General features: G+C 70.8%; 48 protein-coding genes (2 of these 48 running past the window's edge). 16 read left to right on the forward strand and 32 right to left on the reverse strand.

What is annotated here, in order from left to right; translation table 11 throughout:
- The 3 genes in view from J0I43_RS15030 to J0I43_RS15040 are tightly spaced (at most 52 nt apart) and all read right to left on the reverse strand, a layout consistent with a single transcriptional unit that may run on beyond the window.
- Positions 1-990: the 5' portion of an amidohydrolase gene (locus tag J0I43_RS15030; protein ID WP_292865649.1), read on the reverse strand. 669 nt of this gene lie to the left of the window's left edge; only the first 990 of its 1659 coding nucleotides appear in the window; its start codon is at positions 988-990; the stop codon falls past the left edge of the window.
- Positions 991-992: 2 nt separating this feature from the next.
- The gene (locus J0I43_RS15035) at positions 993-1829 is read right to left on the reverse strand and encodes a molybdenum cofactor biosynthesis F family protein (RefSeq protein ID WP_292865652.1); all 837 of its coding nucleotides are present in this window, start codon (positions 1827-1829) and stop codon (positions 993-995) included.
- A 52-nt stretch (positions 1830-1881) separates the two neighbouring features.
- The gene (locus tag J0I43_RS15040) at positions 1882-3357 is read right to left on the reverse strand and encodes an APC family permease (protein WP_292865655.1); all 1476 of its coding nucleotides are present in this window, start codon (positions 3355-3357) and stop codon (positions 1882-1884) included.
- Between the two features lie 215 nt (positions 3358-3572).
- Here J0I43_RS15040 and J0I43_RS15045 point away from each other — a divergent pair, with 215 nt between their 5' ends.
- Both J0I43_RS15045 and J0I43_RS15050 read left to right on the forward strand, forming a co-directional pair.
- Positions 3573-4322 (forward strand): SDR family oxidoreductase, encoded by a 750-nt coding sequence (locus J0I43_RS15045; RefSeq protein ID WP_292865658.1) that lies wholly within the window; start codon positions 3573-3575, stop codon positions 4320-4322.
- Between the two features lie 50 nt (positions 4323-4372).
- A complete protein-coding gene (locus tag J0I43_RS15050; protein ID WP_292865661.1) occupies positions 4373-5185 on the forward strand; it encodes an SDR family NAD(P)-dependent oxidoreductase in 813 nt (270 codons plus the stop codon).
- Between the two features lie 127 nt (positions 5186-5312).
- Here J0I43_RS15050 and J0I43_RS15055 read toward each other — a convergent pair whose 3' ends face one another.
- The 12 genes from J0I43_RS15055 to J0I43_RS15110 form a co-directional block, all read right to left on the reverse strand.
- Positions 5313-6023 carry an ABC transporter ATP-binding protein gene (locus J0I43_RS15055; RefSeq protein WP_292865664.1) on the reverse strand — a complete coding sequence of 237 codons (711 nt, stop codon included), beginning with the start codon at positions 6021-6023 and terminating at the stop codon, positions 5313-5315.
- Positions 6023-7783 (reverse strand): ATP-binding cassette domain-containing protein, encoded by a 1761-nt coding sequence (locus J0I43_RS15060; RefSeq protein ID WP_292865667.1) that lies wholly within the window; start codon positions 7781-7783, stop codon positions 6023-6025. The genes J0I43_RS15055 and J0I43_RS15060 overlap by 1 nt, the downstream gene beginning before the upstream one ends.
- On the reverse strand, positions 7770-8630 hold the full coding sequence (locus J0I43_RS15065) for a branched-chain amino acid ABC transporter permease (protein ID WP_292865670.1): 861 nt from the start codon (positions 8628-8630) through the stop codon (positions 7770-7772). The genes J0I43_RS15060 and J0I43_RS15065 overlap by 14 nt, the downstream gene beginning before the upstream one ends.
- A gap of 106 nt (positions 8631-8736) precedes the next feature.
- Complete coding sequence (locus J0I43_RS15070) at positions 8737-9909, reverse strand: ABC transporter substrate-binding protein (protein ID WP_292865673.1); 1173 nt, start codon at positions 9907-9909, stop codon at positions 8737-8739.
- Between the two features lie 62 nt (positions 9910-9971).
- A complete protein-coding gene (locus J0I43_RS15075) occupies positions 9972-10361 on the reverse strand; it encodes a nuclear transport factor 2 family protein (RefSeq protein WP_292865676.1) in 390 nt (129 codons plus the stop codon).
- A 17-nt stretch (positions 10362-10378) separates the two neighbouring features.
- On the reverse strand, positions 10379-11206 hold the full coding sequence (locus J0I43_RS15080) for a MoaF C-terminal domain-containing protein (protein ID WP_292865679.1): 828 nt from the start codon (positions 11204-11206) through the stop codon (positions 10379-10381).
- Positions 11207-11387: 181 nt separating this feature from the next.
- On the reverse strand, positions 11388-12338 hold the full coding sequence (locus J0I43_RS15085; RefSeq protein ID WP_292865682.1) for a helix-turn-helix domain-containing protein: 951 nt from the start codon (positions 12336-12338) through the stop codon (positions 11388-11390).
- Between the two features lie 136 nt (positions 12339-12474).
- A complete protein-coding gene (locus J0I43_RS15090) occupies positions 12475-14787 on the reverse strand; it encodes an arylsulfatase (protein ID WP_292865685.1) in 2313 nt (770 codons plus the stop codon).
- Positions 14787-15581 (reverse strand): ABC transporter ATP-binding protein, encoded by a 795-nt coding sequence (locus tag J0I43_RS15095; protein WP_292865956.1) that lies wholly within the window; start codon positions 15579-15581, stop codon positions 14787-14789. The genes J0I43_RS15090 and J0I43_RS15095 overlap by 1 nt, the downstream gene beginning before the upstream one ends.
- Positions 15582-15613: 32 nt before the next feature.
- Complete coding sequence (locus J0I43_RS15100; RefSeq protein ID WP_292865689.1) at positions 15614-16444, reverse strand: ABC transporter permease; 831 nt, start codon at positions 16442-16444, stop codon at positions 15614-15616.
- Entirely contained in the window at positions 16441-17220 is a 780-nt protein-coding gene (locus J0I43_RS15105) for an ABC transporter permease (protein WP_292865692.1), read from the reverse strand. Before J0I43_RS15105 ends, J0I43_RS15100 begins: the two co-directional genes overlap by 4 nt.
- Complete coding sequence (locus J0I43_RS15110; RefSeq protein WP_292865695.1) at positions 17220-18239, reverse strand: ABC transporter substrate-binding protein; 1020 nt, start codon at positions 18237-18239, stop codon at positions 17220-17222. The genes J0I43_RS15105 and J0I43_RS15110 overlap by 1 nt, the downstream gene beginning before the upstream one ends.
- A 230-nt stretch (positions 18240-18469) precedes the next feature.
- On the opposite strand from J0I43_RS15110, the gene J0I43_RS15115 reads away from it, so the two are divergent.
- Positions 18470-19072, forward strand: coding sequence for a TetR/AcrR family transcriptional regulator (locus J0I43_RS15115; protein WP_292865698.1), 603 nt, complete (start codon positions 18470-18472; stop codon positions 19070-19072).
- Between the two features lie 7 nt (positions 19073-19079).
- Here J0I43_RS15115 and J0I43_RS15120 read toward each other — a convergent pair whose 3' ends face one another.
- Entirely contained in the window at positions 19080-20774 is a 1695-nt protein-coding gene (locus J0I43_RS15120; protein ID WP_292865701.1) for an amidohydrolase, read from the reverse strand.
- A gap of 4 nt (positions 20775-20778) precedes the next feature.
- Positions 20779-22809, reverse strand: a complete 2031-nt coding sequence (locus tag J0I43_RS15125) for a primary-amine oxidase (protein ID WP_292865704.1) — start codon at positions 22807-22809, stop codon at positions 20779-20781.
- 156 nt (positions 22810-22965) lie between these two features.
- Between J0I43_RS15125 and J0I43_RS15130 the strand changes: the two genes are divergently transcribed.
- Positions 22966-25272 carry an arylsulfatase gene (locus tag J0I43_RS15130; protein ID WP_292865707.1) on the forward strand — a complete coding sequence of 769 codons (2307 nt, stop codon included), beginning with the start codon at positions 22966-22968 and terminating at the stop codon, positions 25270-25272.
- Here J0I43_RS15130 and J0I43_RS15135 read toward each other — a convergent pair.
- From J0I43_RS15135 to J0I43_RS15160, 6 genes are read right to left on the reverse strand one after another with little or no spacing between them, the layout of a single operon-like run.
- Complete coding sequence (locus J0I43_RS15135; protein WP_292865710.1) at positions 25250-26509, reverse strand: multidrug effflux MFS transporter; 1260 nt, start codon at positions 26507-26509, stop codon at positions 25250-25252. The genes J0I43_RS15130 and J0I43_RS15135 overlap by 23 nt on opposite strands.
- The gene (locus tag J0I43_RS15140; protein WP_292865713.1) at positions 26506-27510 is read right to left on the reverse strand and encodes an alpha/beta hydrolase; all 1005 of its coding nucleotides are present in this window, start codon (positions 27508-27510) and stop codon (positions 26506-26508) included. The genes J0I43_RS15135 and J0I43_RS15140 overlap by 4 nt, the downstream gene beginning before the upstream one ends.
- Positions 27507-28493, reverse strand: a complete 987-nt coding sequence (locus tag J0I43_RS15145; RefSeq protein ID WP_292865716.1) for an alpha/beta hydrolase — start codon at positions 28491-28493, stop codon at positions 27507-27509. The genes J0I43_RS15140 and J0I43_RS15145 overlap by 4 nt, the downstream gene beginning before the upstream one ends.
- Before the next feature lie 49 nt (positions 28494-28542).
- Positions 28543-29493, reverse strand: coding sequence for an aldo/keto reductase (locus J0I43_RS15150; protein WP_292865719.1), 951 nt, complete (start codon positions 29491-29493; stop codon positions 28543-28545).
- Positions 29490-30629 (reverse strand): zinc-binding dehydrogenase, encoded by a 1140-nt coding sequence (locus J0I43_RS15155; RefSeq protein WP_292865722.1) that lies wholly within the window; start codon positions 30627-30629, stop codon positions 29490-29492. The genes J0I43_RS15150 and J0I43_RS15155 overlap by 4 nt, the downstream gene beginning before the upstream one ends.
- Positions 30630-30638: 9 nt before the next feature.
- A complete protein-coding gene (locus J0I43_RS15160) occupies positions 30639-31382 on the reverse strand; it encodes an SDR family NAD(P)-dependent oxidoreductase (protein WP_292865725.1) in 744 nt (247 codons plus the stop codon).
- A 138-nt stretch (positions 31383-31520) separates the two neighbouring features.
- Between J0I43_RS15160 and J0I43_RS15165 the strand changes: the two genes are divergently transcribed.
- The 8 genes from J0I43_RS15165 to J0I43_RS15200 all read left to right on the forward strand — a co-directional run bounded on the left by J0I43_RS15165 (position 31521) and on the right by J0I43_RS15200 (position 40399).
- Positions 31521-32480: an aldo/keto reductase gene (locus J0I43_RS15165; protein WP_292865728.1), complete on the forward strand. Its 960-nt coding sequence runs from the start codon at positions 31521-31523 to the stop codon at positions 32478-32480.
- A 183-nt stretch (positions 32481-32663) separates the two neighbouring features.
- On the forward strand, positions 32664-34199 hold the full coding sequence (locus tag J0I43_RS15170; protein ID WP_292865730.1) for an ABC transporter substrate-binding protein: 1536 nt from the start codon (positions 32664-32666) through the stop codon (positions 34197-34199).
- Between the two features lie 67 nt (positions 34200-34266).
- A complete protein-coding gene (locus J0I43_RS15175; protein ID WP_292837698.1) occupies positions 34267-35208 on the forward strand; it encodes an ABC transporter permease in 942 nt (313 codons plus the stop codon).
- Positions 35205-37085, forward strand: coding sequence for a dipeptide/oligopeptide/nickel ABC transporter permease/ATP-binding protein (locus J0I43_RS15180; protein ID WP_292865733.1), 1881 nt, complete (start codon positions 35205-35207; stop codon positions 37083-37085). The genes J0I43_RS15175 and J0I43_RS15180 overlap by 4 nt, the downstream gene beginning before the upstream one ends.
- Positions 37082-37924 (forward strand): ATP-binding cassette domain-containing protein, encoded by an 843-nt coding sequence (locus J0I43_RS15185; protein WP_292865736.1) that lies wholly within the window; start codon positions 37082-37084, stop codon positions 37922-37924. The genes J0I43_RS15180 and J0I43_RS15185 overlap by 4 nt, the downstream gene beginning before the upstream one ends.
- Before the next feature lie 53 nt (positions 37925-37977).
- The gene (locus tag J0I43_RS15190) at positions 37978-38562 is read left to right on the forward strand and encodes a TetR/AcrR family transcriptional regulator (RefSeq protein ID WP_292865739.1); all 585 of its coding nucleotides are present in this window, start codon (positions 37978-37980) and stop codon (positions 38560-38562) included.
- Positions 38563-38596: 34 nt separating this feature from the next.
- Positions 38597-39334 carry an alpha/beta fold hydrolase gene (locus J0I43_RS15195; RefSeq protein WP_292865742.1) on the forward strand — a complete coding sequence of 246 codons (738 nt, stop codon included), beginning with the start codon at positions 38597-38599 and terminating at the stop codon, positions 39332-39334.
- Between the two features lie 81 nt (positions 39335-39415).
- The gene (locus tag J0I43_RS15200; protein WP_292865745.1) at positions 39416-40399 is read left to right on the forward strand and encodes a methyltransferase dimerization domain-containing protein; all 984 of its coding nucleotides are present in this window, start codon (positions 39416-39418) and stop codon (positions 40397-40399) included.
- 98 nt (positions 40400-40497) lie between these two features.
- Here J0I43_RS15200 and J0I43_RS15205 read toward each other — a convergent pair whose 3' ends face one another.
- From J0I43_RS15205 to J0I43_RS15215, 3 genes are all read right to left on the reverse strand, one after another.
- Positions 40498-41901 carry an amidohydrolase gene (locus J0I43_RS15205; protein ID WP_292865748.1) on the reverse strand — a complete coding sequence of 468 codons (1404 nt, stop codon included), beginning with the start codon at positions 41899-41901 and terminating at the stop codon, positions 40498-40500.
- Positions 41902-42008: 107 nt separating this feature from the next.
- A complete protein-coding gene (locus tag J0I43_RS15210; RefSeq protein ID WP_292865751.1) occupies positions 42009-45395 on the reverse strand; it encodes a GH92 family glycosyl hydrolase in 3387 nt (1128 codons plus the stop codon).
- 8 nt (positions 45396-45403) lie between these two features.
- Complete coding sequence (locus tag J0I43_RS15215) at positions 45404-46846, reverse strand: XRE family transcriptional regulator (RefSeq protein WP_292865755.1); 1443 nt, start codon at positions 46844-46846, stop codon at positions 45404-45406.
- A 107-nt stretch (positions 46847-46953) separates the two neighbouring features.
- On the opposite strand from J0I43_RS15215, the gene J0I43_RS15220 reads away from it, so the two are divergent.
- Positions 46954-48852 (forward strand): phosphoenolpyruvate carboxykinase (GTP), encoded by a 1899-nt coding sequence (locus J0I43_RS15220; RefSeq protein ID WP_292865758.1) that lies wholly within the window; start codon positions 46954-46956, stop codon positions 48850-48852.
- Positions 48853-49020: 168 nt separating this feature from the next.
- Here the strand turns inward: J0I43_RS15220 and J0I43_RS15225 are convergent, their stop codons facing one another.
- Together J0I43_RS15225 and J0I43_RS15230 are read right to left on the reverse strand one after the other, a co-directional pair.
- The gene (locus J0I43_RS15225; RefSeq protein WP_292865761.1) at positions 49021-50952 is read right to left on the reverse strand and encodes an ABC transporter ATP-binding protein; all 1932 of its coding nucleotides are present in this window, start codon (positions 50950-50952) and stop codon (positions 49021-49023) included.
- Positions 50953-51134: 182 nt separating this feature from the next.
- Entirely contained in the window at positions 51135-52028 is an 894-nt protein-coding gene (locus tag J0I43_RS15230) for a carbohydrate kinase (protein ID WP_292865764.1), read from the reverse strand.
- A gap of 70 nt (positions 52029-52098) precedes the next feature.
- On the opposite strand from J0I43_RS15230, the gene J0I43_RS15235 reads away from it, so the two are divergent.
- From J0I43_RS15235 to J0I43_RS15245, 3 genes are read left to right on the forward strand one after another with little or no spacing between them, the layout of a single operon-like run.
- A complete protein-coding gene (locus J0I43_RS15235) occupies positions 52099-53040 on the forward strand; it encodes an ABC transporter ATP-binding protein (protein WP_292865767.1) in 942 nt (313 codons plus the stop codon).
- A complete protein-coding gene (locus tag J0I43_RS15240; protein WP_292865770.1) occupies positions 53037-53957 on the forward strand; it encodes an ABC transporter permease in 921 nt (306 codons plus the stop codon). Before J0I43_RS15235 ends, J0I43_RS15240 begins: the two co-directional genes overlap by 4 nt.
- Complete coding sequence (locus J0I43_RS15245; RefSeq protein WP_292865773.1) at positions 53954-54775, forward strand: ABC transporter permease; 822 nt, start codon at positions 53954-53956, stop codon at positions 54773-54775. The genes J0I43_RS15240 and J0I43_RS15245 overlap by 4 nt, the downstream gene beginning before the upstream one ends.
- 68 nt (positions 54776-54843) lie before the next feature.
- On the opposite strand, the gene J0I43_RS15250 is transcribed toward J0I43_RS15245, so the two are convergent.
- The 4 genes from J0I43_RS15250 to ribA form a co-directional block, all read right to left on the reverse strand.
- The gene (locus J0I43_RS15250) at positions 54844-56238 is read right to left on the reverse strand and encodes an MFS transporter (RefSeq protein ID WP_292865775.1); all 1395 of its coding nucleotides are present in this window, start codon (positions 56236-56238) and stop codon (positions 54844-54846) included.
- A 189-nt stretch (positions 56239-56427) separates the two neighbouring features.
- On the reverse strand, positions 56428-56778 hold the full coding sequence (locus J0I43_RS15255; protein WP_292865778.1) for a Fe-S protein: 351 nt from the start codon (positions 56776-56778) through the stop codon (positions 56428-56430).
- A 76-nt stretch (positions 56779-56854) separates the two neighbouring features.
- On the reverse strand, positions 56855-57328 hold the full coding sequence (gene ribH / locus J0I43_RS15260; RefSeq protein WP_292865781.1) for a 6,7-dimethyl-8-ribityllumazine synthase: 474 nt from the start codon (positions 57326-57328) through the stop codon (positions 56855-56857).
- Positions 57325-57671, reverse strand: partial view of a GTP cyclohydrolase II gene (gene ribA / locus J0I43_RS15265; RefSeq protein ID WP_292865959.1) — the end only. Its footprint extends 943 nt past the window's final position; only the last 347 of its 1290 coding nucleotides appear in the window; the start codon falls outside the window, past its right edge — the gene reads right to left on this strand; the stop codon is at positions 57325-57327. Before ribA ends, ribH begins: the two co-directional genes overlap by 4 nt.

Raw genomic sequence — 57671 nt, forward strand, 5'->3', positions numbered from 1 at the left:
GCCGCTCATCGTCGTCGTACCGCGGAAGTGCGCGCCGTGCGCCTCGTCGGGAACGTACGGATCGAGGAACAGCGCCGTCCGCGCCGGCGGCACCCCGTCGAGGAAGATCTTCACGAAGTCGGGGCGGTGATGCGTCGTGCGGAAGCGCTCGCCCAGCTCGACGAGCGGCTGTCCGACCGGTTCGAACCCGAAGATCTCATCGTTGATCGTCAGACTCGACACGACCCAGGCGTCGAGCTCCCCGTCCTCGTCGAGCCCGTGCAGGGCGGCCAGGATCTCCGCCGACACGGCGGCGTCCTGGAAGGCGGTCACGCCGAAGCCGTTCAGCAGCTCGACGCCCCGGGCGCTCGCGCGGCGGTGCTGGTCGGCCGTGAGCGCGCCTTCGCGCGCCTGCGCATGCGCCACGGGGATGCCGGCGGCTTCGAGCAGGACGCCCGTCGGCTCGCCGTCCTCGGGGTCGAGGAGCGTCACACCCTCGGCGGGGAGCGTCGCGGCGGAGATCCCGGCGAGCTCGAGCGCGCGCGAGTTCGCCCAGCGGTTGTGGTGGCTGTCGTCGGAGAGGACGACGGGGCGGCCGCCGGATGCCTCGTCCAGTCGACGCCGTATGGCGGATGAGTTCAGCTCGTCCATGAGCGTGCTCGCCCAGGAGCCGCCCGTCACCCAGGCATCCGCCGGCAGTCCGGCGGCGTGCGCGCGCACACGCTCGAGGATCTCGTCCAGCCCGAGCGCGGTGCCGAACGACAGTTCGTACAGGTCGGTGATCCCCGCGATCGCATGGTGGTTGTGCACGTCGACGAACCCCGGATACAGCGCCGCGCCGCCGAGGTCGTGCACCGCCGTACCCGCTCCGCGGTGGGCGGCGAGCACGTCGGCCGCGGCGCCGACGGCGATGATGCGCCCGCCGGTGACGGCGACCGCCTCGGCGAGGGGCCGGGCGCGATCGGCCGTGCGGACGACCCCTCCGACGAAGACGACGTCGGCATCCGCCATGGTCAGCGCTCCAGCGCCCGCGACGGGTCGAACTCGGCCGGGTGGACCGTGTTCGAGAGCAGACGCCCGTGGGCGCCGAAGGTGAAGTGCGTCGGCGTCGCCGCGGCACCGTCGCCTTCGCCGAACAGCACGCCGTGCGAGCGCAGTGCGCGCTGATCGCGGTGGTCGGCGATCGTCACGGATCCGCAGGGGATCACCTTCTCGCGCCACGTGAAGACGTAGATGCCCGGGCGCACGCGCCAGACGGTGTTCTCGTCGGTGTCGGCGAGACCCTGCTCGGGACCGGCGAGGCACTGCCAGGTGTACCAGTGCGGCGACAGGTAGACGTGCTCGTACGCGTGCTCGCTCGAGTACACCCAGAGCACGCGACGTCCGATGAGCTCGCTCGTCGGGGCGGGCGCGTCGCCGTGCTGCTCGAGCTCCTCGATGCGCGAGACGCCGAACAGGTGCTGCACGGCGACGTGCTCCGAGGTCTTCTCGCCGAGGACGCTCAGGACGGCGAGGGCGTAGCCGCTGCGGAGGTCGAGGATGAGCGAGACGGCCTCGTTCGGCAGGTAGTCGTGGTGGAACTGCGCGTAGTACAGGTCGTCGTCGACGCGGAAGACCTCGCACGCATCCGTCTGCGCGGCGGCCGCGGTGGGGTCGGATGCCCCGGGCCGGTAGTCCCACGCGACCGCACCGGCCGAGAAGGTGTGCGCGATGCGGGTGCCGCGATCGTCGACGAGGGTGAAGGTGCGGCCGTCGAGATCGCCGGTCACCTCCGCCTTGGAGGCGTCGAAGCCGGGTGCGAGGCCGTCCAGCGGCAGCCAGGTGGACGTGTCGGACAGGTTGACGGTCATGGGGTCTCCTTCGGAGGGGCGGATGCGGGGGCGGGGCGCGACGCGACCGGCGTCAGACGTTGGGCTCGGGGATGTGGGCCGCGCCGCCGTCGTGCGAGACGTGCACGTTGAACTTCTCGATGTCGGTGGCGAGCGCGTCGTACACGGCGGGCTTGGACCGCTTGAGGTAGGCGGCGTAGATGACACCGACGACGGCGGCGACGACGAGCAGGAGCGGCAGCATCAGGATCGCGGGTTCCTCCGAGCCCGCGACGATGTTGAAGTTGAACACGGCGAGAAGGACGATCGACAACAGGCCGAGGAAGCCGATGCCCGGTGCGACCAGCGTGCTCCACAGTCGCGGATCGCGCCGGCGCCGGAACCACACGATGATGGAAGCGGCCGCGAGCACCTGCAGGATGAGGACGGAGAGGGTGCCGAAGCCGAGCATCGCGGGGACGAGGGTCACGATCGGGACGAGCCCGGCGAGGGCGAACGCCAGGGCGACGAGTGCCGCGAAGATCGCCTGCACCGCTCCGGCGACGGCGGGGGCGCCGTTGGACCGCGTGCGGGCGAGGACCGCGGGCAGGATGCGCGCACGGCCGAGCGAGTACAGATAGCGGGTGGCGGAGTTGTGGAACGCGAGCATCGCCGCGAACAGGCTCACCAGCAGCAGGATCTGCATCACGATCGTCATACCGGAGCCGAGGTAGGTCTCGGCGAGCGAGAAGATCAGGTCGCCGTTCGCGAGGTGGTCGACGGCGGTCTGCTGGGCCTGCGCCACGCCCGTGGCGCTGACGACCGCCCACGTCGTGACGCCGAAGATCACGCCGATCGCGATGATCGAGGTGTAGGTCGCGCGGGGGATCGTCTTCAGCGGGTTGCGCGCCTCCTCGCTGAACAGCGCCGTCGCCTCGAAACCGAGGAATCCGGTCGCCGCCAGCAGCAGACCGATGGGAAGCGAGCCGGAGAAGATCGCGGCGGGGCTGAACGCGGAGATGTCGTATCCGGTCTTCAGCAGCACCGACACGTCGAAGACGACGAGGATCAGCACCTCGAGCACGAGCGAGACACCGAGCACCTTCGAGGAGAAATCGACTCCCGTGCGGGCCATCACGAAGCACACGATGATCGACAGCAGCCCCCACACGTACCAGTGCAGGTCGAAGCCGGTGAGCTCGGCGATGATCGTCTGCATGAAGAAGCCGCTCGTGCCGATCGTGCCGACGACGAAGAAGTTGTAGCCGAGCGTCGCGATGAGCCCCGCGATGAGTCCGCCGGTGCGGCCGAGCCCCTTCACCACGAAGGCGTAGAACCCGCCCGCGTTGACGAGCTGCTTCGACATCTGCGCATATCCGACGGCGAACAGCAGAAGGATGATCGCGACGATGAAGAAGGATGCCGGGGTGCCGCCACCGTTGCCGAGTGCGATCGCGAGCGAGGCCACCACGACGATGCCCGTGAGCGGCGCGACCGCGGCGAGGACGAGGAACACGATCCCCGCCACCCCCAGTGCGCCGCGCCGGAGCGCGTTCTGCTGATCTGACATCGTGGTGGCTCCTTCGCCGAGGTCGGGTTCGACCGGGAGTGCCCGCGTCCGCGGCACCGGACGCGGGCGCGCCCTGCACAGATTGTGCGCCGCACGCCGACGCCGCAGTTGGCGTACGGCGCACAACGGTGTTTCCGGAGCGCAGACCGCGGCATCCGCCCGGCGTCTGCGCGGCAGGATGACGGCGAGGGCGAAGACGCCCGGGAGGACGAGCGATGGATCTGCAGATCGCGGGACGAGTGGCGCTGATCACGGGTGCGGCGGGCGGCGTCGGCCGAGCCGTCGCGGAAGCCTTGGGCGACGAGGGTGCCGCTCTCGCGCTCCTCGATCGCGCGGCGCCGCGAGCGCTCGCCGACGACCTTCGCGCCCGCGGGGTCGATGCGCACGCGTTCGCCGCCGATGCGACCGACGACGCGCAGGCCGCGGCCGCCGTGGACGCGGCCGTCACGCGCTTCGGCGGCATCGACCTCGTGGCCGGATGCGCCGGCATCTCCGGCCCCGTCGGCACCCGGCTCGAGGACACCCTCCCGGACCAGTGGGACGAGGTCTTCGCCGTCAACGTACGCGGGTCCTATCTGCTGCTGCGGCACACGCTGCCGCTGCTGCGTGGGCGCGCACGTGCGGCTGTCGTGCTCGTGGCGAGCGATTCCGCCCTCGTCGCGTCGGGCGGCATGGCGCCGTACTGCGCCTCGAAGGCTGCTGTCGTCCAGCTGGCGCGTGCCGCGTCGGTGGAGAACCCTGGGGTGCGCATCAACGCGATCTGTCCCTCGATCATCGACACCCCGATGAGCCGCGGGGACCTCGAGCTCGCGGACGGCTTCGACGAGGTCGCCTACCCCGTGCAGAGCGCGGCGGAGGTGGCATCCACCGTCGCCTATCTGCTGTCACCGCGCGCTCGCCCCGTCGACGCGGCGGCGCTCGTCAGCGACTTCGGCTACACGGCTCGCAGCGGATTCCCCGCGTAGCGACGACCGCGGCTCGGACGCGGGCACAGATCCTCAGGAAAGGAACGACCATGGGATACGCAGGCAGCACCGTGGCAGGGAAGGTCGTCGTCGTCACCGGCGGGGGCACGGGCATCGGGGCGGCGATCGCCGAGCGGTTCGCCGCGGAAGGGGCGCACGTCGTCGTCGTCGGCCGCCGCGGAGGGCCGCTCGACGAGGTCGCCGCGGCCGTCGGTGCCGTGCCGCTCGTCGCCGATGCGGCGGATGCCGCGGACGCGCGCGGCGTCGTCGACGAGGTCCTCACCCGGTTCGGCCGGCTGGACGTGCTCGTCAACAACGCCGGCGGGCACGGTTTCGCCCCCGTCGGCGAGACCGACGACGAGGGGTGGGCGGCATCCTTGCGCGCGAACCTCACGACGGCGTTCACGATGTCGCGCGAGGCGCTGCCGCCGCTCATCGAGGCGAAGGGGCAGATCGTCGTGATCTCCTCGCTCGCCGGGCTGTTCGCGGGGCCGTCGGTGGCCGGCTACACGGTCGGCAAGCACGCCCTGATCGGGCTCACCAAGACGCTCGCCCGTGACTACGGGCGGCACGGCGTGCGCGTGAACGCGGTGTGCCCGGGCTGGGTCCAGACGCCGATGGCGGATGCCGAGATGGACGAGTTCTCGGCGCACGCTGGCCTCGACGGGCGCGAGACCGCGTATGCGACGGTCACGGCGGACGTGCCGCTGCGCCGGGCGGCTGCGCCGTCCGAGATCGCGTCGATCGTGCGCTTCCTCGGGTCGGGGGAGTCGTCGTACATGACGGGTTCCGTCCTCGTCGCCGACGGCGGCGCGCACATCGTCGACCTCCCGACGACGGCGTTCGAGCACGCCGGCATGTGAGCGCCGAGCACGAACTCCGCAGTTCGTCACGTACTCCGCACCGCGCATGGCATGTCGGTGCGGAGTACGTGCGATTCTGCGGAGTTCGTGGGCGGGTGTGCCCAGCCGGCCGGACGGCCGGACGGCCTCAGGCCGCGGCGCCGCCGAGGTAGGCGCGGCGCAGCAGCTCGGGATCGGCCTCGAGGCGCGCGGCGGGCCCCTGGTACGCCACCCGGCCGCCGGCGACGACGAGCGCTTCGCCCGCGAGCCCCAGCGCGAGGTGCGTGAACTGCTCGACGAGGAGCACGCCGACGCCGGATTCCGCGAGGGTGCGGATGAGGGGGAACAGGCGCGTGAAGACGACCGGGGCGAGGCCCAGCGACATCTCGTCGACGAGGAGGAACGCGGGGCGCGCCGCGAAGGCGCGCGCGAGCACGACCATCTGCTGCTCGCCGCCGGAGAGCAGCGCCGTCGGCGCGTCGATGCGCTTCTCGAGCTCGGGGAAGTGCGCGAGCGCCTCCTCGATCTCCGGCTCGGTGCGCGCCGTGAGGGACAGGTTCTCCCGCACGGTCAACGACGGGAAGACGGCACGGCCCTGCTCGATGTGGACGATGCCCGCCCGCGCCCGGTTCACCCGCGACCACGTGGAGATCGGGGTGTCGCCGAGCAGGATCGACCCGGTCGCGTGCGGCGTGACACCCGAGATCGCCTCGATGAGGCTCGTCTTGCCGGCGCCGTTCGGGCCGACGAGCGCGGTCACCTCTCCGCGGCGCACGGTCAGGCTCACGCCCGAGATCACGGGGCCTGCGCCCCGGTTGACGCTCACGTCGTCGAGGGTCAGCGTGTTCGCGGCATCCATCACAGCAGCTCCGTCTCGCCCATGTAGGCCTTGATCACGGCGGGGTTCTCGAGCACCTCGGCCTGCGGACCGGACGCGAGCACGCGCCCGAAGTCGAGGACCGTGAGTCGCGGGCAGACCGAGCGGACGAGGTCGAGGTCGTGCTCGATGATCACGACCGAGATCCCGAAGCGCTCCGGCAGCTCGCGGATGCGCATCGCGAGGGCGAGGTGCTCTTCGTGGGAGAGTCCCGCGGCCGGTTCGTCGAGGACGAGCAGTCTCGGGCGCGCGAGCACGTTCGCGGCGACCTCGACGAGCCGGCGCGTGCCGACGTCGACGCTCGTGAGTCGCGTCGCGGCCGGCGGGCATCCGAAGAACGCGAGCGTCTTCTCGACATCCACGCGATCGACCCGGCGGCGTGCGACGAAGCGCACGTACCCGCCGACCGTGAGCGACGGCGGAACGCGATCCTGCTGGAACGTGCGTCGCAGGCCGTGACGGGCGCGACGCGTCGGCGACATGCCGGCGAGGTCCTGGCCGGCCACGAGCACGCGCCCGCCGTGCCGGGGGAGGAAACCGCTGATCGCGTCGACGAACGTCGACTTGCCCGCGCCGTTCGGACCGATGAGACCCATGATCGACCCCGCCGGCACCTCCAGCGAGACGTCGTCGAGGGCCTTCAGCGCGCCGAACTGGACGGTCAGCCCCTCGACGACCAGCACCGGCGCGCCGGTCGCCTCGGCGGGGTCGAGCGTCGCGACGGTGGTCGTCGTGATGCGGGGCCCGGTCGGGGCGACGTCGGTATCGTCGACGGCCGGGGGCGGCGTCGGGCGCTGCCGCCGATACCAGAGGTTGCGCAGGCCCTGGCCGAGGTTCGTGCCGCTCGTGAGCGCCTGCACGCCAAGGATGCCGAAGATCACGAACGCCCAGTCCTGCGGCACCCCCCAGCGCTTGAGGAGCTCGGGCACGAGCACCCAGAGGAACCCGCCGAAGATCGCCATGTCGATGAGATAGGCGCCCGACATGATCGCCAGCACGTACAGCGCGAGCGATTGCAGTGGCGTGAAGCTCGACGCGAACGGCAGCTGCACCTGACCGGCGATGAGGCCGCCCGAGATGCCGCCGAGTGCGGCGCTCACCGCGAAGGCTGTGAGCTTCGCGCCGGCGACGCTCTGCCCGACCGACGCCGTGCCGCGCTCGGAGAATGCGACGGCCTTCCAGCTCGCGCCCCAGCGGCCGCGCTGCAGCCAGAACACGAGGAGCGCGCAGAGGGCGAGCACGATGATCGTGAAGAAGAAGTACGACCGGTCGCTCTGGAACATGCTCGGTCGGTCGACGGGGGTGCCGTCCGCAGAGCCGGGGAACTGGATCTGCACGAGCGTGACGTCCGCCGCGGCGGCGAAGCCGAGGGTCACGACGGCGAGGTTCACGCCGCGCAGCCGCAGGGCCGGCAGGCCCACGAGTACGCCGGCGAGTCCGGCGCCGAGGCCGCCCAGGACGAGCCAGAGGACGAATCCGCCGGGGGCCTGGATGTAGCTGAGGCCCGCGACGATCCACGCCCCGATCGCGGCGAAGGTGAGCTGGCAGAGGGCGATCATCCCGGCCGAGCCCGTGACGACGCCGAGCCCGAGGATCGCGATCGCGGCGGTCACGGCGCTCACCGCGAGGAAGACGAAATAGCTGTCGAGGCCCACGCTCAGTGCGAAGCCGACGGCGATGCCGACGGCCGCGACGGCGAGCGGCCACGTGAGACGGAACCAGGGGCGGTCAGCGAGCGGCATCCCACACCTCCTTGCGCTGCGTCCACAGCAGCAGGACGACGATGAACAGGAACGGCAGGAAGTTGCGCACGAGCGCGACCTGGTCGATCTGGGCGACGAGCCCGCCGAGGAGGCCGAGCGCCAAGCCGCCGACGACCGTGAGGTCGAGGCGGGAGAAACCGCCGAGCAGCGAGGCCGCGGCGGCGGGGATGATGAGCATCGACAGGCTCGTCGCGTCGTTGGACTGCGAGGGCGCGACGATCACGATGACGATCGCGCTGATCACGCCCGTGACGAACCACACTGCGATGGACAGCGGCCGAGAACGGATGCCGAGCAGCTCCGCCGTCGTCGGGCGCTCCGAGAGCGCCCGCAGCTGAGTGCCGATGCGGGTGCGGGTCAGCACGAGTCGCGCACCGACGGCGACGACGATCGCCATGACGACCGTCGCGACGGTGACCTGGCTGACGACGACGCCGCCGAGGGTGAACGCCGGGCCGCCGATGAGCGGGGCGAACGGCTGCGGCTTGTTGCCGAAGAGGATGAAGGAGAGCGAGATGAGGAGCAGGAGCGGGCCGACCGTCATCGCGGAGCGGGTGGTCGTGGATGCCTCGGACAGCCACGTCGCGGCGATCCAGCCGATCGCGGCCGACAGCAACCCCCCGAGGACGACGCCGAGCGTGGCCGCCAGCCACACCGGCATCCCGGCGGAGGTCACGAGCCACACGGCGCAGAAGCCGCCGAACATACCCGTCGCGGCCTGGGAGAAGTTGACGACGCGCACGAGGCGAGACATCAGGGTGAGGCAGACGCCGAGGACGGCGTAGAGGCCGCCGGCGGCGAGGCCGGCGATGGCGCCTTCGATCATTTCGCTCCTTCGGGCGAGGGGAGGGTGGGGTGGCCTGCGCACCTGCACACCGGTGTGCGGGCCACCCCGATGTGCAGGTGCGCGGCAGGTGCCGCTCAGGCGGGGATCAGGGGATCCGCAGCCAGTCGTCGGCGATCTTCTCCCACGCGTGGGTGCCGCTCTTCAGGACGATCGGCCAACCTGCCGTCGGGATCGTGCCGAAGGTGTACGGGTCGCCGACCATGGGGTTCTCGATCGGGTCCATCGCCTTGATGGCCTTGGACACCGACTCGCGCGTGACATCCCCATCGACCTTCTTCAGCGCCTCGATGAAGTAGGTCGCGGCGAGGAACCCGCCCTGGCTGAAGGAGGTCAGCGGGATGTTGTTCTTCGTCATGAGGTCGCGCCACTCCTTGTTGATGTCGCTGTCCTCGGTGAACGGGTAGAACTCGGCGGGAACGTAGATGCCGGCACCGGCGTCGTCGATCGCCTTCGCGAAGTTCTCGCTGTAGACGCTCGTGAGGTACAGCCACGTCACGTCGTTCCAGCCCTGCGCGTTCGCGGCCTTGACCTGACCGATCGCGTCGGGTTCGACGGGGTTGATCGCGAGCGCCTTGCAGCCCTGCTGACGGGCCTTCACGATGTACGGCGTGTAGTCCGAGGCGCCGTAGGGCACGGTGTCATCGATGTACAGCGGCTTCTTGCCGGTGATCTCGGTCCACTTGTCGATCGCGGCCTGGTAGGCGGGGCGGGTGGAGCCGGCGATCTCGAGCAGCACGCAGATGTCGTCGAGCTTCAGCTCCTCCGAGCCGTACAGGAGCGTCAGCGTGAGGTCGTTGAACGGCCCGACGTTGGCCGGCGAGATCGTGTCGGTGTTGTCGAAGCAGCCCGTGTCGACGCCGACTCCGGGGATGGAGAGGATGCCCTCCTGTGCGTAGTACTTGGCGTTGAGGTCGCACTCGATGAGGCTCGCGGAGCCGACCATCGCGACGGCGCCGTCGCTGCCGACGATCTCGCGGGCGCTCGCGGTCGCGGTCGCCGGGTCGCCCTTGTCGTCGAGCGCCTTGTACGAGATCTTGCGGCCGTTGAGGCCGCCCGCCTCGTTGAACGCGTCGAAGACGGCGGCAGCCGCCTGGGATGCCTCGGGGAACGTCGCTGCGCCGCTGATGGTGTTGACCGAGCCGACGACGATGTCGCCTCCGCCCCCGCTGCCGCTGTCGCCGCCCGACCCGGCGCAGCCGGAGAGCGCGAGCGCGGCGGCGACGGCGAACGCCGCGGCCGGGATGATCTTTCGCTGCATGGTGTCCTGCCTCTCTTGGTGCCGCATGGTGCGGCGTCTCGGGTGCCGGTTCTCGGCGTGCGTCATCCGCGCACGGCGCGGTTGACGAGTTCGGTGTCGGTGAACTGCTCGAAGGCGACGACGCGACCGCTCTCGAGTCGCCACACGTGCGCGACCCGGGCGGCGAAGAAGCGCCCGGTGCCGCGATGGGTGCCGGAGTACGTCCCGATCCCGACGACGACATCGCCGCCGTCGACGATCTCGTCGATCGACAGGGTGTAGCCGTCCCAGTCGTCCTGCAGGCGGGAGAACACGCCCGCGACGACGGCTTCCGCTCCGACGTAGGTGCCCGCGTAGGGGAAGCCCGCCGCTTCGGTCCATCGGACGGCGGGGTCCAGATCGGCGATCATGCCGTCGACGTCGCCGCGGTCGGACGCGTCGTAGTGGCGGCGGATGATGTCTGCGTGGCTCATGAGGGATGCCTCGATCGTCAGACGGGCTGCGCGTCGGGGTAGCTGACGGAGCCGAGCGGGTAGATGTGGCCGCCGGCACGCGAGTGCTCCGAGGCGCCGGCGCCGTTCAGGCCGAGGAAGATGCCGGTCGTCCGCAGCGCGTAGCCGAGATCGTGCAGCCACACACTGGCGACGGCGATCCGGAACTCCCGGAAGCAGAAGAGGTAGAGGCCGTCGTCGAAGCGCCACACGGTCGACAGATCGGTGTCGCCGTGGCCGCGCTGCACGCCCTGCAGGCACTGCCAGCTGTAGCGCTGGCTGGAGAGGTACACGTGCTCGTAGAGGTGGTTCGGACTGTAGCGGTAGATGTTGCGCTTGCCGATGAGATCGCGGCTGGGGGCGGGTGCGGAACCCGTGGGCTCGCCGCCGTCGAGGGTGCCGGCGAGGAACTGCTGGGTCACCTGCGGTGTGCCCTCGACGGGCTCGGCGGCGATCCGCGAGACGACGGCGAGGGCGCGGCGCGTGCGCGTGGACCAGATCAGAGTGACCGCTTCCCGCTCGCGGCTCGTCAGCGGGAGGTTCACGAAGAGGACGTCGTCACGGACGGCGACGGCGTCGTAGGGGTCGCGCGTACCGGCATCCACCTGGATGGCGCCGCCGGCCGACCACGTGACCTCGTCGGTGTCGAACGCGAGGTCGATGCGGGTGCCGTCGTCGAGCGTGAGGTTCACGCGCTCGCCGGCGAGCGCGGCATTCGGCAGACGGAAGGTGTCGATGCCGGCGGCGAACTCGTCGTACGTGCGCCATTCGTCGAGAGCCGGATCGGACGTCGCGTCAGGCGCTGCGGGTGCGGAGAGGTCAGTCATGCGATGGGCTCCTTCGACCGATTCCGCGGCGGTGCGGAACCTGTGCCCATCGTCGAACCCGCGCCCACGGCGCTCAAGGTGTTCGCGGGGTTCGCGCGCGGTCAGTCAACCGGCGTGCCCGCAGCGGCAAGCCCGGTCACGGTCCGGCAACGGCGCCCGCGTCGCCCGCGTCACCGACGGGTCAGTGCGCGGCGCGGAACTCGCTCGGCGACACGTCGAACGCGGTCTTGAAAGCGCGGCTGAAGTGCGCGGCGTCCACGAAGCCCCAGCGCGCGGCGATCGCCGCGACCGGACGGTCTGCCAGCACGGGGTCGATCAGGTCGCGGCGGCACTGTTCGAGCCGGCGTGTGCGGATCCACGTCGACACCGTCGTGCCCTGCGCCTGGAACAGGCCGTGCAGATGCCGCGTGGAGATGAAGTGCGCCGCCGCGATCGACGTCGGTCCGAGATCGGCGGACGCGAGGTTGCGCTCGATGTGCGAGCGGATCCGCTGCATGAGGGCCCGATGCGGGTCGGCGAGGGCGTCGTCGAGCCCGAGCTCGCGGGTGAAGACGGTCGTGACGAGATCGAGCGCGCTGTGGGCGAGGCGCGCCCCCGTCGAGCCGCGGAACTGGTCCAGATTCGCCGCCAGCTGCATGAGGTAGGGGCTGACGACGGCGCCGAGCCCCTCCGATCCCGCGATGCGCACGGCGGTCAACTGCCCCACCATGTCGGCGGGGAGGGTGATGAGGTGGCGGGGGAACATCACCACCATCGTGCGGAAGTCTTCGTCGAACGTGAGCGTGTACGGGCGGCTCGTGTCGTACACGGCGAGGTCGCCGGGGGTGAGGACGGCCTCGCGGTCGTCCTGGATCAGGAGGCCCGTGCCGGCCAGCATGAGGCTGACCTTGAAGTGCGGGCGGTCGTCGCGTGCGATGAGCTCGGGCGTGCGCTCGACGACGTGCTCGGTCGCGCGGACGTCGCTGATGTGCACCTCGTCGATCCCGGCGCCGCGGATGACGCCGCGGAAGCGGTCGGAGCGGCGGGAAGTCACGTGCAGAGGCACGAACGAGTCGTTGACCGCCGCGCGGAAGGCGCTGATGTCGCGCGCGATCGTGGTGGAGACCACCGCATCACGGAAAGTCGTCGGCATCGCCGGAACCTCGATTCTGGACCGTGGACGTCATCGTATACGATCTGATGTCCGCCCATGATAGCTCTTTCCGCCGCCCACGGCCAATGATTCGGGTCCGTGCCGGCTCGAGGGAGAGAGGTGCTCATCGTGCCGTTCAGTCCGCAAGGGCACTCACGGCCTCGTCGATGGCGCGCAGCACGCCAGGATCGAACGGCGAGCGCGCTCCGGGAACGTAGCGCACGCGTCTGAGATCGCCGCCGGTGAAGCGTGACGCGCCGGTGCGTTCGTACCGGTCCCAGTCGACGGGGCTGCCGTAGTCGTATCCGACGCTGATCCCGGTGAAGGGCGCCATCCCGAGAAGCATCGGCACGCTTCCCAGTCCGACGAGGCTCCGACCGGCGGCGAGGACGGTGAGCGACCAGCGCAGCTCGGGCTGCTCGTCGAACACCAGCACGAGCTCGTGTCTCCCCGGCGGGAGCGGCTCTGAGGTCGCCCGATGCATGAGCCCGTATGCGTTGTAGGCGAGGGCCAGCCGACCGTCCTCCAGCGCGAGCGAGTAGCCGCCGCCCTGGTCGCCGTGAGCGAGGAGCACGCCGGTCGACAGCGGTGTCGTCTCGATGTCGATCTCGACACGGAACGACCGGAGGACCGTGAGCTTCGCCGATCGGAAGCGCTCGAGGGGCGGACGGAATGCGGGCAGTGTCACGGGCTCGGCGAGGACCGCCTCCGTCTCGGGGCGCACCGTTCCGAGCGACCCGTCATCGTCGAGGGGGAAGACCGTGTTGGACCACGCCTCCTCGCGCCACTGCGCGGCGAGACGCGCCACCGTGCCGGGGTCGCCGTCGGCGAGATCCCTCGTCTCGGTGGGGTCGGTGCGGAGGTCGTACAGTTCCCAGCGTCCTCCCGCGGCGCCTTCCTCCTTGCGGGGCGCGGTGGGGGAGACGACTTTCAGGCCGTTCTCGTACAGCGCGCGCTGACCGCCGACCTCGAAGTACTGACGGGTGCGGGAAACGGATGCCGGGTCTTCGAGGGCGTGCACGAACGACCGACCGTCGACGTCGGTGGCCGGTACCCCCGCGCGTTGGACGAGCGGTGCGACGCCGACGAGGTCGAGCACGGTCGGCGCGATGTCGGAGACGAAGACGAACTGACGCCGGAGGCCGGCCAGTTCGGCGCGCGGTGCGTTCGGCCAGGACAGCACGAGCGGAGCGTGCACCCCGCCCTCGTAGGGAGTCGACTTGAAAGCGCGGAACGGTGTGTTCGAGACGCGCGCCCAGCCCGACGGGTACTGGCTGAACATCCGGGGACCGCCGATCAGTGACGGGTCCCGCGGCGCGTCTGCGATCCATCCCTCCGGCAGTGGAGTGTCGATGCCGAACTGGGCGAAGTAACTGCGCGTTCCCGACGGGCCGCCCTCCGCGGTGCCACCGTTGTCGCTCGTCACGATGATGATGGTGTCCTCACGCTCTCCGAGCTCGTCGAGGCGGGCCAGGAGACGTCCGATGCTCTGATCGATCTCGTCGACGGCGGCGGCGTAGGCCTCCATGTGACGCGCGAAGAGCTCGTGCTCAGAGGGGGAGAGGTCCTCCCAGGGACGGATGCCCGCGGCATCCGGATCATCGTCGGCCGGCAGGGTGGCGTCCTCCGAGACGATCCCCGCATGACGCTGCCGCTCGAACCGCTCCGCACGCAGCACGTTCCAGCCCGCTTCATAGCGGCCGCGGTACTTCGCGATGTCGATGTCCTTGGCCTGGATCGGGCCGTGGACGGAGGTGTGGGCGAAGTAGAGGAAGAACGGGCGGTGCGGGTCGTTCGTGCGGAGGTCGTCGATCATCCCGATGGCCCGGTCGGTGAGGTCGTCGGTGAGGAAGTACTCCGGCGCGAACTCGGGCACGTCGAGCGGGGAGTTGTCCGACACCAGGCGGTGCGGATGGTGCAGCGAGGTGAAGCCGTCCATGCACCCGAAATAGCGGTCGAATCCCCGCTGGAGCGGCCATGACGACTTGTCCGCCGCATCGTGCAGTCGGGACTCGACGGTGAGGTGCCACTTACCGACCATGAAGGTGGCGTAGCCACCGGCCCGAAGGGACTCGGCGAGCGTCGGGGCATCCGCCGGAAGCTCGCACGCGAAGCCGGGGTAGCCGGGATCGATGTGCGCGACGTAGCCGAACCCCGCTCGGTGGGGGTTGAGTCCCGTGAGCAGCGCGGCGCGCGAGGGGGAGCACATCGGTGCGGTGTGATAGTTCGTGAACGTCCAGCCCTCGCGGGCGAGTGCGTCGATGTGCGGCGTGTCGATCTCGCTGCCGAACGGACCGAGGTCGCTGAAGCCGAGATCGTCGACGAGCACCATCACCACGTTCGGACCTCGTCGGCGGGTCGACGGTTTCGGCCACCACGGGCGCGAGTCCGACGTGAACTCCTCGACGTGCCCGCGGAAGCTCTCGTACCCCCGGGCGCCCTCCTGCATCAGTTCGCCTTCCGGATGAGTCCCAGGATCTCGCTGCGCAACTCGGCGAACAAGGGCTCGGCGCGGGTCGTGAGCTGATCGCGTGGCGCCGGGAAGGCGACATCGAGGATGCGGGTCACTTTCGCCGGGCGCTCGCCGAGGACGACCACCCGATCCGAGAGGTAGACGGCCTCGTCGATGTCATGAGTGACCACCACGATCGTCATGCCGAACTCCTCGCGGATCTTGAGACAGAGGTCCTCCAGGTCGAACCTCGTCTGTGCGTCGACGGAGGGGAACGGCTCGTCCATGATGAGCACGTCGGGCCGGTAGGCGATGGCGCGCGCGATCGCGACGCGCTGCTGCATCCCGCCGGAGAGCTGCCAAGGGTACTTCGTCTCGGCTCCCGCGAGCCCGACAGCGGCGAGAGCCCCGGAGATGCGTGCAGCGCGCTCGGCCTTCGGCAGGCGGAGGTGCTTCAAGGGCAGTGCGACGTTGCGCTCGACGGTGAGCCACGGCATGAGCGAGCGCGTGTACTCCTGAAAGACGAGTGCGAGGTCGCGCGGCGGGCCGTCGATGACATTCCCGTCGATCGCCGCGACACCCGAGGTGGCCGGCTGGAGGCCGGCGAGGCACTTCAGCAGTGTCGTCTTGCCGATGCCGGACGGACCGACGATGCACGCGACCTCGCCGGCGCGCACGTCGAAGGTCAGATCGGCGATGACGACGACGGGGCCGTTCTTGGTCGGGTACGACTTCGACAGGGAGCGGACCGACAGCCGTGCCGGGGCGTCCGCTCGGGTCGGCGCGGGCATCGCGGTGGGCGCGGAGTGCGCGGTGGTGTCGTTCACAGTTCTCTTCCGATCTGCTGGGCGGCGATGTACCAGCGAAGAATCCACTTGCGGAACAGCCCGAACAGGGCCGAGGCGGCGTAGCCGATGACGCCGAGGAGGAGGATGCCGGCCCACATGTCGGCGATCGCGAACGACTGCTGCGCGAGCAGCGTCGCCGCCCCGAGACCTGTGGAGGAGCCGAGCATCTCGCTCGCGATCATGACGATGAACGCGGTCATGAGACTCACCTGCATTCCGGAGAGGATGCGCGGGCTCGCCGCGGGGAGGACGACGAGGGCCACGCGCGTGGGCCACTGGAATCGGTAGACCCGCGTCACCATGCCGAGGACGGGATCGACGCTGCGCACGCCGTCGATCGTCGCGATCAGCGTCGGGAAGAGGGCGGCCAGGGTGATCGAGAGGATGCGGGTCTCGTTGCCGAATCCGAGGAGCGCCACGAAGATCGGGACGAGCGCGACAGGCGGGATGGCGCGGAAGAAGTGCACCACGGGGTCGACGAACCAGGCGATGGGGCGCACGAGACCGAACACCGTGCCGATCCCGACGCCGATCGCGGATGCCAGGGCGAACGAGAGGGCGAGGTTTCCGACCGACGAACCGACGTTCGTCCAGAAGACGGGTGTCTGCGCCATCTGTCCCAGCCGCTGCAGGATCGTCTGGAGCGGCGGCAAGAAGGCGTTCGTCGATCTCGCGGAGCCGATCCACCAGGCGGCGAGGAGGAGGAGCGGCACAAGGACCTCGATGGCGACGAGCATGCCGCGCGGAGCGCGCGCGGTGCGCCGGCGGAGCGCGCGGGTGCTCACACGCCCGGTCAGCGCGCTCATCGGGTCGCCTCCGGCCGGTACTGCGGGTGCCAATGCAGCAGCCGCCGCTCGCCCCACTCGCTGATCCCTGCGACGATGAGCCCGAGAGCTCCGAGGATGAGCACATGGGCGAACAGTCGCGTCTGGTCGCCCGAGAGCTGCGCGAGCAGAAGGCTCTGGCCGAGGCCTGGGCCGCCTCCGAGCAGGCCCGCGACGACGGCGACGATGAGCGCGGTCGGCGCCGCGACGCGAAGAGCCGTGCCGATGTAGGGGAGGGCGCTCGGGAGGATGACGGAACGCAGGATCTCGGCTCGACCCATTCCGTACGACCGCGAGGTGGCGATGGCGACCGGATCAGTGTCGAAGACCCCGGCCGAGGTCTGCATGGCGATGGCGAAGACGCACCCGAAGAACACGAGGAAGACTCCCATGCCAGCGGTCGGGCCCCAGATGAGGACGACGACCGGGAGGATCACGATGGGCGGGATCGGCTTGAGGAACTCGAGGGGGATCCGCGTCGCGTGCATCGCGATCGGAGAGACGCCGATCATGATGCCCACGAGGACTCCCGCCGTCGCCGCCAGGAGCAGCCCGCCGAGCGCCATCCCGAGTGTGCTCGCGACGGCAGACCAGAGATCGGGCGTCACGAGGAGCGCGCCGGCCTGTCCGATCGCATCGAATGCCGTGGGGAGCGGCGAGTCGGCGAGGGGTCCCGCGGTGGCGGCGTACTGCCACGCCGCCACCGCGGTCGCGATCCCCGCCGCTCCCACGAGCGGCTGGCGAGCGGAGGCATGCATCAGGGCTCCGGAATGATGACGCCGTCGAGGGCGACGGGAGCGCCGAGGAAGCCGAGGGCGACGAGCTTGTCGTTGACGCGTTGGATGTCTTCGACGCGCACGGACGTGGGCCAGTAGGGAACGGTGGCGTCCGCGACCGTCAGCGTCGACTTCGTGTAGTCGATGCCCGCCTGCACGGCATCGTCGGGGTGCTCGTTGGCAAAGGCGTTGGCCTTGGCGATCGCTCGCTGGAAGCCGGCGATCGCGGAGGACTTGCCCTCGACGGTGCTCGCTCCGGCGACCCACAGCCCGACCGCACCCTCACGGAAGAAGTGGATGCCGGGGGAGACGACGTGCGTGGCTCCGTCGGCCGCGGCCTGGTCGGTGAAGGGCGTGACGAGTCCGGCTGCGTCGACCTGTCCCGCCTTGAGGGCGGCGGCCGCCGAGGTGAAGTCGAGGACGACCCAGTTGATGGACGCGGGATCGACGCCGGCATCGCTCAGCGCTGCGGAGATCGTCACCTCGAGCTGAGCCTTGCGCGCGGGGACGGCGATCGTCTTGCCGGCGAGCTGCTCGACCGATGTGATCCCGCTTGTAGCGCTCGCGTAGAGCGCGCTGTCGTCCTTCTTGTCGGCGTCCGCGGCGTCGGCATCGCCGTCGGCGTAGCCGTCGGCGTAGCCGTCGGCGGCCTGGACGATCTTCAGCGGCACCGACTGGCTGAGGGCGTTCAGCACGGGGATGCTGGGCGCGTACGCGAGGTCGACCTGGCCGCTCTGCGCGGCGGCGAGCCCTGCGGCGGGATTGGCCACGACCGAGGTCTCGATCTCGAGCCCTTCATCCGAGAAGAAACCCTGCTGGATGCCGAGCTGCAGAGCGCCGTCGGAGAGGAGACCGATGGTCGCGACCTTCAGTGTCGTCGCACCGCTTCCGCTCGGCCCGCCGGCGGATCCGGAGTCGGAGGAGCAGGCGCTGAGGAACAGGCCCGCGGCGGCCGCCGCGGCGAGAGCGAACACCGCGCGACGGTGTGAGGACTTCAACATGGTGGGCTCCTTCGAGAATGCATCGGATGGGTGAGGCAGGAGCGACGGCCGTGAGCGGGGTCGTCGTCGACGCCCGGTCTGGGACGAGGCGCCCTTGCTTTTCGTCACCGGTTGGTGATTAAAAGCTACTCCCGATTGTGTCGCGCTGTCATTACGGCTGTGTAACGATACGTAACCGTTTGGAGACAAAAAGCGCGCCCCGTAGGCTTCTCTCCAGAGGAGGAGCCGACATGCCGAAGATCGTCGACCATGACGAGCGTCGCGAACAGATCGTGGATGCCACATGGCGACTCATCCACCGCGGGGGGTTCGAGAAGGCCACGATGCGCGAGATCGCCGCAGAGGCGGGGTTCGCCCACGGTGCGCTCCAGCGCTACTTCCCCAACAAGGAGAGCGTCCTCGCCGCAGCATTCGTCCGTGCCCACACCCGGACGAACGATCGCGCACGTGCTGAGCTCGAAGCCGAGAGAGGGCTCAGCGCATTGAGGACGCTGTGCCTCGAGATCATGCCGATCGATCGCGATCGTGCGCAGGAGTCGCGCGTCGTGGTCGCCTTCTGGGATCGTGCCGTCCAGGACCCCGAACTCTGGAACGCGCATCGGGCGAACGCTCTCAACTGGCGCCGGCAGATGCAGACGTTCCTCGATCAGGCGCGCGCCGACGGGGAGATCGGCGACGGCGTCGTCGACGAAGTGGTCATCGATCAGATCTCGAGCATGAACGCCGGTCTGCAGGTGATGTGCCTGCTCATGCCCGACGAGACGACGGCCGCACGGCAGATCGCGGCGCTCGATGCGATTCTCGACGGACTGCGCGCGTCGGCGGCCCCCTGACGAGGGGTCAGCGTTCGTACACGACACGGCCGCCCACCACAGTGAGGTCGACACAGAGGTCGCGCAGCGCATCCACGTGATCCTCGTTCGGCAGCGACCCGGACAGCACGACGAGATCGGCCCACCGCCCCGGCGCAAGGGTCCCCTTCGACGCGCGGGCCCCGTCGAGGACGGCGGCGGTCACCGTCATCATCGCGACGGCATCGAGGACGGAGACCGCTTCGGGGTCGCCGGAGCGCGGCATCCCGTCGACCTGCGAACGCTGCACCGCGGTGATCACGGCTTCACGCCAATCGGGGTCGACCACCGGGGCATCGGAGGACAGGGTCACCGTGACTCCTGATCGGAGGGCGGAGCCGAGTGGCTGTCGCACGCTCTGGCGTTCCGGACCGAGCAGCACGTGGCCGATCCCGGAGACCATCCGCGAGATCACGGGGTTGGCGGTCCAGCCGATGTTCGCGTCGGCGAGCTGCCGCATACCGGAGGCGGGAAGGAAGTCGCCGTGGATGAGGTAGGGGGTGGCGGCGCGGTCCGTGTCGGAGAGATCGAGGAGGGCGTCGACCACGGCATCCGAGGCGGCATCACCGGTCGCGTGCACGCCGGCCTGCAGCCCCGACGCTCCGATCGCGGCGAGCACGTCACGCAGGGTGGACGTGCGTTCCGCGTCGTCCTCGCCGCCGACGGAGAGGCGTCCGCGAGCCGGAGGGTCGCCGTAGGGCTCGCGGTGCCAGGCGGTGCCGCTGCGTTGGATGCCGTCGGCGAAGACCTTGACGCCCGCGACGCGCAGCATGTGCGGGTCGAGGTCGTCGAAGGCGTGTGGGAGAGGCCCGGCAAGGCCTGCCCTGACACTCTGCGCGGTCTCGCCGCCCGTGCCGGAGAAGGTCAGCAGCACCCCTGTGCGCACCGTGAGCTGGTCGGAGCGCGCGAGGGAGGCGAGCGCGGTCAGTGCGGCGGGCGACGCCGAGCCATCGAAGAGTGTGGCATGCCCGGGTCCGATCCCGGGGTCGGTGACCGAGGTGATTCCGAGGGCCGCCAGGTCGCGCTGAGCCTCGATCAGGACCCGGGCGAGAGTGTCGGCGTCGACGGCGGGAAGGGCGCGGAGGACGAGAGCCGTCGCCGCGTCGGCGAACACTCCCGTCGGCTCTCCGGACTCGTCGCGCACGACGACGCCGCCCTCGGGGTCGGGCGTATCGCGGTCGATGCCGAGGACGTCCAGCGCGGCCGATCCGACGAGCAACTGGTGTCCGGTGCGGTCGAGGAGCACGGTCGGGACGTCCTCGATCCCGTGTGCGGCGAGCGCGCGATCGACGTCAGCCGTCGTCCCGGGCCGACCGAGGGCCTCGGCATCCCACCCCTGCGCGCGGATCCACCCGTCGTCGCCGATCGCATCCGCGGTGAGCACTTCGGCGAGGCCCTCCCACGACGGCACCGACGCCGATGAGACATCGCGCAGTCCGTGCCGGGCCATCGCATAGCAGACGAGATGCAGGTGCGTGTCGTTGATCCCGGGGATCACGGTGCGGCCGGCGAGCTCGACGACCCGGGTGCGCGGACCGATGTGCTCGGCCACCGTGGGCCCGACCGCCAGCACCGTGCCGCCGCCGATCGCAATGGCATCGCTCACTGCCGGCGGCACGCCCGGAGCCCAGTCGGCGAAGGTGACGACCGCGCCCCCGCGCAGGACGAGATCGGCGACGGTCATGCGCTCAGTGCCCGCAGGTGCAGGCAGCGCCCTCACCGCAGCCGCCGTCGACGGCCTCTTCGGCGCCCGATCGCACGGCGTGCGCCTGGCTCGATTCGGGGACGTCCATCGCGGGGTTGACGTCGCTGAACCCGTACGGCTTGAACCAGAACCCCGCGTAGTCGACGGGCATGATGGGCCAGTCCTCGGGGCGGGGGATGTGGGTGAGGCCGAACGTGTGCCAGAGCACGAGGTCTTCGCCGTCGATCGAGCGGTCGTCGGCCGTGTAGGCGGGGAGCCCGGCTCCGCCCTGGTGGGCGTTCGGGTACCGACCGGCGGGCCAGCGCTCGTCGGGGTCGTACGCGGTGCCCCAGAGGTGCTTCGTCGCGAACGCGGCGCGTGCCGCGACGGTGGATGCCGGGTCGGCCATGAGCAGGGCGGTCGGCTCGGGGACGAGGTGGTACGCGGTCGGCTTGCCGATGTAGTTCCTCTTCGACGCCGACTGCACCTCCCACACGCGCGCGACGGACGTGTCGGCGAGGCGCTGCGCCTCGTGTTCGGTGCGCAGGGGTGTCGCCGTCCAGGTGAAGGCGTTGCCGAAGGGATTGTCCGCGCCCATCGGGATGCGTGCGGCGTCGATCTCGATGAGGCGGTTGTCGTCACCGTCGATCGAGACGTCGAGCCGCGCCGAGAACAGGTGCTGGTGGACCGGTGCGAATACCCCCGGCGCGATCTCGGGGGCGTGACGGTTCTCGGCGCCCGGGATCCCGGCGCCGACGAACACGATGCCGGTCGCCTTCGCCTCGACCTGGATGGAGCCGTCGAGGTAGAAGTACCAGAAGAAGCCGTAGTCGTAGTTGCCGATCGTGGAGAAGTACGAGACGACCAGGCGCCGCGAACGGCGCACCTGCGCGCCGACGGGCCCCGGCTCGGTGTGCTTCCACAGCACGCCGTAGTCCTCCTCGTGCATGCACACGACGTTCGGGATCTTGACTGCGTGCCCGTGGTCGTCGGCGACGTAGCCGTCGAAGTAGCGGATGACGCCGAGGCAGTCGCAGCCGAGCTCGAGGTGGTTCCCGTTCTTGCCGAGGAGGTACTCGCCGGCGTCGAAGTAGCTGATCCAGAAGCGCGTGTTGCTCGTGTCGCCGTAGGGGACGACCATCTCTGGCACGCTCGCGCGCGAGAGGACGGACCGGTCGTCGAAGCGCACGTCGTGCAGCACGAGGCCCTCGCGGGCGTTGAAGTCGACGCGCAGCGACCAGTTCTCCCACTGCACGTGATGGCCGTCGACATGGAAGCTCGGCCCCTCGGGCTGCGTGATCTCGATCGGCTTGAGCGTGTCGCGGGCCGGGCCCACGGCATCCGGCGTGTACTTCCCGCTGCCGGCCGGGACGGGGATGTCGCCGTCGTCCTCGATGCCGATGACCTCGTTCGTCACGAGGTCGACGTGCACGATCAGCCCCTCGACGGGATGCGCCCACGGGATGTCGTCCTCGCTGTCGCGCAGGAACGTGAGGGAGCGGATGACGCGGCGGCCCACCTCGTTCTCGCGCCCGACGAATCCGGGGGCGAGCGGGCCGCAGAAGGCGAGGTCCATCCGGTCCGCCAGGCCGCGGCGGGTCATCGCGGTCCGCCACTCCGTCGAGGCCTTCACGATCTCGGCGGCCCGCTCGTACTCCTCGAAGAGGTACTGCGGCTGTCCGTAGGGAGCCGTCGTCGTGTCGTACGAGCGCTGAGAGACGATCTCCCCGCGGGTGATCGACACGATCGCCTCCGTGACGTCGCCCGTCGCGGCATCCAACAGGGTGACATCGACGCGGCGATCGATCTCGTCGCCCGGCCTCCAGGCCGCGAGTTCGGTCTTGTCGTACTCGTCCGGCAGGAGCATCGGCACCCGCACGCTCTCGGTGAGAAGTCCCGCGCCGACGAGGATCTCGCGCGCGCGGTCGATCTCGGCGGCTGTCAGCGGGTCGCGCGGATGCCGCGGTGCGCTCTCGACGGCGCCCGGAGGAAGCAGATCGGGGTTGCCGCCGGCGTGGTCGTGATGGTGCGTCATCGCAGTCTCCTCCAGAGTGATGGCATCCAGTGTCCCTCGCCCGTGCGCCGGCGGATTGATCGCCCGTGCACGATCCGTGACCGAGGCCGCGGGAGCAGTGCGGTGCGGTGGCCCGGGCGACAGTATATTCTACGATCGTAGATCAAAGGAGACGCGATGACGGATCGAATCCCCGATGGCGCACGTGGATACGACGGCTTCGGCGGGGTCGTCGCCACCCGGACGTCGCAGTCCACGCCGTGGTGGCCGGCGCCCCGACGCGCGCGTGCCGGAGCGCCGAACGTCATCGTCGTCCTCGTCGACGACATGGGCTTCAGCGACGTGTCGCCCTTCGGGGGAGAGATCGACACGCCCGCCGTCCACGCGCTCGCCGACGAGGGGTACCGGTTCGCGAACTTCCATGCGACGCCGCTGTGCTCACCGTCCCGCGCGGCGCTGCTGACCGGAGCGAATCCGCATCGGGCCGGCTTCGGCATGGTCGCCCACGCCGATCCGGGCTATCCGGGGTACCGCATGCTGCTGCCGCGCGAGCTCCCGACCCTTGCGGAGTCCTTCCGTGAGAACGGCTACGCGACCTTCATGGTCGGAAAGTGGCATCTGACGCTCGAGTCGCTCATGCACGACGGCGCCGACCGTTCCTCGTGGCCGGTCCAGCGCGGGTTCGATCGGTACTTCGGGTCGATGGACGGGTTCACGACCCTGTATCACCCGCATCGCCTCGTCCGCGACAACTCGGTCGTCGCCGAGGATCCGGGGGGCGAGGACTACCTGACCGACCGGCTCACCGACGAGGCCATCGCGATGATCGACGGGCTGCGGGCGAACGAGGCATCCCGCCCGTTCTTCCTCTACTTCGCCCACCACGCCGTCCACGGGCCGGTGCAGGCCAAACCCGAAGACATCGCCAAGTACCGCGGCGCGTACGACGCCGGATGGGATCGCGTGCGCGCGGAGCGTCTCGAGCGTCAGATCGCCGCCGGCCTGATGCCCGCGGGAACGGTGCTCCCCGCGGCGGCGGACAGCGACGACATCCCACGATGGGACGAGCTCGACGACGAAGCGCGTGCCCTGTTCGCGCGGCACATGGAGGTCTACGCCGCGGCCGTCGACGGCGTCGATCAGTCGCTCGGCCGGCTCGTCGCGCACCTCAAGGAGATCGACGAGTACGACAACACGATCATCGTCTTCACGAGTGACAACGGAGGGACGGCGGAGGGCGGTCCGACAGGAACCCGCAGCTACTTCAGCCAGTTCGTGCACGCCGCGGATCTGCCGCGTGACTGGGTGCGCGACGTCGAGAGGCCGCTCGACGAGATGGGTGGCCCCCGCGTGCACGGGCACTACCCTGCGGGCTGGGCGCGAGTCTCGAACACGCCGTTCCGTCAGTTCAAGGGGTCGCTGTACGAAGGCGGCATCCACACCCCGCTCGTCGTCTCCTGGCCCGCCGGCCTGCCGCGGGCGGTCGGCGACGACGGTGTCCGGACGGGGTTCGCGTACATCACCGACCTCGCGCCCACGCTGCTCGAGCTCGCGGGCGCGACGCGCGCCGCGGAAGCGGCGGGCGTCCGCGCGGAGGATGCCGATGGCGAGAGCTTCGCCGCCGCTCTGCGCGACAGCGGAGCTCCGGGCCGCGCCGATCAGTACCTCGCGCTCGTCGGCCAGCGCGCATACTTCGGCCGCGGATTCAAGGCGGTCGCCCCCGCACTCGGCCAGACGGATGACGACCTGCGCGATTGGCGGCTGTACGACCTCGCCGCCGACCCGGCCGAATCGATGGACGTCGCTGCCGAGCACCCCGACATCGTGGCCGACCTCGCCGAGCGGTGGCGCGTGGCGGCGTGGCGGAACACCGTCTTCCCGCTCGGCGACGACTTCTCGCTCTTCGGCGTGCGCCCCGCGACAGACCTCGAGTACTCCCAGCCGGTGACGATCCGGCCCGGCACACCGACGCTCGAACGGTGGCGGTCGGCGCGACTCGTCTCGTTGCGCTCGTTCGTGGTCGAGGTCGACCTCGACGGCGACCTCGGGGAAGGCATGCTGTTCAGCCACGGCGATCAGGGTGGAGGCTACGCCCTCTATGCCGAGGCCGGTGCGCTCGTGTTCGCCTACAACGCGTACGGCCGGATGACCCGGAGTGCGGTCGAGACAGCTGCTGCGCGGCGGGTGGTCGTGCGATTCGCCGCGCTCGCCGCGTTCGAGCGGGAGGTCGTCGTCGAGGTCGACGAGGACGAGCGGATGAGGCTCGATCGCCTCCCGATGCTCATCGGGATGGCGCCGTTCACGGGCATCAGCGTCGGCGCCGACGGCGGCGGGCCGGTCGACTGGGAGCTCTTCGAGCGACACGGACGATTCCCGTACTCGGGCGATCTGCGTTCGGTGCGCTACGTGCCCGGAGCCACGGCGCCCTACAACCACGAGGTCATGGTCGCCGTCGACGAGATCAGCGCCCGGTTGATGGACTGAGCTCTCCGATCTCTCCCGCGCCGGGTGCGCGGGCGGCGCGGCGCACGCCGATCCAGGCAATCACGGCGGCGGCCGCCGCGGCGATCGCCATCGTGGCGGCCATCGTCAGCGTCGTCGTGCCGCCGAGCGCCGCGAGCGGCGCGACGACCGGTCCGAAGAGGAACGTCGACGTGCCGAGGAGCGCCGCGGCCGTGCCGGCACGCGCACCGTGCCGGGCGAGTGCGAGCGTCGATCCGTTCGGCCCGCTCGTGCCGGCGAGCAGCATGAACAGCACGAGCGAAGCCGCGATGAGGGCACCGGAGGCGCCCGCGGACGCGAGCGCGAGGAGCACGAGGGTGGATGCCAGCGTCGCGGTGATCCCCGTGAGGTACATCCGCGCGGGCCCGAGCCGAGGGACGAGCACACGGCTGATCTGGCCGCCGGCGATGCTCGCGAGAGCGCACGCGGCGAAGACGAGGCTGAACGCCTGCGGAGACAGGTCGAACTGCTCCTGCATGACGAAGCTCGACATCGACAGATACGTGAAGAACGCGACGCCGCCGGCGGCTCCCGCGAGCAGAACGGCGCGGAAGAGCGGGTCGCGCACGGCCTCGCCGGCGTGGGCGAGGGCCTCCGGCATCCCGCCCGCATGACGCTCGGCGGGCGCGAGAGTCTCCGGCAGCGCGAACAGGACGAGCGCGACGAGGCACACCCCGACGCCGCCGAGCACCCAGAACACGCCCCACCAGTCCATGACGTAGGCGAGCTGCCCGCCGACGATCGGCGCCACGATCGGCGCCGTGCCCGACACGACGAGCAGCAGTGACAGCATGCGCGAGAGGGCGACGCCCGTGAAGAGGTCGCGTGCGACCGCGAGAGAGATGACGATGCCGGCCGATCCGGCGAGGCCCTGCAGGAATCGCGCCGCGAGGAGCATCTCGATCGTCGGAGCGAGAGCGCAGCAGACCGACAGCACGGCGAAGGCGGCGACCCCCACGACGAGCGGGCGCCGGCGGCCGAACCGGTCGCTCAACGGCCCCGCGACGAGCTGACCGAGGCCCAGCCCGATCATGCAGGCCGACATGGTCGCCTGCGCGAGCGCGTCGGAGACGTCGAAGCTCCGCGCGAGCTGCGGCAGATGCGGCAGGTAGAGATCCATCGACAGCGGCCCGAACGCTTCGAGCAGACCCAGCACGAGCACGGCCCGCAGTGTCGAGAGGCGGCGTGCCGGAACACGCGGCGTCTCCGTGCCGCTCACGGCAGGTCGAGGAGCCGACGGATCCAGCTGTCTCGGGCGGCGTTCGCGGCCTGCGACACGATCGCGTCGGGGGAGAACCCGCTGAAGCCGTGATAGCCGCCGCCCCACACGTGGAGCTCGGCCTGACCGCCGGTCGCCCAGATCCGCGTCGCATACGCGACGGCCTCATCGCGGAAGGTCTCTGCAGCCCCGACCTCGACGTAGGCAGGAGGGAGGCCGGCGAGGTCGGTCGCGCGCGCGGGAGCGGTGTACGGCGAGACGGCGTCCGTGAAGCGATCGGCGCCGGCGATGGCATCCCATGCCGTGTCGTTGTTGTTCCGGTCCCACGCGCCGATGCCGTCGTACTGGTGCGCCGACACGGTCTCGTTCCGATCATCGAGCATCGGGCAGTTCAGCAGCTGCCCCGCGATCGCGGGCCCGCCGCGGTCGCGGCTGAGGAGGGCCACCGCCGCCGACAGACCGCCGCCCGCGCTCGCGCCCGACACGAGGATGCGGGCCGGGTCGATGCCGAGCTCTGCCGCGTGCGCGGCCATCCACACCAGTGTCGCGTAGCAGTCCTCGGCCTGCGCGGGGCCTGGGTGCTCCGGGGCGAGTCGGTACTCGACGGCGACCCCGACGACGCCGTAGCGCTCCGCGAGGTCGATGATCTCGGGGGTGCCGAAGAACCGCGTCCCGAGCACCATGCCGCCGCCGTGGATCGAGAGCACGGCGGGGGCGGGCGTGGATGCCGGTGCCGTCGGCCGGGCGATCGTGATCTCGACCTCGGGCGCGCCGGCCGGTCCGGGGATGAGCCGGTCCTCCCAGACGACCGCCCGGCCGGCGACCTGCTGATCGATCGAGGGGATGATCGTCGCGAAGTGGTCGCGGTTCGCGTGGATCGTCTCCGCGCGCAGCGGGATGATCTCGACGAGTTCGAGGAACGCCGCGAGACCGGGCTCCAACGCAGGGTCGTACGGCACCGGCGCCGGGCGCGCCGCCGGCGCCTTCTCGGCGGTGCTCACAGGCCCAGCACCCGTCGCAGCCACGACGTACGCGAAGCGAGCGCGGCGCGCGTGATCTCGGTGTCCGGCATGTACATGTCGAAGCCGTGGCATCCCCCCGCCCACACGTGCAGCTCCGCCTGTCCGCCGGTCGCCCAGATGCGCGACGCGTAGGCGACATCCTCGTCGCGGAACAACTCTGCCGCGCCCACCTCGATGAACGCGGGCGGCAGGTTCGAAAGGTCGGCCGCGCGGCTCGGCGCCGCGTACGCGGGCGCCGCATCGCTCGAGGCGAGTTCCTCGCCGAGGACGCAGTCCCAGGCGAGCAGATTGAGTTCGCGCAGCCAGGTGCCGATGCCGTCGTACTGCAGGCTCGCGACGGACGAGTTCGTGTTGTCGATCATGGGGCACAGCAGGAGCTGGCCCGCCATGGTCGGCCCCTGGCGGTCGCGCGCGAGGAGCGCGACGGCAGCCGAGAAACCGCCGCCTGCGCTCCCGCCCATAACGACGATGCGGTCGGGGTCGACGCCGAGCTCGGCGGCGTTCTCGGCGAGCCAGACGAAGCCGGCGTAGCAGTCCTCGACGCCGGCGGGGTAGGGGTCCTCCGGGGCGAGGCGGTACTCCACCGTGACCCCGACGACGCCGAGCTCGTCGACGAGGTCGACGACACGCCCGCTCTCCCACGACCGATGCCCGACGATCATGCCGCCGCCGTGGATGTTGTAGAGCGCGGGGAGGGCCTCCCCGTCGCGACCGCGCGGACGGAAGATCGTCACCTCGATGTCGGGCGCGCCGTCGGGGCCGGGGATCACGCGCTCCTCCCAATCGATCTCGCGCCCCGCGATCACGTCGTCGTTGCCCGGGAACATGCGGTCGGTGCCCTCGCGCGGAAGGGTGTCGCGGGTCATGGGCGGCTGCGCGGGCAGCGCGTCGAGCACCGCCTGGATCTCGGGGTCGAAGGGGACGGGCGGCAGTTGGGGGCGGCCGAGGGCGGGTGCGGTCATGACGGTCTCCTGGAGGAAGAAGGGGAAGGGATGCCGGGTGTCGGCGGGGTCAGGGGCCCTCGGGGTCGACGACACCGTCGTCGCACCAGAACGGCTCGACGAGCCGGCGGAGCTCGGCTGCCCCGACGCGGTCCACGAGCGCCACGGCCCCGAGGTTGGCGCGCAGCTGCGCGGTGCTCGTCGCGCCGAAGAGGGTCGTCGCGAGGGCCGGATGGGTGAGCGAGAAGGCGATGCCGAGCTGAGCGGGCGTGGCATCCAGGCTCTCCGCCAGCGCGGTGAAGGCGGGGACGGTGGCGATGATGCGCTCGCGGATCTCGCCGGGGTCGCGTCCGACCTGACGGCTGGGCGCGACCTTGCCGGCGAGGATGCCGCCCTCGAGCACGTCGGATGCCTGCAGGCCGAGTCCCTGCGACCAGAGGCGCGCGAACGGGGCGCCGTCGGGGATCGCCCGCCGCGCGACCGAGTACTTCAGCTGCGCGATCTGCGGACCGGGCAGCCCGTCCTCCGCGGCGATGTCGATGAGGCGCTGGACCGTCGTCGCCGACCAGTTGTTGACGCCCCACGCGCGGATCAGACCCGCGGCCGTCAGCGCGCCGAGGTCGTGCACGAGCACGCGCAGGTCGACCGGGGAGTCCCGCAGATCGCCGAGGACGACGAGGTCCGCATGGTCCTCGCCGACGCGGAACAGCGCGTTCTCCAGCTGCGGGCGGAATCCGTCGTCGCCGTAGCCTTCGAGCCACAGCTTGCTCGACAGCATCCACTCGTCTCGCCGCACGCCGGCGGCCCGGATGATCGCGGAGAACAGCACGTCGGTGAACACCGGGGGCGCGCCCGGGAACGAGTACACGCCGACGTCGAAGAGGTTCACCCCGGCATCCACGGCGCCCCGCACCATCGTGACGGCCTCGGCGAAGTCCATGCGGTCGTACGTGTGCCACGAGCCGAGGGCGAAGACCGAGGTCTCCAGCCCGCTCGTACCGAGGGGACGGCGGGGGATCATGCGGCACGCTCCGGCGTGTGGTCGGCGTGGTCGGCGTGATCGAGGCGCGGGTCGATGACCGCTTTGACCTCCGCGAGGTGCTCCATCGCGGCGAGCTTCGCCGAGGCGCCGGCGAGGCCCACGGGGGCGCTGAACAGCGCGTCCCAGTCGTAGCGGTCGGCGAAGGCGGCGAAGAAGTCGATCGATCGGGCATAGTCGGCGATGTCGCCGTTGAGAGATCCGGTCACGGTGAGTTCCTTGCCCATCACGGCGCTGAGCGGCAGCGCGTCGCCGACGGGGCCGGTCGAGCCGACGATCGTCACGGTGCCGCGCTGCGCGGCCATGCCGACCGCCTCGGGACCGACGCTGGGAGCCCCCGCGAAGTCGAAGACGTGATCGGCGCCGTGGCCGCCCGTCAGCTCCATCACCTGCGCGACGACGGAGCCCTCGCCGATGTGCACCGTCGCGTCGGCGCCGAAGCGCGCGGCGAGCTCGAGGCGCGCCGCGGGGGCGCCGATCGTGATCACCTGCGCCGCACCGGAGATCTTCGCGACCGCGGTGGCGAAGATCCCGAGTGCTCCCGAGCCCTGGATCGCGACGCGTGATCCGGGGCGGATGCCGCCGGCACGGTCGAACGCGCGCAGCACCGTCTTCGCGGCGCAGCCCGCCATCGACGCCCACGTGTCCTTGACGTTCTCGGGCAGACGCAGCTTCGCGGCACCGGGCGTGACGTACGCGTAGTCGGCGAGGCCGGCCGTCGCGAACGGCGGCACGTCGCTGCGCTGCAGGAAGCCGTAGCCGCGGTGGGCGCAGTGCACCGGCTCGCGCAGCACGACGCAGCCGTAGCACTGCCCGCACGTCGACTCCGACCAGCCGATCCGGTCGCCGACCGCCAGGTCGCGCCCGAGTGCATCGCGCGTGCCGTCGCCGAGGGCGACGATCTCGCCGATCATCTCGTGCCCGAGCACCATCGGCAGCATGCCGGGGAACGTCATCTTCCCCGACCAGATCTCGATATCGGTGCCGCACAGGGTCGCGCAGCGGATGCGGACGATCGCCGCGCCCGGGGCGGGGGCGGGCAGGGGGAGCTCCTGCAGCTCGAGGGGGCCGCCGTGCGTCGTGAGCACGGCGGCGCGGGTGGTGGTGGGGGTGGTCATGGTGTCCTTTCAGACCAGCAGCTGGCCGCCGTCGACCGGCAGGCTCACGCCGGTGATGTGCGCGGCGTCGGGAGATGCGAGGAAGACGGCCGCCGCGGCGACCTGGCGCGGATCGGCGAACTGGTGGAGCGGGATGCGGGAGAGCCATCCCTCACGCATCGGCGAGCCCTCCGGCATCCCCTCGCGCATCATCGGGGTGTCGACGGGACCGGGTGCGACGGCGTTCACACGGATTCCGGCGGGGCCGAGCTCGATCGCGGCCCAGCGGGTGAGGGCGTCGACGGCGGCCTTGCTCGACTCGTACGCGCCCATGCCCGGGGTGGGCTGGCGACCGCCGATCGAGGAGACGTTGACGATCGCACCGCCGGCTCCTGCGGCGGTCATGCGGCGCGCGACGGCCTGCGTCATCGCGAAGGTGCCGAGGATGTTGACCCGGATCGTCGCCTCGAAGTCCGCGACGGGGAGCTCGAGCACCGTTCCGTGGAGGTGCAGGATGCCGGCGTTGTTGACGAGCACGTCGACGGGGCCGTGCGCCGAGATGGCCGTCTCGAGCGCGCCGGGGATCGCGGCGGCATCCGTGAGGTCGAGGCCGATCGTCGTGACGCCGAGGTCCGCGCCGAGCGCGTCGAGGCGCTCGCCGGGGAGATCGGTGAGCGTCACGGCGTCGCCGAGGGCGCGGAAGGCATCGGCGAGGGCGCGGCCGACGCCGCCGGCGCCGCCGGTGATGAGGACGTGCCGGGGAGTGCGGGTCATGGGGGAGGGCTCCTCTGCGAGCGGGGTGTTGCGACGTTGCAGCAGACGTTATTATACAAACGTAGAAAAACACAAGCGTCTGTGTCGTCGCCTCCGATCGCAGGGTGGCAGGCACGGGCCGAACGCCAGGAGGCGCCGATGTCACCGTCCCCGATCGCTCGCCGTCCGCTGGGTCCTTCGGGCCCACTCGTGCCGCCGCTCGCCCTCGGGTCCTGGAACATCTGGGACCGCATGAGTGAGGACGAGGCGGTCGAGATCATCCGCGCGGCCGTCGCGGGCGGGGCGGGGTTCTTCGACGTCGCCTACTACAACATGGGCCCGCACGCGGAGAACTCGCGCACCGACATCCTGTTCGGGCGGGCGCTCCGCGCGTCGGGCGTCGCGCGCGACGACGTCGTCCTGTGCGGCAAGCTGTGGCTCTGGGACTGGCCGCGCACGGGCTTTCGCGCCCAGCTCGAGGAGAGCCTCGAGCGCGCGGGCCTCGACCGGTTCGACGCCGTCGTCGTCGGTGACTATCGCGACGCGCCCGAGCCCGAGCGGCTCGTCGAGGAGGTCGGCGCCCTCCTCGACGAGGGGCTGTTCGACGTGTGGGGCATCAACAACTGGGTCGTCGGCGATACGCGAGCCGTGATCGATCGTGCCGCGGCATCCGGGGTCGTTCCGCCGACGTTCGCGCAGCTGAAGTACTCGATCGTGCGACGCTCGATGGCGGAGGGGCAGCCCTACCGCGAGCTGTTCGAGGACGGGATGCTCGGTCTGCAGGCATCCGATAGCTTCGAGGGCGGCGTGCTCCTCGGGCGTACGCCGCAGCGGAAGATCGGCGCCGATGTCGGCGGCATCCGCGAGCGCATCGCGGCGGCGGCACCCGAGGTGGCGCGCGTCGCTGCGGAGTTCGAGGCGACCCCCGCCCAGCTCGCGACCGCGTACTGCCTCGCCTACGCGCCGACGACGAACGTGCTGTTCGGGGTCTCGCGGCTCGCGCAGCTGGCCGACAATCTCGCTGCGGTTCGGCTCGCGGAGCAGTCGGGTGCGGAGATCCGCGCGGCGCTCGCCCACCTCTGGCTGGACGACGGTGTGGCGGCGGACGGCACGTGGTGATGTTTCGGCCGCGTAACGAATTCTCTACAACTGTGGAAAAAACTCCGATGAACGCTTGACGTCTTTTTCCACGGATGTAGACTAACCAGCACGGCACATCGGAGTGGCGTCGTTTCCGGCTCACGCAGCGGACAGCGAAGCTCCTTCGGACCTTCTTCCCCACCCGCACCGAGAGTAGGAAACATGGAAAAGAAGTACCTCGCGGCGACCGTCGCCGCCCTCGCCGCCGTCACGACCCTGTTGTCCGGTTGTACCGGTGGCGGCGACGCCACCGCCACCGGAGGTGCGACCGCGGAGGGCCCCGCCGATCTCAAGATCGGGAACTTCCTCGACGTGACGTCCTGGGACCCCTCGCTCGCCGACATCGGCTTCGACGGTCCGTACCTGTCCGCCGTCTATGACGCCCTGATCGCCCTCGACAAGGACGGCAACCCGATCCCCTCGCTCGCGACGAAGTGGACGGTCGCCGATGACGACCTGAGCATCGACCTCGACATCCGCACCGACGCGAAGTTCAGCGACGGCACAGTCGTCGATGCCGACGCCGTCGTGAAGAGCCTCGAATACCTCCAGCAGGGTGCCCGTTCGGGCGAGGCGTATACGCACGTCAAGGACTTCGAGAAGGTCGATGACGACACCGTTCGCATCGATCTGACCGAGCGCGACGACACGATCCTCTATTTCATGGGCCTCGGTCGCAGCTATGTGATGGCGCCGTCGGCGATCGACGCCGGCACCCTCGGCAAGGAGCCGGTCGGGTCAGGCCCGTACACGTTGGATTCGACGACGAGCGTCGCCGGCTCGGAGTACCACTTCACGAAGGTCGCCGACTACTGGGATGCCGCGACCTACCCGTTCCAGACGCTCGCGATCTTCCCGATCCTGGACGCCACGGCGCGCCACAACGCCATGCTCTCCGGGCAGATCAACGTCAACTACGGCGACGTGACGAATCTCGATCAGGCGAAGCAGCAGGGCTGGAACATCGCCGAGCGCGTGTCCGGATGGGTCGGTCTGCAGTTCACCGATCACACCGGCGCGAAGGTCGAGGCCCTCGGCAAGACCGAGGTGCGCCAGGCGCTGAACTACGCATTCGACGGCGCGGCGATCCTCCAGGCGGTCGGGTCCGGGGCGGGTGTCGTCACGAACCAGGTCTTCCCCGACGGCGGCGCGACGAACGACGCGAGCCTCAACGACATGTACGCGTTCAACGTCGCGAAGGCGAAGGAGCTCCTCGCGGATGCCGGGTACCCGAACGGCTTCTCGGTGACGATGCCGATGTCGCCGATCTTCGCCCAGTGGCAGCCCTCGGCCGAGCAGGCGCTCACCGACATCGGCGTGACCGTCACGTGGGACCAGATGCAGCAGCCGGACTACCAGCTCAACGCCGCGTCGTACCCGATGTTCATCGCGTTCCTCGCGATGGACGGCAACTCGGTCGCGACCGTCGCTCGGCAGGTGACCAGCAAGCAGTGGTTCAACCCCGCGCCCGACTACGCGTCCTTCCCGGAGGTCGCCTCGATCGTCGACGAGATCAACACGACGACCGGTGACGAGCAGGCCTCGGCGATCGCGGACCTCAACACGAAGCTCACGGAGCTCGCGTGGTGGTCGGTCTGGTACCAGGCCAACAACACGTACTACAGCGTTCCGGGCATCACGGTGCAGCCGGTGATCGGCATGATGTTCCCGACGCTGCGCTACATCCAGCACGGCTGATGTCCAGGAGGTGGCGGGCTCCGCCCGCCACCTCCCCGGCCCGGTTCCCACCCCCGATTGGACCCCGATGATCCTGTTCACCCTCAAGCGGCTGCTGAGCGGCGTCGTGCTGCTGGTGGCCGTGTCCGTGGCGACGTTCTTCCTCGCGCACACCGCGATCTCAGACCCCACCGCGGCGCTCCTGGGCACCTCCGCGAGCCCCGAGCAGCAGGCGGCGCTGGCGCAGAAGATCGGCATCGACCGGCCGCTGCTCGTGCAGTTCTGGGACTGGTTCTCGCATCTGCTGATGGGCGACTTCGGTGTCTCCTGGCGCAACTTCCAGCCCGTCGGAGCGCAGCTCGCCATCAAGGTCCCGGTGACCCTGTCGGTCGTGACCGCCGCGACGATCATCACCGCGGTCGTCGGAACCGCGTTCGGTCTCATCGCGGGGCTCCGCCCCGGCGGATGGTTCGACCGCATCACGAAGGCGATCTCGGTCGTCCTGTTCGCGCTGCCCGGGTTCTGGGTGAGCCTCGTGCTCGTCATCTGGTTCGCGATCGATCTGAAGTGGTTCCCGGCGGTCGGGTACGTCCCGCCGACGCAGTCCGTCGTCGGCTGGCTCGGGTCGATCACGCTGCCGTCGGTGGCGCTGGCGCTCGGAGGCATCGTCGCCGTCGCAGAGCAGCTGCGCAACGCCGTCCTGGCATCCAAGCGCCAGGACTACGTGCGAACGCTTCGCAGCCGGGGGCTGAGCGGGCCGCGGGTCACCGTGCACATCCTGCGGAACTCCTCACCGGCCGCGCTCACCGTCCTCGCCCTCATGTTCGTGGGGCTCCTCTCCGGAGCGATCGTGGTGGAGGCCATCTTCAGCCTCCCCGGCATCGGTCAGCTGACCCAGGCGTCGTCGCAGAACGGCGACATCCCGATGCTCCTCGGCATCACGGTCGTCTCCATCGTCTTCGTCGTCATCGTCAACCTCCTCCTCGACCTCGTGCTCGGCTGGATCAACCCGAAGGTGCGCGTGTCATGACCGCAACGACCCTGACCGGGGCCATCGACCCCGAACGCGCGCGCCGTGGCGGGCTGCTGGGGCGCTTCCTCCGACGCCCCGCGGGCCTCATCCCGCTCGTCATCTTCGTGCTCATCGTGCTCGTCGCCGTCTTCGCGCCCCTCCTCGCTCCGCACGACCCGGCCTTCGTCGACCTCTCCATCGCCAAGGCGCCCCCGAGCGCGGCGCACCCGCTGGGCGGCGACTCCACCGGTCGCGACATCCTCAGCCGGCTCATCTTCGGCACCCGCATCACCCTGTGGGGCGCGCTCGTCACGATCATCACCGCCCTCGTCGCAGGCGTTCCCGCCGGCGTCGTCGCCGGGTACTTCGGCGGCGTGTTCGACCGGATCTCCACGTGGGTCAGCGACGCCCTGCAGTCGATCCCCGGCATGATCATCCTGCTCGTCGTCGCGGCGGGCACGCGGTCGAACTTCGTCCTGCTCATGATCACGGTCGGTGTCTTCATGGCGCCGGGCTACTTCCGGATCGCCCGCTCCACGACGATCGCGGTGCGTGCCGAGCCGTACATCGATGCCGCTCGCGTGTCCGGCCTCGGCAACGCGCGCATCCTCGGTGCGCACATCATCCGCTCCGTGTACGCGCCGGTCATCATCCAGACGGCGCTCACGGCCGGCATCGCGATGGGCATCCAGGCGGGCCTCCAGTTCCTCGGCATCGGCGATGCGAACACGCCCAGCTGGGGCGCCATGATGAACGAAGGCTTCCGGCTGATGCTGTCGAACCCGCTCATCCTGTTGTGGCCGTCGGCGGCGCTCGGCATCACGATCGCGGTGCTCGCCGTCATGGGGTCGACACTCGCCGAGCTCGTCCAGGTCCGCACGCCCGAAGCGAAGAAGGACCGGGCGCTGGCCCGACGCGCCCGCCGCGGCGCCGCCGGAGTCGCCATCGTGACGGAGGAGGAGGTCCGGCCGCAGCCCGTGACGCTCTCCACGGGGACGCTTCGCCACATCGCGGAGAGCTCCGCCGCGCGCATCGAGAATCTCCGCGTCACGTACGACACGCCCGCCGGGCTCGTCGAAGTCGTGCACGGGATCTCCCTCGACGTCGGTGCCGGCGAAGTCGTGGGGATCGTCGGCGAATCCGGCTCGGGCAAGTCCCAGACGGTCTTCTCCGTGCTCGATCTGCTCCCCGAGGGCGGCAACGCCCACGCGGACGGCATCTGGGTCGGCGGCAAGGACGTCACGCGGCTCGACCGGCGCCGTCGCCACGCACTGCTCGGCCGCGAGATCGGCTACATCCCGCAGGAGCCGATGTCGAACCTCGACCCGTCGTACACGATCGGCCATCAGCTCGTCGAGCCGCTGCGCAGCGTCCACGGGATGCCGCGCGCGCAGGCGCGGACGCTCGCGCGCGACATGCTCGTGCGCGTCGGGATCGTCGATCCCGACCGCGTCCTGCGGAGCTACCCGCACCAGATCTCCGGCGGCATGGCCCAGCGCGTTCTGATCGCCGGGGCGATCGCCGGCAAGCCGTCGCTGCTCGTCGCCGACGAACCCACGACAGCGCTCGACGTCACGGTTCAGGCCGAGGTCCTCGAGCTGCTGCGCGAGCTGCAGCAGGAGTATGGCATGGCCCTGCTCATCGTGACGCACAACTTCGGCGTCGTCGCCGACATCTGCGACCGGGTCGTCGTCATGCGGCACGGCGACGTCATCGAGGAGGGCATCGTCGACGACCTGTTCGCCCATCCCGCCGAGGACTACACGCGCGCGCTCATCGACGCATCGCTGGATGCCGCGGAGGGCCGCGCCGAGCTCGACGCGCGCTGGCGCGGCGACCCGGCATCCAGTGCTCCCGTCGCGTCCGCGACGACGTCCACGGAGGTGAAGGCATGACCGCGCCGCTGCTGCAGGTGGAGGATCTCGTCGTCGAGTACGGCCGGGGCAGGCACGGCTTCCGCGCCCTGCACGGGGTCTCGCTCGAGATCGCCTCGGGGGAGTGCCTGGGTCTCGTGGGCGAGTCGGGCTCTGGGAAGTCGACGCTCGGCAAGGCGGTCCTGGGGCTCGCGCCCGTGGCATCGGGCGCCATCCGCTTCGACGGGGAGGAGATCACGCACGCGCGCGGGGCGCGGAGACGTGCGCTCGCCGCCGACGTGCAGGTCGTCTTCCAGGATCCGTACGGCTCGCTCGACCCGGCCATGACGATAGGTGACATCCTCGCCGAGCCGCTCACCGCCGCGGGTGTCGGGACGCGCGAAGCGCGCGGCCGCGTCGCCGAGATGCTCGACCGGGTGCGGCTGCCGCTGACCGCCGCCGAGCGGTACCCGAGCGAGTTCTCCGGCGGGCAGCGGCAGCGCATCGCGATCGCGCGCGCACTCGTGCGGCGTCCGCGCCTCATCGTCTGCGACGAGCCCGTGAGCGCCCTCGACCTCACGACGCAGGCCACGATCATCGACCTGTTCATCGAGCTGCAGCGCGACACGGGCGTGAGCTATCTCTTCGTCTCGCACGACCTCGGCGTCGTGCGGCGCATCTGTCACCGCGTCGCCGTCATGTATCGCGGCGAGATCGTCGAGACCGGAGACGGGGAGCAGGTCACGCGCGCCCCCGCGCATCCCTATTCGGAGCGGCTGCGGCTGGCCTCGCCCGTCGCCGATCCTGCGCTCCAGCGACAGCGACGTCAGGACTGGCTGGCGATTCGGGAGGTGCCGGGTGTCACCGCGCCGGTACGGTAGCACGGGAGCCCCGGCGGTTCCCGGGGGTTCGGAAAGCAGGGTGGAGACCTCGGATGCCGAAGATCATCGATCACGACGAGCGACGACGCGAGATCGTGGAGGTCGCCAAGCGGATCATCCTGAAGGGTGGGTTCGAGGCGGCGACGATGCGCTCGATCGCGACCGAGGCGGGCTTCGCCAACGGCGCGCTCAAGCACTACTTCCCGGGGAAGGAGTCGATCGTCGCGGCGACCTTCGAATCGATCCTCGCCGGCATGGAGGACGCGGTGGCGGCGGCTCCCGCGGCCGAGCCGGGCGTGCAATTGGAGCATTTCCTGCGCACGCCCATGCCGCGGACCGAGGAGGAGATCGCGAGCGGGCGGGTGCTCCTGGCCCTCTGGGAGTATGCGATGTCCAACGAGGAGCTCGCGGCGCTGTACCGCGCGTTCCTGCAGCGCTGGCGCGATTCGTTCACGGAGTACATGAGCGCCGCGCGGGACGCGGGGGCGATCTCCGTCGACGCGCCGTACGACCGCCTCGCCACGGAGTACATGTCCGTGGTGATCGGTGCGACGGTCGTGAACCTGATGTTCTCGAACGGCAGTCGCATCGCCGACTTCGACGAGTACCTCGACAGCTTCCTGGCGCGCATGCGGTGAGCGCGGCGCGCCCCTTCCGAAGGGACGACGCCGCATGACTCTCCTCGCACCCGCCGTGCGCCGCACCGTGGCCACGGGCGAGTGTTCGGGACCCGCCGTGGTGCTGCTCCACGGCTTCGCCTCCCGCGGTGATCTCGATTGGCCGGATGCCGCGTGGGCGGAGCCCTTCGCCGCATCCGGGCGTGACGTGCTCGTCGTCGACCTGCCGGGCCACGGCGACGCCGCCCGCCCCCTCGGAGCGCCCGCACCGACGAGTGCGGTGATCGCTGCGCTCGCCGATCTCGCCCGAGCCGAGGGGGAGATCGATCTCGTCGGCTACTCCCTGGGCGCGCGGCTCGCGTGGGACCTCGCGCAGGCTCCGGGCGTCCGCGTACGACGACTCGTCCTCGGCGGCCTCAGCCCCGTCGAGCCGTTCGGGATGGTCGACGTGGCGGCGGCGCGCACTGCCGTCGCGACCGGTTCCCCGGTGGACGACCCCCTCACCGGGATGATCACGGCGATGGCGACGGCCCCCGGCAACGACCCGACCGCTCTCCTCGAGATCGTGGAGGGGTTCGCCTCGGAGCCGTTCGACCCCGACGCGGGCGCGCCCGCCGTGCCGACGCTCATGATCGCCGGCGTCGACGACCCCATGGCGCAGGGGGTCGACGACCTCGCGGTGCGGATCGCCGACGAATCCGTCGTGCTCCTCGAGCGCGTCCCGGGCGACCATGTCGCCGCGCTGCACTCGCCGGAGCTGCGCGCGGCCGTGCAGCGCTTCCTCGCCGGCTGACGCGTCCGCACGCGCCGACGACGGCGCCCCTCGTTCTTTATTTTCAACAAACGTAGATGAAACACCCAGGAAAGGCATCCCATGACCACCACTCCCGACGCCGGCCGCATCCTCGAGATCGCGACGGGCTACATGGCCGCGAAGCAGCTGTTCGAATCGAGCCGGATCGGCCTGTTCGCGGCGCTCGCCGACGGATCGCAGGATGCCGCGGGCATCGCCGCGGCGACGGGGGTGAGCGAGCGCATGGCGCGCATCCTCGCCGACGCGATGGCGGCGAAGGGGCTGCTCGTCCGCTCCGCGGGCACCTACGCGCTCGCGCCCGATGCTGCGGCCTACCTCACGGGCACCGCCGCAGAACTCGATCTCGCTCCGTTCCTCACGTTCCTCTCCGAGATCAGCTACCCCCACTGGCTGCAGTTCGGGCACACCGTCGATACGACCGAACCCGGTGATCTGCAGATGGACGACGAGCGCTGGGCGACGTTCATGGCCGGCGTGATGACCTACAACCTTCTGCACGGTCAGGAGTTCGGGCGTCTCGTCGACCTCGCCGGGGCGACGAACGCGCTCGACTTCGGCGGGCTGTCGGCCGCGTTCGCCATCGGTGCCATGCGGGCGAACCCGGGGCTGCGCACGACGTTTCTCTACGCCCCGGGTTTCGAGGACGGCATCGCCGACGCCATCGCCGAGGCCGGGCTCGCCGATCGGGCGACAGTCGAGGTCGGCGACACGGCGACGGCGACGCCGCAGGGCTCGTACGATGCGGTCTTCGCGAACCATGTCATCCACCGCTTCACGGCCGAGGAGAACCGCGGCATCTTCGCGCACCTGCGCGCCGCGGCCGTGCCGGGCGCGACGCTGACGGTCCTCGACTTCTTCCTCGACGACGACGCCGAGCAGCGCGCGCTCGACGCTCTCCACGCGGGCGAGTACCTCGTGATCGATGGCACGGTCGTCTACCCCGAATCCGAGGTGCGTGCCTGGCTGACCGACGCCGGGTGGGACGTGCGCGAGAAGATCGCGCTGCCGGGGAGCCCGCGGGTCCTGGTCGCGACCGCGGTCTGACCGCGACGGGAAGAGGGCGGATGCCGGCGGCATCCGCCCTCTTCCGCGGTCTGCAGGTCTACGGGATCTGCAGGATCTGTGCGGACTGCGATTGCGATTCAGGCGGTCGCTTCGGCCGCGACCGCCTCGGCGTCCACGTCCGGAGTGGTCCCGCGTTCGAAGACGATGCGCCCACCGACGACGGTGGCGTCGACGTCGATGCCGGCGACGCGCGTGCCGGGGTCGAGCGGGTCGGCGGACAGGACGCACAGGTCGCCGACGAAGCCGGCGGAGAGCGTGCCCTTCCACTCCGAGGCGCCGTCCTGGCGCGCGGCATCCACCGTCATGCGGCGCACGAGGGCGCGGCGCGATGCCGTCGAGTCGGCGATGCCGGCCTCGCTCAGGAGCCGGACGGCGGCGTCGACGCTCGCCCGCCAGTCCGGCGTCGCGATGGGGGCGTCGCTCGTGACGGTCGTGAGGATGCCGCGATCGATCATCCGCGCGAGCGGCCACGCCCGCGCCGCGCGCTCCGCACCCAGGGTGCCGCTCGCCCAGGCGTGGGTGAACGCGGCGATGAGGGGCTGCACGGCGGCGCCGACGCCGATTGCGCGCATCCGCTCGATGAGGTCGTCGAACGCGAGGTCGGCGTGCACGACGTAGTGCGGGTGCCGGCGCGGCCCGGCGTCCGCCTCCTCCAGGACGCTCAGGAACTCCGCGATCGAGCGGTCACCCGTCGCGTGCACCGCGACCTGCAGATCGGCGTCGTGAGCGAGGCGCACCATCTGCCGGAAGGCGTCGAGCGCGCCGTCCGGGCCGCGCGTCAGGAGGGCGCCGGAGCTGCCGTCGGCGTAGGGCTCGCGGACCCACGCGGTGCGCATCGGCGGGATGCCGTCGGCGAAGATCTTCACGCCGGGGATGCAGAGCCACCGGTCATCGGTCGCGGGGGCGGGGGCCTGGATGCCGGTCCGGAACGCCTCGAGATCGCCCTCGCCGTCGATCGTCCCGAACAGGCGGAGGAGCGTCACGCGGCTCGTCTGCACACCTTCGCGGTGCAGGTCGAGGTAGGTGTCGAGCATGGACGTGCCGAAGCATCCGGTCGGTCCGCCGTCCTCGCCCGGTCCGATGCCTGGTTCGGTGTAGCTCGTGATCCCGAGCGAGGCGAGCAGCCGCCAGGCGCGCTGCAGCGCTGCCCGCCGCTCGCGGTTCGTCGTGACGAGGGGGCCGCTGTCCTCATCGTGCGAGGCCTCGTGGTCGCCGAAGAACAGTGCGGGCCAGCGGGCGCCGAGCCATGCGGCGTGGAGGTGCGCGTCGTTGATGCCCGGGAGCACGGTGCGCCCGTCGAGGTCGATCACACGCCTCGCGCGCGGCGCCAGCGTGCGCGCGTCGTCGTCGTGGGCGACGACGAGGCCGTCTCGGATCGCGATCGACGAGGCCGCGGTCGCGGCATCGTCGAACAGGTGGATGCGGCCGCCGGTCAGGACGAGATCGGCGGGGGCGTCCGCTGTCGCCAGCGCGTCTGTCACAGTGCCTCCCTGATTATTCCACCAGCGTAGACGAAAAGGTGGCGCGTGTCGACGGTGCCCGGTGACTCGCCGCCTGCGCCGCGAGCGCATCGAGGGTGCGCGCCGGCTCAGTCGAATCCGCTGTCGCGGGCGGCTGACCACGGCTCGTACGACAGGAACTCGACCTCGCGCAGGTCGAGGTCGTCGCCGAGGTTCTCGATGCGCACACGCACGATGCCGGGCGCGGGCTCCGGTGCGAAGTTCAACGGGCCGAGGCGCAGCGGGATCGTCCGCACCTCATCGGAGACCTCGCCCTGCCAGCGCAGCGTGCCCGTGGGTGCCGTGAAGGCGAGGTCGAGACGCGCGGGCCCCGAGACGGTCATGGTTGCAAGGCTCGGCGCACCGGCGGCGCCGACGCCAGCGGCGTCGAGCGCCACCTCCACGCTGTGACCCGCCGCGAGGCGGGTGCCGGTCTCGCCGTCGTCGTCGACGAGCGTCGGGGCGCCCGTTCCATCGATCCGCGCTGCGACGGCATGGTCGACGGGCACGCGCGGCAACCCGACGCTCGCCGACGGCGGTCGGCTGCCCACGCCCCACGCCGACGGCGCGTCGGTCAGGTCGAGATGCAGGCGGCCGCCCGCGCGCACGCGGCCGTGCGGGAGCCATACCGAGTCCCAGGCGACGCCGTCCACCCGCGCCGCGGCGATGTGCCGCCCGCTGCCCGTCGTCGTGATCTCGAACACTCCGCCGCTCGCCAGCCGCAGCCGTACGCGGGGAAACAGCGGGGGAGTGAGGAACCAGCCGGGCTCGCCCGGGATCAGCGGGTAGAGCCCGATCGCGTTCAGGATCCACCACGCGCTCATCTCGCCGTTGTCCTCGTCGCCGGGGTTGCCCTGACCGAGCTCGGCGCCCGCGAAGAGCCGGTCGAGCGCCTCCCGGATGACCTCGTGTGCGCGGTCCGGGCGCCCCGCGAACGCCCACATCGCGGGGATGTGGTGCGCGGGCTGGTTCGAGAGCGCGAGCTGACCGAGCCGCTGGTCGCGGGTCTCGGTGATCTCGTGGATCTGTTGCCGATACGCGCCCCACACCCGCCGGTCGCCGCTCTCTCCCGCGGCGAAGAAGCGCTCCAGCATGTCCGCGAGCGCGGACTCGCCTCCGTGCAGGGCGGCCAGACCGGACCCGTCCTGCGGTGCCGTGAAGGCCATGCCCCAGGCATCCGTCTCGACGTAGTCCCCGCCCCAGACGTCCGGGTCGAACCCGGCGGTGCGCGTGCGCCACGATCCGTCGGCCCGCCGTCCGCGGAAGAACCCGGTCACGGGATCGAACACGGCGGCATAGGCCGTCGCGCGCCCGGCGAGCCACTCCGCATGCGCGTGGAATCGCTCCCGCAGCTCGGCGTCCTCGGCGTCCTCGGCGCGCTCGGCGAGCCACGTCGCGTAGCGCGAGAGCGCATGGTCGTTGATCGCCGCTTCGAGGGTCCACGACATCCCCTCGTGCACGTCCGCCGACACGAACGAGCGGAAGAGCGCCCGCGCCTGTCCTTTGCGTCCGACGACGGCACGCGGAGGGATCGTCGCGGCGTTGCGGATGCCGGCCTCCCACGCGGTGCGATGGTCGACCTCGACCCCCTTCAGCGCGAGGTCGGCCACGATCGCGTCGCTCGAGGTCCCCACCATGCTGTCGACGGGGCCCGGCGCCGACCACCGCGACATCCACCCGCTGTCGCGCGCGTGCTGCAGCGTGCCGTCGAGGAGCGCGGGCGTCGTCGGGTCGATGAGACCCAGCAGCGGCCACGCGGTGCGGTAGGTGTCCCAGTACCCGTTGTTGGTGCTGAGCAGGCCGCGACCCGTGCGCAGCCCCGTCTGCGTCGCCGTATCCCCGAGGCTCGCCGCGAACGGACTCGCGTACACCGGCGCTCCGTCGACGATCTCGTGCGCCGTGTTCGGGAACATCAGGGTGCGGACGAGGCCGGATGCCAGGGTGATCCGCTGTTCGCGGGTCGCCCCCTCGACCTCGATCGCCCCGAGGGAGTCGTCCCATGCCTCCTGCGCGCGTGCGGCGACCTCGTCGAACGAGGCATCGCCGATGTCGGCCCGGAGGTTCGCGCGCGCCTGGTCGAGGGACAGGAAGGAGACGCCCACCCGCAGCTCGACGATCGCCGGCGCAGCGGACGTCGCCCCGATGCGCGCCCAGCCGACATCGCCGCGGAACGGCGCGGACATCCTCCCTACCGCGGTGACGTCGCCGTCGAGCTCACCCCAGACGAACATCCTCGGGACGACGCGTCCGTCGTCCGCCCGCTGGTGGACCCACCCGGTGACGATCGCGCCGCGGGCGGGCTGCGGCCGCGGGCGGATCTCGACGTCCCCGTCGCCGAGCCGATCGAACAGCACCGAACCGCCGCCCGGCAGGGTGAACCGCATCGTGACGCCGGTGCGTGACGGCGCGAGCTCCGCGACGATCGGCGCGGAGGCGCCCGGGATGCCGGTGTCGAGCTCGACCCGGTAGTGGTGGACGCGGTCGTACTCGTCGCGGTGACGGAAGCTCAGCCGCCGCGCCGACGGGTCGGCGGGCGGTGTCGGGAGGGCTGAGGGCATCACCTGGAACGCAGCGCGCTCGCCGATCCACGGGCTCGGCGCGAGGGTCGTCGCGAACGCCTCGATCGCCGGGCGGCCGTCGGCACCCGCGTGCGCGTGCCACGTGTACGTCCAGCGCGCCGATCGTGCGTCCGTGACGGGCGTCGCCATGATGAGCGCGTGCGGCGTCGACACGGCGGGCACCGTGTTGCCGCGGGAGTACCGCTCCGAGGAGTGCGACCCACGGCGCGTCCGCACCGCGTCGGTCGGGCGTGCGCCCAGCGCGCGCGGCCGGGCGATCTCGATGCCGTCGGCGAACCCCGCCGACGCTCCTGGGGCGAGGGCGGCCACGCACAGCTCGACCTCCCGCACGACCCGCCCGGCGGCGGCATCGAGCGGCACCACGACCTGCACCCACTGGTCGGGCAGGAGGAACTTCGCGTCGTGCTGCGCCCGCGGGCCCAGCCGCACGCCGTGGCAGTCCCGCGCCAGGTCGGAGAGTCGTGCGCCGTCCTCGAGCACGATGTCGAGGCACATGGCGGATGCCGCGAAGCGCGCCTCCGCGTCGAGGTCGCCGCGGAACTCGGTCAGCGCGACGTAGCGGAACACCTCGCCCTGCGCGATGACGTGACCGACGAGGTCGGCGCCACCCACCGTGAGAACGTCGTCGGTCCACGACGTGCCCGGCGCGGTCACGCCGAGGCCGGTGAGCTGGTCCGGTGTGAGGGCGGTGCGGATGACGGCATCCGCACCGTTCGCGGCGTCCGCAGCGTCAGACACCGACCGTCCGCCGTCGAGCCTCCACGCGAGCGCGTCGGGGCCGAAGAGTCCCGTCCCGGCGCCCGCGGCGACCGGGTGCCGCGGCGCACCGCGGAACACCCGCAGCCGGGGCTCCCCGCCCCGCCGCGTCCACGGCCACCACCTCGGCAGGCGGCACACGGCGGGGTCTATTCCTCCGCGTGCCGGTCGAGGAAGGCGTAGACCTCGCCGTCGTCGACCCCCGGGAAGGCCCCGCGCGGCAGCGGCGAGAACATCTGCATGTGCACGCGCGCGCTCGGCCAGGCCTTGCCGTCCCAACGGGTCGTGAGCTCGGCATCCGGCCGCCGGCAGCACGCCTCGTCGGGGCACGTCGAGGTCGCCCGCTTCTGGGTCTCGCGCCCGCGGAACCAGCGGGCGTCGTCGAAGGGCACACCGACGGTGATCGAGAACTCGCCGTCGGAGGTCTTGCCGGTCTGGCTCGAGCACCAGAACGTCCCGGCCGGCGTGTCGGTGTACTGGTAGTGCTCGACGGTGCGGTTCTGCTCGCCGAACGCCGCGCGGGCGGCGAAGCGCCGGCACACGATCTGGCCCTCGACGGAGCCCGTGACATCCATGGGCAGCGGCAGGTCGTCGTTCTCGTACACCCGGTTGATCGCCCCCGCGCCGTCGACGCGCATGAAGTGCAGGCGGATGCCGAGGTGCTCGGTGAGGAGGTTCGTCATGCGCATCGCGGCGGCCTCGTGGGTCACGCCGAACGCATCGCGGAAGTCCTCGACGGCGAGGTCGCGGTCCTTCTTCGCCTGCGACAGGACGGCGACCGCGGCCGTCTCGGGCAGCAGGCAGCACGCCGCGTAGTAGTTGATCTCGAGCCGCTGCTGGAGGAAGTCGGCGTAGTCGGTCGGTGGCGTGTGCCCCAGGAGTCGATGCGCCATCGCCTGCAGCGCCATCGACCGGAGGCCGTGCCCGCCGGGGATGGATGCCGGGGGCAGGTAGATCCGCCCGTTCTCGAGGTCGGTGACCGAACGCGCCGAGTGCGGCAGATCGTCGACGTAGATGAGCTCGAAGCCGAGCTGCTGCGCCATGATGCTCACCGTGCGGTGGGTGAGCGCCCCCGAGGTGTGCCCCGCTGCGCGCAGCTGCTTCTCGGCGAGCTGCTCGATCTCGGGCAGGTAGTTGTTCCGCTCCCGCATCCGCAGCCGCAGCTCGGTGTTGGCGCGGCGCGCCTCTTCGGGCGTCGCGATCGCCTCGCGTTCGCGGCGCTGCAGTTCGCGGTGCAGGCCCAGCACGGCCTCGATCGTCTCGTCGGGCGTGGTCTTCGTGACCCGCACCGGAGGGACGCCGAGGCGCCGGAACACGGGCGAGCTCTGCGCCCGCTCGAGATCGAGCTCGAGCGCGGCGCGGCGGTTCGGCGGCTCGGGGGAGAGGAGGTCGGTGACGTCCGTGCCCGTCGCGTGGGCGATCGCCTGCAGCAGGGAGAGCTTCGGCTCCCGCTTGCCGTTCTCGATGAGGCTCAATTGGCTGCCCGCGACCCCAACGATCGCGCCGAGCTCGTCGAGGGTCAGCGCATGCGCGACGCGGTGATGGCGGATGCGGTGTCCGAGCGTCGACAGTTCCAGGGCGGAGGCGGGCATTCCTTGAGCATAGCGAAAGAAACACGATTCTTGACGCGTGAATGCTCAGTAAACACATCCGATTGCGGCGCAGAGTGGAACAAGACCACTCGCTTGAAGGAGCCGACATGGCCATCGCAGACCTCTTCACCCGTCCCGCCGGACCCGCCGCCGGCACGTCCTTCGACGCGCAGGCATCCGGCACGTTCGGCGCGCGTCCCGCGGTGGACGGCGCGGGCCTCGCGGAGCTCGTCGCGTGGGTGGACGAGATCGCCGCGCTCACTCAGCCCGCGCGCATCCACTGGGTCGACGGCTCGCGCGCCGAGAACGAAGCGCTGCTGCGCCAGCAGGTCGACGAGGGCAAGCTCATCAAGCTGAACCCCGAGTGGCGACCGGGTTCGTACCTCGCGCGCTCGCACCCGAGCGACGTCGCCCGCACCGAGGCGCGCACCTTCATCGCCTCGGAGCGCGAGGAGGACGCCGGCCCCACGAACAACTGGGCGCACCCCGCCGAGATGCGCGCGACGCTCACACCGCTGTTCGAGGGGTCCATGCGGGGGCGGACGATGTACGTCGTCCCCTTCTCGATGGGAGCCGTCGGCGGTCCGCTGTCGCACATCGGAGTGCAGGTCACCGATTCGGCGTACGCCGTCACCTCGATCGGCATCATGACGCGCGTCGGCACGGACGTGCTCGAGCAGATCGCCGCCGGCAAGCCCTGGGTCAAGACCGTGCACACCGTCGGTGCGCCCCTCCAGCCCGGTGAGCAGGATGCCGCGTGGCCCTGCAACGACGAGAAGTACATCGTGCACTACCCCGACGCCCTCGAGGTCTGGTCGTACGGGTCGGGCTACGGCGGCAACGCGATCCTCGCGAAGAAGTGCTTCGCGCTGCGGATCGCCTCGGTCATCGGCCGCGACGAGGGATGGCTCGCCGAGCACATGCTGCTCATCCGGGTCATCTCGCCGGAGGGCCGGAAGTACCACCTCGCGGCCGCCTTCCCGTCGGCGTGCGGAAAGACGAACCTCGCGATGCTGCGCCCGACCATCCCGGGTTGGCGCGTCGAGACGCTCGGGGACGACATCGCGTGGCTCCGCCCCGGCGAGGACGGTCGCCTCTGGGCGATCAACCCCGAGGCCGGCTTCTTCGGCGTGGCCCCGGGCACGGGCGAGTCGACGAACGTCACCGCCGTCGAGACCCTGTGGGGCAACACGATCTTCACGAACGTGGCGCTCCGCCCCGACGGCGACGTCTGGTGGGAGGGGCTCACCGACGACGTGCCCGCCGAGCTCACCGACTGGGAAGGCAACCCCTGGACGCCCGCGTCGGGTCGGCCGGCCGCACACCCCAACTCGCGCTTCACGGTCAGTGCCGCGCAGTGCCCGCAGATCGCCCCCGACTGGGACACCCCCGAGGGGGTTCCGCTCGACGGCATCCTGTTCGGCGGTCGCCGTGCGACCAACGTGCCGCTCGTCGTGGAGGCGACCGACTGGACCCACGGCGTCTTCCTCGGCTCGAACATCTCCTCCGAGCGCACGGCGGCTGCCGAGGGCACGGTGGGGGAGCTGCGCCGCGATCCGTTCGCGATGCTCCCGTTCTGCGGCTACAACATGGCCGACTACTTCGGTCACTGGCTGGGGATCGGTCAGCAGCTGCGGTTCGACCGCGCGCCGCGCGTGTTCCAGGTGAACTGGTTCCGCAAGGGTGCCGACGGCCGGTTCCTCTGGCCCGGTTTCGGCGACAACGCACGCGTGATCGACTGGATCATCCGCCGCATCGAAGGCAAGGTGCCCGCCGTCGACAGCCCGATCGGGCGCCTGCCGGAGACGGCGGACCTGAATCTCGACGGGATCGACGTGCCCCAGGAGGACCTCGACGCCCTGTTCGAGGTCGACCCGGCGCTGTGGCTGCAGGAGACCGACCTCACCGAGGAGTTCTACCGCACCTTCGACGGTCGCGTCCCCCCGGCGCTGTACGCCGAGCTGGCGGCCCTCCGCTACCGCCTGAAGCTCGCGCAGAGCGCCTGACCCCCGCGCGCGACGACCCTCGTCCCCTTTGGGGCGGGGGTCGTCCCCATTTCGGCGGGGCTCGTCCCAGAAGTGGCTGTTCCAGGGCGGCGGAATCAGCCTTTCTTGGGACATGGTCCGGTCAGCGGGGCAGAGCCGGTGGAGACTGTCGCCCGGCCAGCCCGGTGTTCAGACGAGCAGCTGGTGGCGCGCGAGGTCGCGGTACAGCGGCACGCTCTCGACGAGCTCGGCATGCGTGCCCTGACCCACCACCTCGCCTCGATCGAGCACGATGATGAGGTCGCTGTCGACGACGGTCGACAGCCGATGAGCGATCACGACGAGCGTGCGCCCGGCGGCGACCGCGTCGATCGCCTCCCGCATGCGCTGCTCGTTGAGGCCGTCGAGCGACGACGTCGACTCGTCGAGCAGCAGGATCGGGGGAGCGGCCAGCAGCGCCCGCGCGATCGCGAGGCGCTGACGCTCGCCTCCCGACAGCATGACGCCCGCCTCGCCCACCGGGGCCTCGAGCCCGAGCGGTGAGCGCTCCAGCACATCGCCGAGGTTCACCGCGCGCAGCACGCGTTCGCAGGCGGCGTCGGATGCCGCGGGAGAGGCCAGCCGCAGGTTGTCGCCGATCGTACCGGCGAGCGTCGGGGCATCCTGCTCGACGTAGCCCAGTTGCGCGCGCAGGCGCGTGCGATCGACGCGCCGGATGTCGGTGCCGTCGAGCAGCACCTCGCCGGCATCCGGGTCATAGAAGCGCTCGACGAGGGCGAGGGTCGTCGACTTGCCCGCTCCCGACGGCCCGACGAGCGCGACGCGCGCTCCGCGGGGAACGGCGAACGATACGCCGCGCAGCACGTCACCGCCGCCGGCTCCGACCTCGACGGCATCCGCATGGACGTCGGCGAGCGTGCGCAGCGCCTCCTGCTCCGCGGCCTGCCGCGCTTGGGCGACGGCGTCGGGGTAGCGGAACCAGACGCCCCGGAACTCGATCGCGGGGGCGTCGCGCGTCGCGAGCAGATCGTCGACCGTCCGCACGGGACCGGTGAGGTCGGGTACGTCGGCGACGCGGCGGGCTTCTTCGACGCGAGCGGCGACCTCGGCATCCGTGGCCGTCTCGGTGGGCAGATCGAGCACCTCCTGGATGCGTCCGAGTGCGCCGAGTGCCTGGTTCACCGAGGTGATCGCGCCGAAGAACGACCCGAGCGGCTGCACGAGGAAGAACAGGAACATCACGAACGTCACGAGCTGAGCGATCGTGAGGGCCCCGGATGCCACGCGGAACCCGCCCACACCCAGGACGACGAGCAGCGACAGCTGCAGGGCGATGCCCGCGATCGGCACGATGAACGCCGACGCCTTCGCGACCTGCACTCCCGCGTCGTAGGCCCCGCGCGCCGTCTCGTCGATCGCGGCCTGCTCGCGGCCCGCGGCGCCCGCGGCGCGGATCGTGCGGATGGACCCCACGGCACGCTCGACACCCGACGCGAGGTCGCCGACGCGCTCCTGCTGCACCGTCGTCGCGCGACGGATCCGGCCGGAGAGGGCACCGACGACGGCCACCGACGCCCCCACGACGACGATGATGAGCAGGAGCAGCACCGGGTCGATGACGAGCATCGCGACGACCGCCCCGACGAAGATGAGTGCGTTGCCGATCGAGTCGGCGAGACCCTGGGTGAGGACGGCGTAGAGGAGCGTCGTGTCGGTCCCGACGCGCGAGACGAGGTCGCCCGTCCGCCGCGCGTCGTACTCCTTGACGGGCAGGTGCAGCAGCTGCGCGATGAGGCGACGGCGGCTCGAGTAGACGACGGCGGTGCCGGTCCGCTGCAGCAGGAAGTGCTGGATGCCGCTGATCACGGACCCCACGACGACGAGGGCGACGAGCACCCATACGAGCGTGCCGAGCGGATCGGACGCCTGAACGCGCTGGATGACCTGGCCGACGACGAGCGGCTGCGCGAGGGTGGCGGCGGCCGCGAGCACGCTCAGGACCGCGACGACGACGAGCACCCCCTTCTGCTCGAACACGAACGGAAGGAGTTGGCGCAAGCTCGCGCGCGGCCCGTCCTCTTTTCCGGAGCGCGGGCGGCGGGAGCGGGTGGTGCTGGACATGTGACCTTCCGGGGCGTCAGCCTCGGTGATCGAGTGCCGCGGCGGAGCCGCGGAGAATCGGGATCATCGGGTGCAGGAACGGGGTGGTTCTATCTTCTCCCGTCTTTCCTGTGCGCGGCCTGCGGCGGCGAGCCGAGCGCCTCTTCCCAGCGCCCGTCCGCGCGCGCCCGTCCTTGCCCGGTCTAGGCGTCGAGCTCGCTCGCCCACGGCAGGTCGGCCCCCGTGCGGCTGACCGTGACCGCCGCGGCGGCGACCGCGCGCCGGCCGATGGCCGCGAGGTCGTCGCCGTCCAGCTCGGCGCCCGCGCGGATGGCGGGCTCGGCGAGCAGTGAGGCCATGAAGGTGTCGCCTGCGCCGATCGTGTCCACGACGTCGACGCGGGGGGCGTCTACCTCCACCCGGTGCTCGCGGGTCGACAGGGTGGCGCCGTCGCCGCCGCGCGTGACGGCGACCAGGGCCGGCCCGAGCGCGAGGATCGCGTCGATGACGGCGTCCACGCTGTCGATCGCGAAGAGATACGCGGCATCCTCGTCGCTCAACTTCACGACCGTCGCGCGGCGGGCGATCGCCTCGAAGCGCTCGCGCGCGGCATCCGGGTCTCCGACGAGGCCGGGGCGGATGTTGGGGTCGAACGTGATGACGGCGTCCGGGTGCGCGTCGAGGACGGCCGCCACAGTGTCTGCGCCCGGCTCGAGGAACACGCCGAGCGAGCCGGTGTGGATGACGGGGACATCGCCGACGGCGACATCGGCCGGGACGTCCCACGAGATGTCGAAGTCGTAGGTCGCCGCCCCCCGCTCGTCGAGCGTCGCGCGAGCGGTGGACGTCGTGCCGGCGTGGAACGACTCCGGCAGGATCCCGACACCGGATGCCTCGAGGTGACGCGCGATCGCACGGCCGCGCTCGTCGTCGCCGAGCCGCGTGAGCAGGGCCGCGTCGACATCGCGTCGGGCGAGGCCGAGTGCGATGTTCGCGGGCCCTCCGCCCGGGGTCTCGACCGTCTCGTCGCCGGTCACCGTGATGTCCATGAGCGCTTCGCCGATCACGAGGACGGCGGGGGCGTGCGGTGCGGGCATTCGGGAGTCCTTTCGTCGTCGCCCATTCTGCCCGCTTCACGGTGTCGCCACCCGCCGATAGCGTGGGGGCGTGCCTTCCTCCGTCATCCGTGCGTCCCGCCTGGCCAAGGCCTACAAGGTGAAGGGGGCGCCCGATTTCCTCGCCGTCGACGGGTTGGACTTCGAGGTCGCGCCCGGCGAGTCGTTCGGCCTGCTCGGTCCGAACGGGGCGGGCAAGTCGACGACGATGAAGATGATCGGCGCCGTCTCCACGCGCACCGGCGGCGAGCTGGAGATCCTCGGGCTGGACCCCGACCGCCACGGCCCCGAGATCCGGTCGAGACTCGGCGTGGTCCCGCAGCAGGACAACCTCGACGGCGAGCTCAATGCGCGCGAGAACCTCTACATCTACGGTCGCTACTTCGGCCTGCCCGGGCGCGTGTGCCACCAGAAGGCCGACGAGCTGCTCGCGTTCGCTCAGCTCGAGGACAAGGCGAAGAGCAAGGTCGACCAGCTCTCGGGCGGCATGAAGCGGCGCCTCACGATCGCCCGCGGCCTCATCAACGATCCGCGCATCCTTCTTCTCGACGAGCCCACGACGGGCCTCGACCCGCAGGCGCGCCACGTGCTGTGGGACCGCCTGTTCCGCCTCAAGGAGCGCGGCACGACGCTCGTCCTGACGACCCACTACATGGACGAGGCGGAGCAGCTGTGCGACCGCCTCATCGTCGTCGACAAGGGGCGGATCATGGCGGAGGGCACCCCGGCATCCCTCATCCGCGAGCACTCCAGCCGGGAGGTGCTCGAGGTGCGCTTCGGCTCCGACCGCAACGCGCCGGCCGCCGAGCGCCTGCAGGGCGTCGGCGATCGCCTCGAGGTCCTGCCCGACCGGATCCTCATCTACGCGGCCGACGGCGAGGCTGCGCTCGAGCGGGTCACCGCGGCCGGGCTCGAGCCGATCACGTCTCTCGTGCGTCGCTCCTCGCTCGAGGACGTGTTCCTGCGGCTCACCGGAAGGTCGCTGATCGAATGAGCGCGTCCTCCGACTCGACCGCCGACCGGCCCTTCGGCGGGGCGCCGACGGATGCCGCCGTGACGGCCCTGCCCCACCCGACGATCGACGAGCTCCGCGCCGAGGCCCTCGCGTGGGCGCGCAAGCCCCGCCGCTTCGGCAGCTGGTACGTCACCGAGCACATGGTGCGCGCGATGCGCGCGTACGGCTGGACGATCGTCGTCGGCGCCGTCGGTCAGCCGATCCTGTACCTCCTCGGTCTGGCCGTGGGTCTCGCCGCCCTCATCCAGGTGCCGATCGTCGACCACGGCGTCACGGTGAGCTACCTGATGTTCGTCGCGCCGGCCCTCCTTGCCACCGCGACGATCTCGGTCGCGAGCGAGGAGATGACCTACCCCGTGATGGCGGGGTTCAAGTGGCGGCGCTACTTCTACGGCTTCAACGCGTCACCGCTGTCGAGCCCACAGATCGCGAACGGCGTGATCGCGGGCGCGACGGCGCGCATGGTCGTGGCCGCGGCAGCGTACTACCTCATCGTCTGGCTGCTGCCCTTCGGCGCGGTCCCGAACCCCGCGACCGGCTGGCTCGCGATCGTCGCGGGCGTGCTCGCGGGGCTCGCCTTCGGCGTGCCGCTCATGGCCTACGCGGGGTCGATCGAGGACGACAAGGGGCAGTTCGCGCTCGTGCAGCGGTTCCTCTTCATGCCGATGTTCCTCTTCTCCGGCACGTTCTACCCCCTCGACACCCTGCCGGTGTGGCTGCAGTGGATCGGCTGGATCTCGCCGCTGTGGCACGGCGCCGAGCTCGGCCGCGTCGCCACGTACGGAGCGGATGTCGCCCCCGTGATGATCGCGGTGCACCTCGCGTATCTCCTCGTCCTCATCGTGGTCGGCTACCTGTGGGCGCGGCGCGTGTTCATCGCGAGGCTCGCGAAATGACCGCCGCCGTGACCGAGGCGAGCATCCGCGGCGGCGGTGTGCGCGCGCTCTGGGCGGGCAATCCGCAGGCGGTCGTGCAGCGCGGGCTCATCGCCGCCCGCTCGTCGAGCTGGGCGGTCGTGCTGTCGGGGTTCTTCGAGCCCGTCTTCTACCTGGCATCCATGGGCATCGGCCTGGGTGCACTGGTGGGCGACGTGCAGACCTCGCAGGGCATCGAGGTCAGCTACGCGGCGTTCATCGCGCCGGCCCTCCTCGCGGTCTCGGCGATGAACGGGGCGATCTACGACTCGACGTGGAACGTGTTCTTCCGCCTCAACTACGGACGGCTCTACGAGGGCATGCTCGCGACGTCGCTCGGGCCGCTCGACGTGGCACTCGGCGAGATCCTCTACGCGCTCCTGCGGGGGCTCGCGTACGCCACGGGGTTCATGATCATCATGCAGATCCTGGGGCTGAACCTGTCGTGGACGGCGATCCTCGCCCTCCCGGCCGTGCTCCTCATCGCGTTCGGCTTCGCGAGCCTCGGGATGGGCGTCACGAGCTACATGAAGACCTTCCAGCAGATGGACTGGATCAACTTCGTCCTCCTGCCGATGTTCCTCTTCTCCGCGACGTTCTATCCGATCAGCGTCTACCCCGAGTGGGTGCAGCACGTCGTGATGGCGCTGCCGCTGTGGCACGGCGTCGAGCTCATCCGCGGGCTCACGACCGGTGTCCTCGGCGTCGGCATGCTCTGGCACGTGCTGTACTACGTCGTCATGATCGCGGTCGGTCTCGTCTTCACGACGCGGCGATTGCGAGCCCTGTTCCTGGACTGAGGGTGAGGTGAGGGATGCCGCGCAGGCGAGCCCGCACGGCATCCCTCACCTCCTGCCGGTGACGCCGGTCAGAGCGATCCGGTCTCGCCGAGACCGATGTTCGTGTCGTAGTCGACGTCCTTCGTCTCCTTCGAGAGCAGCAGGGCGATGAGGGTCAGCACGGCCGAGCCGCTGAGGTACAGGCCCACGAGCCAGGGCTGCCCGCCCGCGGCCGCCCACAGGCCGACCGCGACGAGAGGCGCGAGCGCCGCGCCGAGGATCGACGACACGTTGTACGAGATCGCCGAGCCCGTGTACCGGACGTTGGTGGGGAAGAGCTCCGGCAGCACCGCGCCCATCGGGCCGAACGTCGCGCCCATCAGCATGAACCCGATGATGAGGAAGGCCTGGGCGAGGGCCCCGGTGAACTTCGCGTCGAGCTGCGGCATGAGGAAGACGTTGAACATCAGGCCGAAGACCGCGATGGCGACCGTGATCCAGATGAGGAGCTTCCGGCGCCCGATGGCGTCGGCGATCGGCCCCGACAGCAGGGTGAAGATGCCGAAGAACAGCACGCCGACGATCTGCATGATGACGAAGTCGGTGTAGCCGAATCCGAGGCCGGGGACCGGGGCATCCGTGGGCTTGGTGCCGTAGGAGAGCGTGAAGCTCGTCATCAGGTAGAAGAGCACGTACGTCGCCAGCATGATGAACGTGCCGAGGACGAGGTTCTTGGTGTTCGTGCGGAAGACCTCGCCGAGCGGGAATCGGCGGATCGCACCGGTCTTCTCGGCCTTCGTGAACGTCTCCGACTCGACGAGCTTGAGGCGCACCCACAGGCCGATGATGACCATGACGGCCGAGAAGAGGAACGGCACCCGCCAGCCCCACGCGAGGAACGCCTCGGAGCGCTGCGCCGGGCCGTCGGGGTGGGGGAGGGCGAAGTTGATGAGGAGGAAGATCGTGTTCGCGATGATGAACCCGATCGGAGCACCCAGCTGCGGGAACGTGCCGTACCAGGCGCGCTTTCCCTTCGGAGCGTTCTCGGTCGCGACGAGCGCGGCGCCCGACCACTCGCCGCCGAGCGCGAAGCCCTGGAACAGGCGCAGGACGAGGAGGAGGAGCGCCGCCCACCAGCCGATCTGGCCGAACGTGGGGAGGCATCCGATGAGGAACGTCGCGATCCCCATCGTGAGGAGGGACGCGACGAGTGTCGCCTTGCGGCCGAAGCGGTCGCCGAAGTGTCCGAAGACGACGGCGCCGATGGGGCGCGCGACCATCGCCGCGCCGAAGACGGCGAACGACGACAGCAGAGAGGTCGTGTCGTTGCCGGTCGGGAAGAAGAGGATCGGGAAGACGAGGACGGCGGCCGTCGCGTAGACGTAGAAGTCGTAGAACTCGATGGTCGTGCCGACGAGGCTCGCGGTGATGACACGCGAGCGCGGGTTGGCGGGCGCGGCGGGGGCCGCGGTTGCAGTGGACATGGGCGGAAGAGCTACCTAACGATGTCGGTTCGTAGGTCCTCGTGGGACGCGCCGGTGGCGAGCGTCCGGGGCAGGGGTGGCGCGGCGGGCGCGACGGCTGTGTGGGCACCGGGGGCGCCGGCGGTGTCCCGGCGCACGAGAGACGATCCTACGCCGCTGTCACCGTCTCGGTGCCACGGACGGTGAGACTCAGCGCCAGAGGACGGCGAGCGCGGCGTTGAGGAACGTCAGGATGCCGATCGACCAGAAGAGCGCGGGAGCGACGGACCCGTTCCTGCGCTGGCGGGCGGTCCCGATGCCGAGGAGGGCGCCGATCGCGAGCAGCACGACGAGCTTGACGCCGAGCTTGGTGTAGTTCAGCGAGTACTCGATGCCCCACGGTGCGGCGAGGGCGAGGCCGGCGACGGCGGCGATGACCATGCCCCAGGTCATCAGCCGCGTGATACGGCGCTGACCGATCGCTTCGACCGCCCACGCCCCGAAGAGGATCGCGAAACCGGTCAGGTGGACGAGGACGACGGCGTGACGCAGGATCTCCATACCCTCAGCCTAGCTGAAGGATCACGCGCCCCGCATCCGCGCCTCGCGGATGCGGGGCGCGGGACGGCGGGCTGGATCAGCCGCGCAGTTCGCGCAGGAGGAGCGCGGTGCGCAGGGCCGCATCCGCCGCCTCTGCGCCCTTGTCCTCCTTCGAGCCGGGGAGGCCCGCGCGGTCGATGCCCTGCTGCTCGTCGTCGAGCGTCAGCACGCCGAACCCGACCGGCTTGCCGGCATCCAGCGCGACGCGCGTGAGGCCGTCGGTCGCGGCCGAGGAGACGAACTCGAAGTGGGGAGTGCCGCCGCGGATGATGACGCCGAGCGCGACGACGGCGTCCGCCCCGGCATCCAGCGCGGCCTTCGCGGCGACAGGCAGCTCGAACGACCCCGGGACGCGGACGAGCCGCCAGTCGGCTCCGGCGGCGTCGAGCACACGCTCGGCTCCGGCGATGAGCCCGTCGGTGATGACGTCGTGCCACTGGCCGGCGACGACGACGACGCGCAGGCCCGCCGCGTCGACGGGCTGGGTCTGGGGGGCTCCGTGGCCGCTCATGCGATCTCCTCCGTGGTGCGGGTGTTGTCCGCGCCCTGAGCGAGCGCGGCCTCGAGTTCGGCGGCGCCGATGATGTGACCCATCCGGTCGCGCTTGGTCTCGAGGTATTGGTGGTTGTTGGGGCCGACGCCGACGACGAGGGGCACCTGCTCGACGATCTCGAGCCCGAGCTCGCGCAGCTGAGCGACCTTGTCGGTGTTGTTGGTCAGCAGGCGCAGCTTCTCGACGCCGAGGTCGGCGAGGATGCCGGCGGCCGCCGCGTAGTCGCGCGCATCGGCGGGCAGGCCGAGCGCGAGGTTCGCGTCGACGGTGTCGAGCCCGCGCTCCTGCAGGCTGTACGCGC

It is taken from the genome of Microbacterium sp. (assembly GCF_017305435.1).
Taxonomy (GTDB): domain Bacteria; phylum Actinomycetota; class Actinomycetes; order Actinomycetales; family Microbacteriaceae; genus Microbacterium.

Bases quoted from the DNA above. Each gene is read 5' to 3' on its own strand.
- J0I43_RS15230 (WP_292865764.1), bottom strand. From the start codon at position 52,028: ATGCCCGCACCGCACGCCCCCGCCGTCCTCGTGATCGGCGAAGCGCTC.
- J0I43_RS15095 (WP_292865956.1), bottom strand. From the start codon at position 15,581: ATGCCCGCGCCGACCCGAGCGGACGCCCCGGCACGGCTGTCGGTCCGC.
- J0I43_RS15065 (WP_292865670.1), bottom strand. From the start codon at position 8,630: ATGATCGAAGGCGCCATCGCCGGCCTCGCCGCCGGCGGCCTCTACGCC.
- J0I43_RS15045 (WP_292865658.1), top strand. From the start codon at position 3,573: ATGGATCTGCAGATCGCGGGACGAGTGGCGCTGATCACGGGTGCGGCG.
- J0I43_RS15080 (WP_292865679.1), bottom strand. From the start codon at position 11,206: ATGACTGACCTCTCCGCACCCGCAGCGCCTGACGCGACGTCCGATCCG.
- J0I43_RS15225 (WP_292865761.1), bottom strand. From the start codon at position 50,952: ATGTCCAGCACCACCCGCTCCCGCCGCCCGCGCTCCGGAAAAGAGGAC.
- J0I43_RS15245 (WP_292865773.1), top strand. From the start codon at position 53,954: ATGACCGCCGCCGTGACCGAGGCGAGCATCCGCGGCGGCGGTGTGCGC.
- J0I43_RS15190 (WP_292865739.1), top strand. From the start codon at position 37,978: ATGCCGAAGATCATCGATCACGACGAGCGACGACGCGAGATCGTGGAG.
- J0I43_RS15170 (WP_292865730.1), top strand. From the start codon at position 32,664: ATGGAAAAGAAGTACCTCGCGGCGACCGTCGCCGCCCTCGCCGCCGTC.
- J0I43_RS15150 (WP_292865719.1), bottom strand. From the start codon at position 29,493: ATGATCCCCCGCCGTCCCCTCGGTACGAGCGGGCTGGAGACCTCGGTC.
- J0I43_RS15100 (WP_292865689.1), bottom strand. From the start codon at position 16,444: ATGAGCGCGCTGACCGGGCGTGTGAGCACCCGCGCGCTCCGCCGGCGC.
- J0I43_RS15110 (WP_292865695.1), bottom strand. From the start codon at position 18,239: ATGTTGAAGTCCTCACACCGTCGCGCGGTGTTCGCTCTCGCCGCGGCG.
- J0I43_RS15060 (WP_292865667.1), bottom strand. From the start codon at position 7,783: ATGCCGCTCGCTGACCGCCCCTGGTTCCGTCTCACGTGGCCGCTCGCC.
- J0I43_RS15055 (WP_292865664.1), bottom strand. From the start codon at position 6,023: ATGGATGCCGCGAACACGCTGACCCTCGACGACGTGAGCGTCAACCGG.
- J0I43_RS15120 (WP_292865701.1), bottom strand. From the start codon at position 20,774: ATGACCGTCGCCGATCTCGTCCTGCGCGGGGGCGCGGTCGTCACCTTC.
- J0I43_RS15155 (WP_292865722.1), bottom strand. From the start codon at position 30,629: ATGACCACCCCCACCACCACCCGCGCCGCCGTGCTCACGACGCACGGC.
- J0I43_RS15185 (WP_292865736.1), top strand. From the start codon at position 37,082: ATGACCGCGCCGCTGCTGCAGGTGGAGGATCTCGTCGTCGAGTACGGC.
- J0I43_RS15255 (WP_292865778.1), bottom strand. From the start codon at position 56,778: ATGGAGATCCTGCGTCACGCCGTCGTCCTCGTCCACCTGACCGGTTTC.
- J0I43_RS15165 (WP_292865728.1), top strand. From the start codon at position 31,521: ATGTCACCGTCCCCGATCGCTCGCCGTCCGCTGGGTCCTTCGGGCCCA.
- J0I43_RS15125 (WP_292865704.1), bottom strand. From the start codon at position 22,809: ATGACGCACCATCACGACCACGCCGGCGGCAACCCCGATCTGCTTCCT.
- J0I43_RS15035 (WP_292865652.1), bottom strand. From the start codon at position 1,829: ATGACCGTCAACCTGTCCGACACGTCCACCTGGCTGCCGCTGGACGGC.
- J0I43_RS15085 (WP_292865682.1), bottom strand. From the start codon at position 12,338: ATGCCGACGACTTTCCGTGATGCGGTGGTCTCCACCACGATCGCGCGC.
- J0I43_RS15200 (WP_292865745.1), top strand. From the start codon at position 39,416: ATGACCACCACTCCCGACGCCGGCCGCATCCTCGAGATCGCGACGGGC.
- J0I43_RS15145 (WP_292865716.1), bottom strand. From the start codon at position 28,493: ATGACCGCACCCGCCCTCGGCCGCCCCCAACTGCCGCCCGTCCCCTTC.
- ribH (WP_292865781.1), bottom strand. From the start codon at position 57,328: ATGAGCGGCCACGGAGCCCCCCAGACCCAGCCCGTCGACGCGGCGGGC.
- J0I43_RS15160 (WP_292865725.1), bottom strand. From the start codon at position 31,382: ATGACCCGCACTCCCCGGCACGTCCTCATCACCGGCGGCGCCGGCGGC.
- J0I43_RS15215 (WP_292865755.1), bottom strand. From the start codon at position 46,846: ATGCCCGCCTCCGCCCTGGAACTGTCGACGCTCGGACACCGCATCCGC.
- J0I43_RS15040 (WP_292865655.1), bottom strand. From the start codon at position 3,357: ATGTCAGATCAGCAGAACGCGCTCCGGCGCGGCGCACTGGGGGTGGCG.
- J0I43_RS15220 (WP_292865758.1), top strand. From the start codon at position 46,954: ATGGCCATCGCAGACCTCTTCACCCGTCCCGCCGGACCCGCCGCCGGC.
- J0I43_RS15250 (WP_292865775.1), bottom strand. From the start codon at position 56,238: ATGTCCACTGCAACCGCGGCCCCCGCCGCGCCCGCCAACCCGCGCTCG.
- J0I43_RS15175 (WP_292837698.1), top strand. From the start codon at position 34,267: ATGATCCTGTTCACCCTCAAGCGGCTGCTGAGCGGCGTCGTGCTGCTG.
- J0I43_RS15050 (WP_292865661.1), top strand. From the start codon at position 4,373: ATGGGATACGCAGGCAGCACCGTGGCAGGGAAGGTCGTCGTCGTCACC.
- J0I43_RS15195 (WP_292865742.1), top strand. From the start codon at position 38,597: ATGACTCTCCTCGCACCCGCCGTGCGCCGCACCGTGGCCACGGGCGAG.
- J0I43_RS15180 (WP_292865733.1), top strand. From the start codon at position 35,205: ATGACCGCAACGACCCTGACCGGGGCCATCGACCCCGAACGCGCGCGC.
- J0I43_RS15105 (WP_292865692.1), bottom strand. From the start codon at position 17,220: ATGCATGCCTCCGCTCGCCAGCCGCTCGTGGGAGCGGCGGGGATCGCG.
- J0I43_RS15240 (WP_292865770.1), top strand. From the start codon at position 53,037: ATGAGCGCGTCCTCCGACTCGACCGCCGACCGGCCCTTCGGCGGGGCG.
- J0I43_RS15070 (WP_292865673.1), bottom strand. From the start codon at position 9,909: ATGCAGCGAAAGATCATCCCGGCCGCGGCGTTCGCCGTCGCCGCCGCG.
- J0I43_RS15090 (WP_292865685.1), bottom strand. From the start codon at position 14,787: ATGCAGGAGGGCGCCCGGGGGTACGAGAGCTTCCGCGGGCACGTCGAG.
- J0I43_RS15075 (WP_292865676.1), bottom strand. From the start codon at position 10,361: ATGAGCCACGCAGACATCATCCGCCGCCACTACGACGCGTCCGACCGC.
- J0I43_RS15130 (WP_292865707.1), top strand. From the start codon at position 22,966: ATGACGGATCGAATCCCCGATGGCGCACGTGGATACGACGGCTTCGGC.
- J0I43_RS15115 (WP_292865698.1), top strand. From the start codon at position 18,470: ATGCCGAAGATCGTCGACCATGACGAGCGTCGCGAACAGATCGTGGAT.